Source organism: Futiania mangrovi (genome assembly GCF_024158125.1).
In the GTDB taxonomy this organism is placed as follows: Bacteria; Pseudomonadota; Alphaproteobacteria; order Futianiales; family Futianiaceae; genus Futiania; species Futiania mangrovi.
On record NZ_JAMZFT010000004.1, the window covers coordinates 55,901 to 110,848 of the forward strand.

At 67.1% G+C, this 54,948-nt stretch carries 52 protein-coding genes, 1 tRNA gene and 2 pseudogenes (2 of these 55 only partly in view); 26 read left to right on the top strand and 29 right to left on the bottom strand.

Annotated features, from left to right (window positions below; genetic code table 11):
- The 3 genes in view from NJQ99_RS15095 to NJQ99_RS15105 are tightly spaced (at most 12 nt apart) and all read right to left on the bottom strand, a layout consistent with a single transcriptional unit that may run on beyond the window.
- On the bottom strand, window positions 1–701 hold the 5' portion of the coding sequence (locus NJQ99_RS15095) for a radical SAM/SPASM domain-containing protein (RefSeq protein WP_269333707.1). The gene continues 592 nt to the left of window position 1, outside the view; 701 of the gene's 1,293 nt are visible here — the first part of the coding sequence; it begins with the start codon at window positions 699–701; its stop codon lies beyond the left edge, outside the window.
- A gap of 12 nt (window positions 702–713) precedes the next feature.
- A complete protein-coding gene (locus NJQ99_RS15100; RefSeq protein ID WP_269333708.1) occupies window positions 714–2,612 on the bottom strand; it encodes a RiPP maturation radical SAM C-methyltransferase in 1,899 nt (632 codons plus the stop codon).
- A gap of 4 nt (window positions 2,613–2,616) precedes the next feature.
- On the bottom strand, window positions 2,617–3,192 hold the full coding sequence (locus NJQ99_RS15105) for a hypothetical protein (protein WP_269333709.1): 576 nt from the start codon (window positions 3,190–3,192) through the stop codon (window positions 2,617–2,619).
- A 312-nt stretch (window positions 3,193–3,504) separates the two neighbouring features.
- Between NJQ99_RS15105 and NJQ99_RS15110 the strand changes: the two genes are divergently transcribed.
- From NJQ99_RS15110 to NJQ99_RS15125, 4 genes are all read left to right on the top strand, one after another.
- Window positions 3,505–4,272, top strand: coding sequence for an SDR family NAD(P)-dependent oxidoreductase (locus NJQ99_RS15110; RefSeq protein ID WP_269333710.1), 768 nt, complete (start codon window positions 3,505–3,507; stop codon window positions 4,270–4,272).
- Window positions 4,269–5,078: an IclR family transcriptional regulator gene (locus NJQ99_RS15115; protein WP_269333711.1), complete on the top strand. Its 810-nt coding sequence runs from the start codon at window positions 4,269–4,271 to the stop codon at window positions 5,076–5,078. Before NJQ99_RS15110 ends, NJQ99_RS15115 begins: the two co-directional genes overlap by 4 nt.
- 157 nt (window positions 5,079–5,235) lie before the next feature.
- Window positions 5,236–6,363, top strand: coding sequence for a TAXI family TRAP transporter solute-binding subunit (locus NJQ99_RS15120; RefSeq protein ID WP_269333712.1), 1,128 nt, complete (start codon window positions 5,236–5,238; stop codon window positions 6,361–6,363).
- 82 nt (window positions 6,364–6,445) lie between these two features.
- Window positions 6,446–8,428 (top strand): TRAP transporter permease, encoded by a 1,983-nt coding sequence (locus tag NJQ99_RS15125; protein ID WP_269333713.1) that lies wholly within the window; start codon window positions 6,446–6,448, stop codon window positions 8,426–8,428.
- A 37-nt stretch (window positions 8,429–8,465) separates the two neighbouring features.
- On the opposite strand, the gene NJQ99_RS15130 is transcribed toward NJQ99_RS15125, so the two are convergent.
- Both NJQ99_RS15130 and NJQ99_RS15135 read right to left on the bottom strand, forming a co-directional pair.
- On the bottom strand, window positions 8,466–9,614 hold the full coding sequence (locus NJQ99_RS15130) for a CaiB/BaiF CoA transferase family protein (protein ID WP_269333714.1): 1,149 nt from the start codon (window positions 9,612–9,614) through the stop codon (window positions 8,466–8,468).
- A 1-nt stretch (window position 9,615) separates the two neighbouring features.
- Entirely contained in the window at window positions 9,616–11,952 is a 2,337-nt protein-coding gene (locus tag NJQ99_RS15135) for a xanthine dehydrogenase family protein molybdopterin-binding subunit (protein WP_269333715.1), read from the bottom strand.
- 285 nt (window positions 11,953–12,237) lie between these two features.
- On the opposite strand from NJQ99_RS15135, the gene NJQ99_RS15140 reads away from it, so the two are divergent.
- Together NJQ99_RS15140 and NJQ99_RS15145 are read left to right on the top strand one after the other, a co-directional pair.
- Complete coding sequence (locus tag NJQ99_RS15140; RefSeq protein ID WP_269333716.1) at window positions 12,238–12,861, top strand: HupE/UreJ family protein; 624 nt, start codon at window positions 12,238–12,240, stop codon at window positions 12,859–12,861.
- Window positions 12,862–12,889: 28 nt separating this feature from the next.
- The gene (locus tag NJQ99_RS15145; RefSeq protein WP_269333717.1) at window positions 12,890–13,849 is read left to right on the top strand and encodes a 3-hydroxyacyl-CoA dehydrogenase NAD-binding domain-containing protein; all 960 of its coding nucleotides are present in this window, start codon (window positions 12,890–12,892) and stop codon (window positions 13,847–13,849) included.
- Window positions 13,850–13,890: 41 nt separating this feature from the next.
- Here the strand turns inward: NJQ99_RS15145 and NJQ99_RS15150 are convergent, their stop codons facing one another.
- Window positions 13,891–14,283: a rhodanese-like domain-containing protein gene (locus NJQ99_RS15150; protein ID WP_269333927.1), complete on the bottom strand. Its 393-nt coding sequence runs from the start codon at window positions 14,281–14,283 to the stop codon at window positions 13,891–13,893.
- A 204-nt stretch (window positions 14,284–14,487) separates the two neighbouring features.
- Here NJQ99_RS15150 and NJQ99_RS15155 point away from each other — a divergent pair, with 204 nt between their 5' ends.
- Window positions 14,488–15,606, top strand: a complete 1,119-nt coding sequence (locus NJQ99_RS15155) for an aminotransferase class V-fold PLP-dependent enzyme (RefSeq protein ID WP_269333718.1) — start codon at window positions 14,488–14,490, stop codon at window positions 15,604–15,606.
- On the opposite strand, the gene NJQ99_RS15160 is transcribed toward NJQ99_RS15155, so the two are convergent.
- The 3 genes from NJQ99_RS15160 to NJQ99_RS15170 form a co-directional block, all read right to left on the bottom strand.
- Window positions 15,603–16,379, bottom strand: coding sequence for an SDR family NAD(P)-dependent oxidoreductase (locus tag NJQ99_RS15160; protein WP_269333719.1), 777 nt, complete (start codon window positions 16,377–16,379; stop codon window positions 15,603–15,605). The two genes, NJQ99_RS15155 and NJQ99_RS15160, sit on opposite strands and share 4 nt — an antisense overlap.
- Before the next feature lie 81 nt (window positions 16,380–16,460).
- Window positions 16,461–17,456: an endonuclease/exonuclease/phosphatase family protein gene (locus NJQ99_RS15165; RefSeq protein ID WP_269333720.1), complete on the bottom strand. Its 996-nt coding sequence runs from the start codon at window positions 17,454–17,456 to the stop codon at window positions 16,461–16,463.
- Window positions 17,457–17,461: 5 nt separating this feature from the next.
- A complete protein-coding gene (locus tag NJQ99_RS15170) occupies window positions 17,462–18,658 on the bottom strand; it encodes a DNA recombination protein RmuC (RefSeq protein ID WP_269333721.1) in 1,197 nt (398 codons plus the stop codon).
- Window positions 18,659–18,727: 69 nt separating this feature from the next.
- Between NJQ99_RS15170 and def the strand changes: the two genes are divergently transcribed.
- From def to truA, 3 genes are read left to right on the top strand one after another with little or no spacing between them, the layout of a single operon-like run.
- Window positions 18,728–19,246 carry a peptide deformylase gene (gene def / locus NJQ99_RS15175; protein WP_269333722.1) on the top strand — a complete coding sequence of 173 codons (519 nt, stop codon included), beginning with the start codon at window positions 18,728–18,730 and terminating at the stop codon, window positions 19,244–19,246.
- Between the two features lie 31 nt (window positions 19,247–19,277).
- Complete coding sequence (gene fmt, locus NJQ99_RS15180; protein ID WP_269333928.1) at window positions 19,278–20,207, top strand: methionyl-tRNA formyltransferase; 930 nt, start codon at window positions 19,278–19,280, stop codon at window positions 20,205–20,207.
- A 1-nt stretch (window position 20,208) separates the two neighbouring features.
- The gene (gene truA / locus NJQ99_RS15185) at window positions 20,209–20,955 is read left to right on the top strand and encodes a tRNA pseudouridine(38-40) synthase TruA (RefSeq protein ID WP_269333723.1); all 747 of its coding nucleotides are present in this window, start codon (window positions 20,209–20,211) and stop codon (window positions 20,953–20,955) included.
- A gap of 7 nt (window positions 20,956–20,962) precedes the next feature.
- Here the strand turns inward: truA and dapE are convergent, their stop codons facing one another.
- From dapE to rpmH, 9 genes are all read right to left on the bottom strand, one after another.
- A complete protein-coding gene (gene dapE / locus NJQ99_RS15190) occupies window positions 20,963–22,144 on the bottom strand; it encodes a succinyl-diaminopimelate desuccinylase (RefSeq protein WP_269333724.1) in 1,182 nt (393 codons plus the stop codon).
- On the bottom strand, window positions 22,141–22,974 hold the full coding sequence (dapD, locus tag NJQ99_RS15195) for a 2,3,4,5-tetrahydropyridine-2,6-dicarboxylate N-succinyltransferase (protein ID WP_269333725.1): 834 nt from the start codon (window positions 22,972–22,974) through the stop codon (window positions 22,141–22,143). Before dapD ends, dapE begins: the two co-directional genes overlap by 4 nt.
- 69 nt (window positions 22,975–23,043) lie before the next feature.
- Window positions 23,044–23,724 carry a pyrimidine 5'-nucleotidase gene (locus NJQ99_RS15200; protein ID WP_269333726.1) on the bottom strand — a complete coding sequence of 227 codons (681 nt, stop codon included), beginning with the start codon at window positions 23,722–23,724 and terminating at the stop codon, window positions 23,044–23,046.
- A gap of 45 nt (window positions 23,725–23,769) precedes the next feature.
- A complete protein-coding gene (gene argB / locus NJQ99_RS15205; protein WP_269333727.1) occupies window positions 23,770–24,708 on the bottom strand; it encodes an acetylglutamate kinase in 939 nt (312 codons plus the stop codon).
- A gap of 63 nt (window positions 24,709–24,771) precedes the next feature.
- Complete coding sequence (gene yihA, locus NJQ99_RS15210; protein WP_269333728.1) at window positions 24,772–25,443, bottom strand: ribosome biogenesis GTP-binding protein YihA/YsxC; 672 nt, start codon at window positions 25,441–25,443, stop codon at window positions 24,772–24,774.
- Window positions 25,443–27,215: a membrane protein insertase YidC gene (gene yidC, locus NJQ99_RS15215; RefSeq protein ID WP_269333729.1), complete on the bottom strand. Its 1,773-nt coding sequence runs from the start codon at window positions 27,213–27,215 to the stop codon at window positions 25,443–25,445. The genes yihA and yidC overlap by 1 nt, the downstream gene beginning before the upstream one ends.
- Window positions 27,216–27,230: 15 nt before the next feature.
- Window positions 27,231–27,614, bottom strand: coding sequence for a membrane protein insertion efficiency factor YidD (gene yidD, locus NJQ99_RS15220; RefSeq protein ID WP_331283355.1), 384 nt, complete (start codon window positions 27,612–27,614; stop codon window positions 27,231–27,233).
- 28 nt (window positions 27,615–27,642) lie between these two features.
- Window positions 27,643–28,020, bottom strand: a complete 378-nt coding sequence (rnpA, locus tag NJQ99_RS15225; RefSeq protein WP_269333730.1) for a ribonuclease P protein component — start codon at window positions 28,018–28,020, stop codon at window positions 27,643–27,645.
- 17 nt (window positions 28,021–28,037) lie between these two features.
- Window positions 28,038–28,172: a 50S ribosomal protein L34 gene (gene rpmH, locus NJQ99_RS15230; RefSeq protein ID WP_269333731.1), complete on the bottom strand. Its 135-nt coding sequence runs from the start codon at window positions 28,170–28,172 to the stop codon at window positions 28,038–28,040.
- 330 nt (window positions 28,173–28,502) lie between these two features.
- Here rpmH and NJQ99_RS15235 point away from each other — a divergent pair, with 330 nt between their 5' ends.
- The 4 genes from NJQ99_RS15235 to parA all read left to right on the top strand — a co-directional run bounded on the left by NJQ99_RS15235 (window position 28,503) and on the right by parA (window position 32,848).
- Window positions 28,503–29,276, top strand: coding sequence for a TVP38/TMEM64 family protein (locus NJQ99_RS15235; protein WP_269333732.1), 774 nt, complete (start codon window positions 28,503–28,505; stop codon window positions 29,274–29,276).
- On the top strand, window positions 29,273–30,700 hold the full coding sequence (locus NJQ99_RS15240) for a dihydrolipoyl dehydrogenase family protein (RefSeq protein WP_269333733.1): 1,428 nt from the start codon (window positions 29,273–29,275) through the stop codon (window positions 30,698–30,700). Before NJQ99_RS15235 ends, NJQ99_RS15240 begins: the two co-directional genes overlap by 4 nt.
- 25 nt (window positions 30,701–30,725) lie before the next feature.
- Window positions 30,726–32,138, top strand: coding sequence for a sensor histidine kinase (locus tag NJQ99_RS15245; protein WP_269333734.1), 1,413 nt, complete (start codon window positions 30,726–30,728; stop codon window positions 32,136–32,138).
- Between the two features lie 77 nt (window positions 32,139–32,215).
- The gene (parA, locus tag NJQ99_RS15250) at window positions 32,216–32,848 is read left to right on the top strand and encodes a ParA family partition ATPase (protein WP_269333735.1); all 633 of its coding nucleotides are present in this window, start codon (window positions 32,216–32,218) and stop codon (window positions 32,846–32,848) included.
- 19 nt (window positions 32,849–32,867) lie between these two features.
- Here parA and ggt read toward each other — a convergent pair whose 3' ends face one another.
- Window positions 32,868–34,601, bottom strand: a complete 1,734-nt coding sequence (gene ggt, locus NJQ99_RS15255) for a gamma-glutamyltransferase (protein WP_269333736.1) — start codon at window positions 34,599–34,601, stop codon at window positions 32,868–32,870.
- Window positions 34,602–34,704: 103 nt separating this feature from the next.
- On the opposite strand from ggt, the gene NJQ99_RS15260 reads away from it, so the two are divergent.
- Together NJQ99_RS15260 and NJQ99_RS15265 are read left to right on the top strand one after the other, a co-directional pair.
- Entirely contained in the window at window positions 34,705–35,733 is a 1,029-nt protein-coding gene (locus tag NJQ99_RS15260; RefSeq protein WP_269333737.1) for a P1 family peptidase, read from the top strand.
- 76 nt (window positions 35,734–35,809) lie between these two features.
- Window positions 35,810–35,886: transfer RNA gene (locus NJQ99_RS15265), tRNA-Arg, on the top strand.
- A 143-nt stretch (window positions 35,887–36,029) separates the two neighbouring features.
- On the opposite strand, the gene NJQ99_RS15270 is transcribed toward NJQ99_RS15265, so the two are convergent.
- On the bottom strand, window positions 36,030–36,377 hold the full coding sequence (locus NJQ99_RS15270; protein WP_269333738.1) for a hypothetical protein: 348 nt from the start codon (window positions 36,375–36,377) through the stop codon (window positions 36,030–36,032).
- Between the two features lie 577 nt (window positions 36,378–36,954).
- Here NJQ99_RS15270 and NJQ99_RS15275 point away from each other — a divergent pair.
- From NJQ99_RS15275 to NJQ99_RS15285, 3 genes are all read left to right on the top strand, one after another.
- Window positions 36,955–38,973: a PAS-domain containing protein gene (locus NJQ99_RS15275; protein WP_269333739.1), complete on the top strand. Its 2,019-nt coding sequence runs from the start codon at window positions 36,955–36,957 to the stop codon at window positions 38,971–38,973.
- Window positions 38,970–40,226 (top strand): adenylate/guanylate cyclase domain-containing protein, encoded by a 1,257-nt coding sequence (locus tag NJQ99_RS15280; protein ID WP_269333740.1) that lies wholly within the window; start codon window positions 38,970–38,972, stop codon window positions 40,224–40,226. Before NJQ99_RS15275 ends, NJQ99_RS15280 begins: the two co-directional genes overlap by 4 nt.
- 427 nt (window positions 40,227–40,653) lie before the next feature.
- On the top strand, window positions 40,654–41,478 hold the full coding sequence (locus NJQ99_RS15285; RefSeq protein WP_269333741.1) for a trypsin-like serine protease: 825 nt from the start codon (window positions 40,654–40,656) through the stop codon (window positions 41,476–41,478).
- 257 nt (window positions 41,479–41,735) lie between these two features.
- Here NJQ99_RS15285 and NJQ99_RS15290 read toward each other — a convergent pair whose 3' ends face one another.
- Complete coding sequence (locus NJQ99_RS15290) at window positions 41,736–42,614, bottom strand: haloalkane dehalogenase (RefSeq protein ID WP_269333742.1); 879 nt, start codon at window positions 42,612–42,614, stop codon at window positions 41,736–41,738.
- A 102-nt stretch (window positions 42,615–42,716) separates the two neighbouring features.
- Between NJQ99_RS15290 and NJQ99_RS16400 the strand changes: the two are divergent.
- The 4 genes and pseudogenes from NJQ99_RS16400 to NJQ99_RS15310 form a co-directional block, all read left to right on the top strand.
- Window positions 42,717–42,897 (top strand): annotated as a pseudogene (locus tag NJQ99_RS16400) (IS6 family transposase); the annotation flags it as partial.
- 197 nt (window positions 42,898–43,094) lie between these two features.
- Window positions 43,095–43,304, top strand: coding sequence for a cold-shock protein (locus NJQ99_RS15300; protein ID WP_269333743.1), 210 nt, complete (start codon window positions 43,095–43,097; stop codon window positions 43,302–43,304).
- Window positions 43,305–43,434: 130 nt separating this feature from the next.
- On the top strand, window positions 43,435–43,668 hold the full coding sequence (locus tag NJQ99_RS15305; protein ID WP_269333744.1) for a hypothetical protein: 234 nt from the start codon (window positions 43,435–43,437) through the stop codon (window positions 43,666–43,668).
- Complete coding sequence (locus NJQ99_RS15310; protein ID WP_269333745.1) at window positions 43,665–44,045, top strand: DUF6481 family protein; 381 nt, start codon at window positions 43,665–43,667, stop codon at window positions 44,043–44,045. Before NJQ99_RS15305 ends, NJQ99_RS15310 begins: the two co-directional genes overlap by 4 nt.
- A gap of 195 nt (window positions 44,046–44,240) precedes the next feature.
- On the opposite strand, the gene NJQ99_RS15315 is transcribed toward NJQ99_RS15310, so the two are convergent.
- The 3 genes from NJQ99_RS15315 to NJQ99_RS15325 all read right to left on the bottom strand — a co-directional run bounded on the left by NJQ99_RS15315 (window position 44,241) and on the right by NJQ99_RS15325 (window position 46,987).
- Complete coding sequence (locus NJQ99_RS15315) at window positions 44,241–45,326, bottom strand: zinc-binding metallopeptidase family protein (protein WP_269333746.1); 1,086 nt, start codon at window positions 45,324–45,326, stop codon at window positions 44,241–44,243.
- Complete coding sequence (locus NJQ99_RS15320) at window positions 45,323–46,336, bottom strand: fatty acid desaturase (protein WP_269333747.1); 1,014 nt, start codon at window positions 46,334–46,336, stop codon at window positions 45,323–45,325. Before NJQ99_RS15320 ends, NJQ99_RS15315 begins: the two co-directional genes overlap by 4 nt.
- A gap of 300 nt (window positions 46,337–46,636) precedes the next feature.
- Window positions 46,637–46,987, bottom strand: coding sequence for a hypothetical protein (locus NJQ99_RS15325; protein ID WP_269333748.1), 351 nt, complete (start codon window positions 46,985–46,987; stop codon window positions 46,637–46,639).
- A 655-nt stretch (window positions 46,988–47,642) separates the two neighbouring features.
- Between NJQ99_RS15325 and NJQ99_RS16405 the strand changes: the two are divergent.
- A pseudogene (locus NJQ99_RS16405) lies at window positions 47,643–47,928 on the top strand (hypothetical protein); the annotation flags it as partial.
- 76 nt (window positions 47,929–48,004) lie between these two features.
- Here NJQ99_RS16405 and NJQ99_RS15335 read toward each other — a convergent pair.
- Window positions 48,005–49,648: an SDR family oxidoreductase gene (locus NJQ99_RS15335; RefSeq protein WP_269333749.1), complete on the bottom strand. Its 1,644-nt coding sequence runs from the start codon at window positions 49,646–49,648 to the stop codon at window positions 48,005–48,007.
- Window positions 49,649–49,661: 13 nt separating this feature from the next.
- Window positions 49,662–50,204, bottom strand: a complete 543-nt coding sequence (locus tag NJQ99_RS15340) for an SDR family NAD(P)-dependent oxidoreductase (RefSeq protein ID WP_269333750.1) — start codon at window positions 50,202–50,204, stop codon at window positions 49,662–49,664.
- Between the two features lie 156 nt (window positions 50,205–50,360).
- Between NJQ99_RS15340 and NJQ99_RS15345 the strand changes: the two genes are divergently transcribed.
- Window positions 50,361–51,278, top strand: a complete 918-nt coding sequence (locus tag NJQ99_RS15345) for an AraC family transcriptional regulator (RefSeq protein ID WP_269333751.1) — start codon at window positions 50,361–50,363, stop codon at window positions 51,276–51,278.
- 194 nt (window positions 51,279–51,472) lie between these two features.
- Here the strand turns inward: NJQ99_RS15345 and NJQ99_RS15350 are convergent, their stop codons facing one another.
- Complete coding sequence (locus NJQ99_RS15350) at window positions 51,473–52,603, bottom strand: AraC family transcriptional regulator (RefSeq protein WP_269333752.1); 1,131 nt, start codon at window positions 52,601–52,603, stop codon at window positions 51,473–51,475.
- A gap of 66 nt (window positions 52,604–52,669) precedes the next feature.
- On the opposite strand from NJQ99_RS15350, the gene NJQ99_RS15355 reads away from it, so the two are divergent.
- Window positions 52,670–53,470, top strand: coding sequence for a methyltransferase domain-containing protein (locus tag NJQ99_RS15355; RefSeq protein ID WP_269333753.1), 801 nt, complete (start codon window positions 52,670–52,672; stop codon window positions 53,468–53,470).
- Between the two features lie 120 nt (window positions 53,471–53,590).
- Here the strand turns inward: NJQ99_RS15355 and NJQ99_RS15360 are convergent, their stop codons facing one another.
- Both NJQ99_RS15360 and pxpA read right to left on the bottom strand, forming a co-directional pair.
- Complete coding sequence (locus tag NJQ99_RS15360) at window positions 53,591–54,220, bottom strand: glutathione S-transferase family protein (protein ID WP_269333754.1); 630 nt, start codon at window positions 54,218–54,220, stop codon at window positions 53,591–53,593.
- Between the two features lie 111 nt (window positions 54,221–54,331).
- Window positions 54,332–54,948, bottom strand: the 3' portion of a protein-coding gene (gene pxpA, locus NJQ99_RS15365) for a 5-oxoprolinase subunit PxpA (protein ID WP_269333755.1). The gene runs 97 nt beyond the window's last position; the window shows 617 of its 714 coding nt (coding positions 98–714); the start codon falls outside the window, past its right edge; it ends in the stop codon at window positions 54,332–54,334.

Consider the following 54,948-nt stretch of genomic DNA (forward strand, 5'->3'; position numbering starts at 1 on the left):
GCCGCGATCTCCTCCGTCACGACGACCAGCGCGCCGGCGAAGAGGCCCGCCGCCTTCAGCCGCCCGATCCCGTCCGCCGCCGCGTCGAAGGAGGGCGTGTCCGCAACCGTCCTGCGGGTGCGGTCGTGCATCTCGCGCGGGCCGTCGAGGCTGACGCTCGCGCGCACGCCGAACAGTTTCCATAGCGCGATCATCTCGTCGGTCAGCCCGACGCCGTTCGTCTGCAGCGAGTTGCGCACCATCTGGCCCGGCCGCCGCAGCCTGGCTTGCAGCCAGAGGAAGCCCAGCGTGCGCCGGACGCCGAGCAGCGACGGCTCGCCCCCGTGCCAGACGAACTTGAGCGTGGCGGCGCGCGCATCCTCCGCGGCACGGCGCAGCATCAGCACCTGGGTGCGCGGTGTCATCTGCTGGCCGGGTCCCTCGCGCCAGTCGTTGCAATAGGTGCAACGCAGGTTGCAATGGCGCGTCAGCTTGGCGATCAGCACCAGCGTTGCAAAGCCGTCCGGAGGTGTGAGAGCGGGCGGCCCTGCCCGTTCGACCTCGGCGAAGACCGGATCCTTCAGCGGAAGGTCGCGGGCGGCGACGCTGCCCAGGGCGTCGAGCGGCCTCTTGCCGCCTGCGCGCGCCTGCGCGAACGCTTCCCGGCCCGCGGGCGCGAGGGCTGAAAGCGCATCCGTTTCGATGTCCGCCGCCTCGGTCATCGTTCCGCCCCCTCAGCGCGGCTTGAAGGGCAGGGGCAGGGCGAGGAACAGCCCGCCCTCCGCCGCCACGACCCCGTCTGCGGCGAGCAGGCGCAGCGCCCGGTCGACGCGGTTCTGCGGCTCGCCCAGCTTCTCCGCGATGCGTGCCGCGGTCAGCGGCTTCTCGATGATCGACTGGAACACGCGCGCCTCGCGGCCCCGGTAGCGGACGACGGCGGGCTCGGCGCTTGTGCGCGCGTCCTCGACCGTCACGACGTCGGGTGCCGAGAAATAGGTAAGCCGCGGCGACCAGTCCTGCATCCAGGCCTGTTTCCATGCCTCGATGGCGGCCTCGATCTTCGCATAGGCCCCCTTGGGCAAGGTGTTTTCCAACTCGTACTCGAAGAAATAGGCGACCTGCTCCTTGTCCATCTCCGGCGGCAGGATGAAGTCGAGCGAGCGTTCCGGGCGGCGGAATTTCCGGGGGAACGCCTTCTCGTCCTTGTAGAGCGGGCTGAAGCGTTCGAGCCAGATGCGGATGCCTGCCGACGGCGGCTGGAGGTGGTGCAGTTTCGCGAACAGCGCGGCCTGCGCGTCGTAATCCTCCCGGCTCTCGCCCGGAAAGCCCCAGAGCACGTTCCAGCTCACGGCAATGCCGTGGTGCGCGGCCCAGCGCAGCATGTTGAGGTTGTCGAGCCCGCGCACACCCTTGCGCATCAGCTTCAGCACGTCGGTCGACAGGCTCTCGATGCCGGGCTGGATGGTGCGGATGCCGGCGGCGGCGAGCGCGGCCATGTCCGCGGGCTTCAGGTTCGACTTGACCTCGTAGAACAGGTCGTAGTTGACGTCGGGCCGCGACAGCCGAGGCAGCAAGGTCTCCATGTAGGAGCGGTCGATAATGTTGTCGACGGCCTCGAAATGATAGGAGCGGTGCCGGCGGGCGAGTTCGCCAAGCTCCTCCAGCACCTTCTCTGCGGGCTTTGAGCGGAACTTCATGGAGAGCGCGTTGAGCCCGCAGAAGGTGCAGTGCTGGTTCTCGCCCCACCAGCAGCCGCGCGCGCTCTCGAACGGCACGCGGATGTCGTTGCGCAGGCCGGGCGGAAGGATGCCGAAATACTCCGCGCGCGCGAAATACTCCTGGTAGTCGGGCACGGGATTGCGGTCGAGATCGGTGACGAGCGGCGCGGGCGGGTTCTGCACGGGTGCGCCGTCGCTGCCCCGCCAGGCAAGCCCGCGCACCTTGTCGAACCCCGCGCCATCGGCGATGGCGCCGAGCAGCACGGGGAAGGTGCGGTCGGCCTCGCCGCTCAGGATCAGGTCGATCTCCGGCACGGCGGAGAGCCATTCCCGCGCCATCTCGCGCTCGAAGTTCGCGCCGCCATACACCGTGACGACGTCCGGCAGCATCTGCTTGAGCCGCCGCCCAATGGCGATGGCCGCAGCCGTCTGCTGGAAGGTCGAGGTGAAGCCGGCGACGTCGGGCGCTGCCCGCGCGATCTCGGCCGCGGCCAGCTCGACGAACGCGGGAACCACTTCCGTCCGGACGTGCAGCAGCAGGTCGCGGTCGCGCCGGTCGAAAGCCGCGATCAGTTTCTCGCCCGTCGGGTCGGGCGCGCGGTCGCCGAAGGCGGCAAGGGAAAACAGCCAGTCGCCGACCGCGACGCCGCGGTCGTTGGCGACCGCCTCGTAGAAATCGGGGCTGGCCATGGCGGCGAAATCGAGGAAGAGGTGGTGCGTCGTCGCGTGCCACCCCGCCTCGCGCGCGATCTCCGACAGGAGCCCCACCTGGATCGACGGACGGCGCACGGAATTGAACGGCGCCGCGATCAGGGCGATGCGCCCGGCGGGCGGGGCGGCGTGTGCAGCCTCCCCGTCCGTGGCGCGGGCCCCCGCCGGAAGACCCGCTTCCGGCAGAGACGTCTCGAGCGTCATGGGATCAGCGGCCGAAACCGCCCGGCAGGCCGCCGAGGCCGCCCGGATTGACCGGGTTGGTCAGCGTGCCGCCCCGGAACGCCGGGTTGGTGCGCCAGCCGCCGACGTCGACCTTGTCGAGATCCTTCGACCAGTCGACCCCCACGCAGGCGACGCCGACACCCACGCCGACCGCATCCTGGACCGTGCCTCCGCCGATGTTGCCGAGGCGGCCCTGCTCGACCTTCGTCAGGCCGGCGAAGGCGTCGCTCAGATGCACCGCACGCATCTTCGCCAGGTTGTCGACCTGGATCTTGCGCAGGTTCTCGACGCGGCCTTCCTTCGATGCAACGCCTTCCAGATGGTGCGCCGCGGCGCCGAAGATACCCAGGAGATAGAGGCGCTGGCGGTCGCTCAGCTTGTTCTCGATGCTCTCGATGGCGTCGGAGATGCCGTCAAGCTCCTCGTCGTCCAGTTCGATCTCCGTCATGCCGCCGGACGCGGCCCCGCCCTGGCGCAGCAGGGCGAGCACCTCGTCCAGCCGTTCCTCCAGCGCGTCGATGCGTTGTTCAAGCCCTTGCAGCGATCGTGTCGTGGCCATGGTGAAGCACTCCCCTCTTCGGTTCTATGGCGTTTCCGAATGCGACTGGGCGCCGGGGCGGTGTTCATGTCTATCCGCCGCTTCGGCAAAGATAGACTGGCAAATAACAAGGTTAAAGGAAAGTAGCAAAATGCGAATCATTTTACACAAAATTTCATGTTGCTGAATAGGATGAAAAAAAGTGGAATTAGACTAGATTTAAATTTCGATCGTTTGGGTTCCGGGCGGTCGTGCCTGGCAAGGTGACAGGGCACCGCGGCCTGCCTATCCTCGCACCCGGAACACCGCCGAGCCCGAAGGAGCCTTCCCGCCATGACCGACCTGCCCGTCACGCCGTCCTTCTCTCTTGCCGGGCGTCGGGCCCTCGTGACCGGGGCAGGCCGCGGGATCGGCCGCGCGGCTGCCTGCGCACTGGCCCAGGCGGGGGCCGTGGTCCACGCGGTCGCCCGCAGCGGCGGCGAGGTTGAGGCGCTCGCAGCCGCGCTGCGGGCCGAAGGGTTCAAGGCGCAGGGCTTTGCGCTCGACGTCACCGATACGCGCGCCGTTGCGGAGTTCGTGGGCGCGCATGGGCCTTACCGGATCCTCGTCAACAACGCGGGGACGAACCGGCCCCTGCCGATCGCCGAGATGACGGAGGCCGATTTCGACGCGGTCAACGATCTCAACGTGCGCGCGGCCTATTTCGTCGCGCAGGCCGTGGCGAAGGGCATGACGGCGGCGGGCGAGGGGGGCTCGATCATCAATGTTTCATCCGCCATGGGGCACGTGGGCGCGGCCCGGCGGACGGTCTATTGCGCCTCCAAGTTCGCCATCGAGGGGTTCACGAAGGCTCTCGCCTGGGAACTGGGCGGCGAGGGCGTCCGGGTCAACACGCTCTGCCCGACCTTCGTGCGCACGCCGATGACCGAGGGCATGCTGTCGGACCCGGCCTTCGAGCAGTCCGTGACGGCGAAGATCGCGCTGGGCCGGGTCGGCGAGCCGGAAGACCTGATGGGCGCCATCGTCTTTCTGGCCTCCGACGCTTCCCGCTTCGTGACCGGCTCGTCCCTGATGGCCGACGGCGGATGGACCGCGCAATGAGCCCGGTTGCAGACGCATGGCCCGCAGGCGCCGGTACAGGGGAGGCCCAGCCAGGCACCCGCAGCGTCGGTGCCGTGGTGCAGGCCGTCTGCATCCTGCGCCATCTCGCTGCCCAGGAGGCGCCGTCCGGCGTGACCGCGGTGGCGCGGGCGACGGGCCTCAATACCTCGACCTGCTTCAATATCCTGCGGACGCTGGCGGCCGAGGGGCTCGTCGTGTTCGATGGGGAGGCGAAGACCTATCGTCTCGGCTTCGGCATCCTGGAGCTGTCGACCAGCCTTCTGGGCGCGAGCCCTGTCGACCTGATCCGGCCAGAGCTGGAGCGGCTCGCCCATGGCCGGCCCGTGGTGGTCTGCCTCTGGCACGTGACGGGAAACGATCGCGTCGTGCTGGCCGACCGGGTCTGCGATCCCAGGACCATGGTGCGGGTGGAGATGGCACCCGATATCCGCCTGCCGAGCTTCGCTGCTGCCGTGGGCCGCTGCGTCGCGGCGGCATGGAAGCTGCCGGATGCGGAACTGCGCCGCCGCTTCGACGGCCTGCGCTGGCAGAACCCGCCGGCGTTCGAGGATTACCTCGCCGATGTCCGCCGTGCGGAGATGGAGGGGTATGCGCTCGACCTCGGGCAGATGTTCGTCGGCCTCGATACCGCCGCGGCGGTGATCGCCGACCACCGGGGGCACCCGCGCTTCGGCATGAGCGCGATCAGCATCCATGGCCAGATGCCCCGCGCCGATCTCGATGCGCTGGGCGCTGAGTTGCGCGACGTCGCGCGGCGGATCGGGGCGGCCCTCTTTCCGCGCTGAGGGAGGCTGCGGCTGGCGGGCGCATGGCCAGTCTTCTCTGGACAGAATGGCTTTCATGTGGAGACTGGCCCCAAGCGAAGGATGCGCACGACGTATCCCAACAAGACGGTCGTGAGAGGCGGGCGCGGATCCCGCCGGACGTTCAAGGGAGGACACCATGAAGAGAATGAAGACGGTCGCCAGCGCCGTCCTGATGCTTGCGGCTGGCGCGCTTGCCGGCACGGCGCAGGCGGAGCTTCCGAAGTCCATGACCTGGACAGCCTATGATGTCGGCTCCTCGGGCTATGTCGAGGCGTCCGCGATGGCCGACGCGCTGATGAAGGAAGAGAGCACGCGCGTGCGGATCATGCCGTCGGGCACCTCCATCGGCCGCCTGCTGCCGCTGAAGACGGGCCGGGCCGCCTATGGCTGGCTCGCCAACGAGATCTATTTCGCCGCCGAAGCGATCCACGACTTCGCCGCGCAGGAGTGGGGCCCGCAGGACCTGCGCGTCATGCTGGGCCGTCCGGCGGGCTTCGGCCTGGGTGTGGCGGGCGACGCGGGCGTCAAGACGCTCGCAGACCTCAAGGGCAAGCGGATCGCGCGCGTGCAGGCGAACCCCTCGGTCAACATCAAGGTGGAAGCCATCCTCGCCTTCGCCGGCCTGACCTGGGACGATGTCGAGGTGGTGGACGTGCCGTCCTACGGCGCCTCGCTGCGCGCCCTCGTCGAGGGCACCGCGGATGCCGCCGGCGGCGTGCCGACCGCGGCGACCTTCCGCGAACTGGAGGCGAGCCCGCGCGGTATCGTCTGGCCGAGCCTGCCGGACGACGACAAGGCGGGCTGGGACCGGGTGAAGAAGGTCGGCTCCTTCTTTGCCCCGATCACCGAGACGGTGGGCGCGGGCCTGTCGGAGGACAATCCCGCGCAGCTGATCGGCTACCGCTACCCGATGATCGCGACCTACGCCGACACCTCCGCGGACGAGGTCTACGCGGTCACGAAGGCGATCGTCGAGACCTACGACCTCTACAAGGACGTCAACAAGATCATGCCGCGCTGGCAGGCGAAGATCGCGGGCCATCCCCCGGCAGACGCGCCGTTCCACGAGGGGGCGGTGCGTTACCTGAAGGAGATCGGCGTCTGGACCGCCGAGGACGAGGCCTGGAACCAGGACCGTCTTGCCCGCATGAAGGCGGTTCAGGCCGCCTGGGACGCGGCGATGGACGAGGCGCTGGAGAAGAACCTGCCCGGCAAGGATTGGGAAGCGTTCTGGGCGGACTACCGCGCCAAGAACCTCCAGTAATCCGGTCCGCCGGTTTCCTCAGCCGCGCCGGGGCGCCGTCGACAAGGCGGCGCCCCGTGCACCTTCAGCCCGGATCTGACCGATGAGCACAGCCTCCACACCTGCGGCCGGGGTGCCTGCCGCGCCTGCTGCCGAACCGCACGAAGACCCGCGCTGGGGCTGGGACCGCCAGGGCCGCCGCATGGGCGGCGCGGCCTATCTGGTTGCGCTGGTCCTGTCGGCGGCAGGTCTCGCCATCGTCGTGAACCAGGTGTTCAATCTCGGCGCGTTCGGGTTCCGGCCGCTCAGCACGGCCTTCTACTATCTCGTGATCGCGATCTTCCTGCCGGTCGCATTTCTCGCCTATCCCGCACGGGCCGGAGATGCGCAGCGGGTGCGCTGGTACGACTGGCTGCTCGGCGCGCTCACCATCGCGGTGGGCGGCTACCTCTCCCTCAATGCCGAGAACATCCTGACGCGCGGCTGGGATATCGAGGCGCCCGCCGCGCCGACGGCGGTCGCCGGCGTGCTCGTGCTGCTGGCGCTGGAAGGGGTGCGCCGCTGCGGCGGGACGCTGCTGTTCGTCATCTGCGGCGTCTTCGCTGTCTTCCCGCTCTTTGCCGACCACATGCCGGGCGTTCTGTGGGGGATCCAGTACACGGCGCCCGAGGCCGCACGCGCCCATGCCATGGGGGTGGAGAGCATCATCGGGATTCCCATGCGGGTCGTGTCCGACCTGCTGATCGGCTTCATCCTGTTCGGCGTGGCGCTGGTGGTTTCGGGCGGCGGGACGTTCTTCATGAACTTCGCCATGGCGCTGATGGGCGCACGGCGCGGAGGGCCGGCCAAGGTGTCGATCCTCGCGTCGGGCTTCTTCGGCAGCCTGTCGGGCAGCGTGATCTCGAACGTGATCTCCACGGGCTCGATGACCATTCCGACGATGAAGCGGTCCGGCTACCCCGCGCACTATGCGGGTGCGGTGGAGGCCTGCGCCTCGACCGGCGGGACTCTGATGCCGCCCGTGATGGGGGCCGTGGCCTTCATCATGGCCTCGTTCCTGAACGTGCCCTACACCGACGTGATGCTGGCGGCGCTGGTGCCTGCGGTGCTGCTCTATCTCGTGCTGTTGCTGCAGGCGGATGCCTATGCCGCGCGCGTCGGACTGAAGGGCCTGCCGCGGGCGGAGCTTCCGGCCCTCGGCGCGACCCTGCGCCAGGGCTGGGTCTATCTGCTGAGCCTCGCGCTTCTGATCTACCTCCTGGTGTTCGAACGGATCGAGTCGATGGCGCCCTTCTATGCGGCGCTGCTGCTGCTGGCGACGGCGGTGGTGCTGCAGAAGGGGATGGGCCGGGTCCGGATCGCGCTCGACATGGCCGTGGAAGCCGGCGTGAACATCGCGAACCTGGTAGGCATCCTGGCAGGCATCGGCCTGATCGTCGGGGCGCTCTCGATGACGGGCGTGGGCACGGCCTTCTCCCGCGAGCTGGTCAATTATGCAGGCGACAACATCCTGCTGCTGCTGGCACTGGGGGCCCTGACGAGCTTCATCCTCGGAATGGGGATGACGGTCAGCGCCTGCTACATCTTCCTCGCGATCGTGCTCGCGCCAGCGCTCGTGCAGGTCGGCCTCAACGAGATGGCGAGCCATCTCTTCATCCTGTACTGGGGCATGCTGTCCTACATCACGCCGCCGGTGGCGCTGGCGGCCGTGGCGGCTGCCGGCATCGCCGGGGCGCCCGCGATGAAGACCGGCGTCATGGCCATGCGCCTCGGCGGAGTGCTGTTCCTCCTGCCCTTCATGTTCGTGCTGAACCCGGCTCTGATCGGTCAGGGCAGTGCTGGTGAGATCGCGCTGTCGGTGGCGACGGCGGTACTTTCCATGCTGATGCTGTCTGCGGGCTTCGAGCGCTATGCCTATTTCGTCGGGCGCCTGCCGCTGTGGAGTGCAGGCCTGATGATCGCGGGCGGGCTCACGCTGATGGTGCCGGAGCACAAGACGGACCTCGTCGGTCTCGTACTGCTTGCCGTGGTCTATGCCGAGCGCCTGATCCGCGGGCGGGGGCCGGGGGCGGAGCGGGCGGCCTGACCGCCTGCCCTGGCCGCGCGCCCTGGCCGCGTCGGGCTCAGTGCCGGGCCAGCGCCGCGCGTTCCTCGGCGTCGAAGCCGAAGTCGGCCAGCACCGCGTCCGTGTCCGCTCCGAGGCGCGGGGCGGGGCTGAGCGGGACGGCGATGCCTGGCGGCCGGGGGATCGGCAGGGGGCCCAGCGCGGGCTCGTCAACCGTCTGGAACAGCCCCGTTTCGACCGCGTGCCGGTCGGCGCGCAGGGCGTCGTAATCGTTCACCGGCGCACAGAGGACGCCCGCAGGCTCCATCTTCGCAAGCCATGCCGCCGTCGTGTCACCCGCGATGATGCCGCCGACCAGCGCATTGAGCCGGTCGGCATTGCGCACCCGCGCATCGAGCCTTGCGTACTCCGGATCGTTCAGCCACTCCGTCTTGCCGAGTGCCTCGCAGATCGCTGCGAAGGTCTTCTCGCTGACCGAGGTCACGCGCAGGTAGCCGTCCGCGGTGGGAAAGACGCCCGACGGGACCGTGGGCGGAACCGCGGGCGCGCCCGCGGTCACATACTCCTCGAGCATGTGGATGGCCTGGAAGGACGCCGCGCAGTCGAGCAGTGGTACTTGCACATGCGCGCCCTCGCCGGTCGCCTTCGCCCGGTAGAGGGCGGCGAGCGAGAGATGCGCGGCGTGCAGGCCTGTCAGCATGTCGACCGCGAACATCGGGATCGGCCGGGGGGTGCCGTCGGATTCCCGGTTCATCTGCATCATGCCGGATATGGCCTGGATCACCGTGTCGGTGCCCGGCCGGTTCCGGTAGGGGCCTTCCGCACCGAAGCCCGACACGGAAACGAACACGAGCGCGGGGTTCGCCGCGCGCAGCGCCGCGGGGTCGAGGCCGATCCGTGCGGAGACACCTGGCCGGAAGCTCTCGATCACCATGTCGGCCCGTTCCGCCAGCCGTGCCAGCGCGGCACGGCCCGTCTCGGTCGCGGTATCGAGAACGACGGATTCCTTGCCCGGATTGACCGCGGCGGCGAGTGCGTTCATGCCCTCGCGGCTCATGCCGATGCCGCGGCCCCAGTCGCCCGCCGGCGGCTCTACCTTGATGACGCGCGCGCCTTGCAGGCCGAGCAGGGCCGCGCACCACGGACCCGCGATGCCCTGCGCGGCATCGAGGATGGTGATGCCCGCGAGGGGAGCTGACGGTGCCATCTCAGGCGGCCTTCGTGGCGGTGCCGTTCAGGGCGGCCCAGATCACCTCGGGCGTTGCCGGCATGTCGATGTGGTCGATCCCGGTCGTGGGCCTGAGTGCGTCGACGATGGCGCCGATCGTGGCCGGCGGCGCACCGATGGCGCCGGCCTCGCCCGCACCCTTCACGCCCAGAGGGTTCGTGGTGCAGGGCACGTTGCGCATGGAGAAGTCGACATCGGGCACGAGGTCGGCGCGCGGCATGCCGTAGTCCATGAAGGAGCCGGTGACGAGCTGGCCCGTGTCCGGGTCGTAGACCGTGTGCTCGGTCAGCGCCTGGCCCACGCCCTGGGCGATGCCGCCATGCACCTGTCCGGCGAGCAGCATCGGGTTGATCGTCGCGCCGAAGTCGTCGACCACGGTGTAGCGCAGGATCTCGACCGTGCCCGTGGCGGGGTCGACCTCCAGTTCGCAGACATGGCAGCCGTTGGGATAGGTCGGTGCCTCCGGCTTGCGCTCGTGCACCTCGTTGAGGCCGGGCTCCATCCCGTCTTCGAGATTCGCCGGGTCGTGCGCGGCCTTCTCCACGTCCGCGAGCGTCATCGACTTGTCGGTTCCGGCCACGCGGAAGACGCCGTCCGCGAACTCGATGTCGGCTGGCGCCGTCTCCATGACGTTTGCCGCGATCTTCTTGCCTTTCTCGACGATCTGGCGGCCGCCGAGCAGCACCGCCGCGCCACCCACCGGGATCGCGCGCGAGCCGCCCGTCATGCCCCAGCGGGTCTCGTCCGTGTCGCCCTGGATCACGCGGATCTTCTCCGCGTCGATGCCCAGCGTGTCGGACAGGATCTGCGCATAGGCCGTCTCGTGGCCCTGGCCGTTCGACTGGTTGCCGATGCGGATCTCGACGCCGCCTTGCGGGGTGAAGCGGATGTCGGCGGTCTCCGGGTTTCCGCCGCCGCAGCGCTCGATGTAATAGGCAAGGCCGATGCCGCGCAGCTTTCCGGCCTTCGCCGAGGCCTCCCGCCGCGCTTCGAAGCCTGCCCAGTCCGCGCGCTCCATGCAGGTTTCCATCAGCGCCCGGAATTCGCCCGAGTCGTAGACATTTCCGTGCGCGGTTTTGAACGGCATTGCCTCCGGAGGGATGAAGTTCCGCCGGCGCACCTCGTCCGGGCTGAGGCCCATTTCCAGACCCACCTTGTCGATCACCCGTTCGATCACGTAGGTCGCCTCCGGGCGGCCGGCGCCTCGGTAGGCGTCGACCGGCGTGGTGTTCGACAGGACGCCCTTCACGTTCACATAGAGGTGCGGGACCTTGTAGACGCCGGTCAGCATGTGCGTGCCGGCGTTCGTCGGAATGAAGGCGCCCATCTGGCTGAGATAGGCGCCGAGATTGGCATAGGTCGTGACGCGCAGCGCCTGGATGACGCCGTCGGCGTCGACCGCGGCCTCGGCGTAGGTGACATTGTCGCGGCCCTGGATGTCGCTGACGAAGGCTTCCGACCGCTCCGGCAGGTAGCGCACCGCGCGCTTCAGCTTGCGCGACGCCCAGACCGCGAGCACCTGCTCGGGATAGAGGAAGATCTTCATGCCGAACCCGCCGCCCACGTCGGTCGTGCGGCAGCGCAGAAGCTTGGGATCGATCTTCAGGACCTGGCCCGCGAGGATCGGCTGGATCACGTGCGGGCCTTGCGTAGACGACCAGAGCGTGGAGCGCCCCGTCTCCGCGTCGTATTCGGCTACGATGGGACGCGGCTCCATGGAATTCACGACGATCCGGTTGTTGACGATGCGCATGGAAACGCGCGTCGCGGCCTTCTCGAACGCCGCATCGACGGCGGCTGCGTCGCCGTTCTGCCAATCGAAGGCGGTGTTGTGCGGGATGTGGTCGAAGAGTTGCGGCGCCCCCTCTGCGGTCGACCCCTCGGTATCCACGGTCGCGGCCAGCTCGTCGTACTCGATGACGATGGCTTCCGCCGCGTCGCGCGCCTGGTAGGCGGTTTCTGCGACGACGAAGGCCACCGGCTCGCCGACGTGGCGCACCTTGTCCACGGCAAGCGCCGGCCGGGGCGTGTCCGCGCGCGCACTGCCGTCCCGGTTCTGGATCGGTACAACGCAGGGCAGATCGCCAAGGCCGTCCGCCACCACGTCCGCTCCGGTGTAGATGGCGATGACCCCCGGCATGCCCTTCGCGTCGGCGGTGTCGATCGACACGATGCGCGCGTGCGCGACCGGAGAGCGCAGGATCGCGGAGCGCGCCGCGCCGGGCACGTCGATGTCGTCGGTGTATTTCCCCGCCCCCCGGATGAGGCGGCTATCCTCGACACGGGCGACGCCCTGACCGATCGCGAATTTCACCATGTCCCGAAAGCTCCCTGACGCGGTTTGATCTGGTTTGGGGTGGGAGGCTACGAACTCGCGGGCCCCGTCTCAAGCGCAATTGCCGTGGCCCCGCCATGCCCTCAGGCATGGGCGGGCGAAACGACGCGTGCAGGGCAGGCCTTCGCGGCAGGGATCTGCGCCCTGCTCGACAGGTGCAGGCTGCAGTGCCTAAGCTGAGGCCAACAAGGACGCCCCGACAGGGCGCGGCGCGCAGAAGGCCGGGCTTCGGCGCATGAACAACAGGGATGGTCGAGGAGGACCGATATGACACGCTTTTCACTCGCTCTCGGACTGGCGCTCTCCGGATTTGCGGGCCCTGCGCTGGCACATCACCCGATGGGCGGGTCTACGCCGGAAACCCTGATGCACGGTCTGCTGTCGGGGCTCGGCCACCCGGTGATCGGGATCGATCATTTTGCCTTCGTCGTAGCCGTGGGCATCGCCGCGGTGCTGGCCGGGGTCCGGTTCGCGGCGCCATTGTCGTTCGTCGGGGGGACCGTGGCGGGTTGCCTGCTGCTTGCGTCCGGCGTGGCGCTGCCCTTCGCCGAACTGGCGATCGGGGCGAGCGTTCTGGCGCTCGGAGCGGCGCTTGCTCTCGGCAGAATGCCCACGAAGGGTGTCCTGCTGGCCCTGTTCGCGCTCGCCGGTCTGTTCCACGGCGGCGCTTATGGCGAGGCGATCGTCGGTGCGGAAACGACGCCGCTTCTCGCCTATCTCGCGGGCTTCGCCGCCGTTCAGACGGCAATCGCGGCTGCGGCAGGTTGGCTCGCGGTCGATATCGGAGGACGCGCGGCGCAAACGCTGCGGCCCCGGCTGGCGGGCGCTGCGGTGGCGGGCATCGGCCTGACCGTCCTCGTCGAAACCGTCGAGGCGATGGTGTTCGTCTGAGCACACCGGAGCGAGAGGGGCGGCGGGCGTGGCTGACAGGAACGAGACTTATCGCGGCGCCGACGCCGCGGTCGTGGGCATCGTCGGAACGGGTCTCATCGGGGCCGCGTGGACGGCCTATTTCCTGAGCCGCGGCCTGGCGGTGCGGGCGTGGGACCCCGCGCCCGGCTGGGAAGGGCGGCTCGAGGGGTTCCTTGGCCCCGCCATGGCCGACCTCGCCGCCGTCGACCCGGAAGCGATAACGGGAACGGAGCGGCTGGCGCTCTGCTGCACGCTGGAGGAGGCGGCGGGCGGCGCCGACTACATCCAGGAGAACGCGCCGGAGAAACTGCCGCTCAAGCAGGACCTGCTCGCCCGCATCGACGCCGCGGCCCCTGCCGACGTGGTGATCGGGTCGAGCACGTCCTCGCTGCGCGCGACCGACATGCAGGCCATGTGCGCCAATCCGGCCCGCGTTCTCGTCGCCCATCCCTTCAACCCGCCGCACCTGCTGCCTCTGGTGGAGCTCGTGCGCGGCGAAAAGACCGACGAGGCCGCGCAGGCCGCCGCCGCGGCGTTCTTCGAGGCCGTGGGCAAGGCGCCGATCCGCGTGCGGAAGGAGGCAACCGGCCATGTCGCCAACCGCATGACCGCGGCGCTGTGGCGCGAGGCCGTCAACATCGTCGCGGAAGGCATCGCGAGCGTCGAGGACGTGGACAAGGCGATCCGCTACGGTCCCGGCCTGCGTTGGGCGATCGACGGGCCGCACATGCTCTACCACCTGGGCGGCGGCGCAGGCGGCATCGCCCAGTATCTGGAGCACTTCGGTCCCTCGCAGGAGCGACGCTGGAAGGAGCTTGGCGACCCGAAGCTGACGGACGCGGTCAAGAAGGCGCTGGTCGAGGGCGTCGCGGCGGAAGCGCGCGGGCGCAGCATCGACGCGCTGGCCCGCCGCCGCGACGACGCGCTGATCGACCTGCTGCGCGCACTTGCGAAGTACGAAGGGTGAGACGGGCGGAGCCTTGCTTCGCCTGATCCCGCTGGCCTCGCCTATTTCTTTTCCTTCTCGACCACCGGACCGCCCGCGGCCTTCCATGCGCCGAAGCCGCCCTGGATGTGGCAGACGGGTTCAAGCCCCATGTCCTGCACCGCCTTGGTCGCCAGCGCCGAGCGCAGGCCGCCTGCACAGAAGAACACGAAGCGGTTGCCGGACTGGAAGACGTCCTTTCCATAGGGGCTGTCCGGGTCGACCCAGAATTCCAGCATGCCGCGCGGGACGTGCACCGCGCCCGGCACCGCGCCGTCGCGCCACAGTTCGCGGATGTCGCGGATGTCGATGAAGGTCACGCCGTCCTTGCCAAGCTGTTCGATCGCCTGCTCGGGCGTCCAGGTTTCGATCTCCGCCTCCGCCTCGGCGCACAACTGCTTGATGCCTTTGGTGATCGGCACGGGCTTGCCTCCCTTTCTGTTCCGCGTTCGGGCGGTCTGTTTGCTGCCGGGCGGCGGTCCGCCCGGTCCTGTGCCGAGGGTAGGGGGGCGTCGCGCGTCTTGTCCAACGCCGAATTTGCAGGGCCCCCGATGCGTGCCTAGAGTGACAGGGCCTGCGGACGGAGGCCCTGCGGGCGGGGCTGGAGCGGAGGAACCGGGATGCGCGAACTCTACGATCTGCCGCGCGAGGTGGCCTATTTCAACTGCGCCTATGTCTCGCCCATGCTGCGGTCCGTGCACGCGGCGATCGAGGGTGCGCTCGCACGCGAAGCACGGCCCTGGGAGATATCCGCGGACGATTTCTACGATCCGCCGGACCGGCTGCGGGCTGAATTTGCCCGCCTGATCGGGGCAAGGCCCGCCGATATCGCCATCGTCCCGTCCGCGAGCTACGGCCTTGCCACGGCAGCGGCCAACCTGCCGCTCCGACGCGGCCAGCATATCCTGCTGCTCGAGGATACCTACCCCAGCAACGTCTATTCCTGGCGGCGGCTCGCGGCCCGGTCCGGGGGCGAGGTGCGCACCGTGCCGCGGCCCGCGGACGGCGACTGGACGGTGGCGGTGCTGGATGCGATCGACGACCGCACCGGCGTCGCCGCCCTGCCGCACAACCACTGGATGGACGGGGCGCTGCTCGACCTCGAAAGGATCGGCGGGGCGCTCAGGGAGCGGGGGGCCGCGCTCGCACTCGATGCCAGCCAGTCGCTGGGCGCGCTTCCCCTCGACGTGGCGCGCGTGCAGCCCGATTTCCTCGCCACCTGCGGCTACAAATGGCTGCACTGCCCGTACACGATCTCCTTCCTCTATGTCGCGCCGCACCGGCAGGACGGCGTCCCGATCGAGGAAAACCCCATGAACCGCAAGGGCTCGCGCCACTTCGCGCGCATGGCGGACTACACCGAGGACTACGAGCCGGGGGCGGTCCGCTTCGACGTTGGCGAACGGGCGAACTTCACGCTGCTGCCGGGCGCGCTCGCCGCGCTGGAGCAACTGAACCGCTGGACGCCGGGGTGGATCGCGGCGGAGATCGGGGCGAAGACTGCACGCATCGCGGAGGAGGCGCGGGGGCTCGGCCTCGAGGTGCTGCCCGACCGCTTGCGCGCGCCGCACTTCCTCGGCCTCATCTTTCCCGATGGCGTGCCTGACGGTGCAGCCGACCGGCTGAAGGCGCAGAACGTCCATGTCTCCGTGCGCGGCCGGTCGATCCGCGTCACGCCGCACGTCTACAACGACGCCGAGGACATGGAGCGGCTGCTGGCCGCCCTGCGCGCGCTCTAGCCGCCGCGCAGTGAGGGCAGGCCGATGCCGGTTGCGTCGAAGCCGCCGTCGACCGCCAGCGTCTGGCCGTTGATGTAGCTCGCCTCCTCGCTGCACAGGAAGACGACGGCGTTGGCGATCTCCTCCTCGGTGCCGTAGCGGTTGAGCGGGATCGCGTCGTGGTAGCCCGCGCGGATGTCGGGCGTGTGCACCTGCTTGGCCATGGCGGTATCCACCGGGCCGGGCGCGACTGCGTTCACCCGGATGCCCTTGTTCCCGAACTCGGCCGCCTGCTGCTTGGTCAGGTGCATGAGCCCCGCCTTGGAGGTGCCGTAGGCGGCGCGCAGCGTGCTGGCGCGGAGGCCCGAGATCGAGGTGATGTTGACGATGCTGCCGCCGCCCGTCCTCAGCATCGCGGGCGCACACGCCTGGGCGCACAGGAAGGGGCCGCTGAGGTTGACCGCCATGACGCGCGACCATTCCTCGAAGCTTGTCTCCAGCATCGGCTTGAAGACGGCCACGCCCGCATTGTTCACCAGCGCGTCGATGCGTCCGAACGCCTCGACCGTCCGGGCCACGGCGGCGGCGACCTGGTCCGGCTCTGCCACGTCGCAGACGAGTTCGAGCACGTCGCCACGGGCCGCCAGCCTCTGCACCGTGCCAGAGAGCGTCTCGGCGTCGATGTCGATCAGCGCGACCCGCCAGCCTTTCTCCAGAAACCGCTCGGCGATGGCCTGGCCGATGCCGCGCGCGGCCCCCGTGACGACCGCGACGCGGTCCTGTGCATCCGTCATTCCGCTCCCCGCTGCGTCCGTTTGCTTCTCGACCGACGCGTAGCGCGAAACCGCCGCCGCGCCAATGCCGGACGTGTGCGGCTAGAGCCGGAACGCCGCCACGACCGGTGCATGGTGGCTTTCGCGCCCGCCGTGGATGCTGAGGGCGCCGACAAGCTCGTCGCCCAGTGCATGATTGTGAATCTCCACGGCTTCCACCGCCGCCGCCAGCGGACGCGAGGCGAGGATGTGATCGAGCAGCAGGGGGCGGCCCGCGTGCCGCACGCTGAAGCGGCGCTCCTCCGCCACCTCGCGGGCCAGCGGGATCAGCGCCCGCGCGGCGAGGCGCGCGTTGCCCGTGTCCTCCTCGCCAGCGCAGAGAATGCGCACCGCGTCCTCGTGCATCTCTGCGTTGAGGTCGCCGCAGACGGCCACGAGGGCGTCGTGGTCCTCGTCGAGGATGCGGTCGACGGCGAGGCGCGCCTCCAGCGCCTGGCCGGCCCGCTGGACGGCCGCCATCCAGTAGCCCTCTGCCCAGCGGTCGGTGCGCGCCCAGGCGAACGGGGCCTCCCGCCCGCCGGGCACCGCTGCGGCCAGCGGCGCGCGCAGGTGCAGGTTCAGCACGTGCAAGCGCCGCCCGTCCGGCAGGGACAGCGCCGCCTGCAGGGCCGGACGCTCCCACCTCAGGGGGCGCGGTTCGGCCTCCGGCGGGTCGGCGGTGACGAGCCGGTGGCGCGGCGGCGCGACGATGCCGTGGTGAAGCTGGCGCCAGTCCTCGACCGGAAAGCGGCTCAACTGGACGAGGTTGTGCACGTCTGCGACGCCGTGGTCCGAACCCGACGGACTGAGCGTCGAGATGCGGTGGAAGCCTTCGTACGCCGTCCCCTCGAGCACGGCGTCGAGCGCGTGGAGAACGCGCGGGCCCCCGCCGGGCGGTTTTGTGCCGTTCACCTCCTGCAGGCAGAGGATGTCTGCGTCGAGGCGCACGATCTGCGGCCTGAGCGCCGCGATCCGCTCTCCGAGCGGCGGGCCCGCAGCACGCTTGGCGCCGAGATTCTCGACATTGAAGGTGGCGATCCGGACGGTCCCGGCGCCCATGGCCGTCAGCCGCGCCCGAATAGGTTGCCCGCCGCCGCCTTGGGCACGGTGCCTTGCGCTTCAGGGGCGTCGCCGAGGTCGAACTCCTCGATCTTCGTCACGCGGCGGACGATCTTGTCGGAGGAGATCTCGATCTCGCGGATGTCCTTCTCTGCCTGGCCGAAATGGCCCTTGAGATTGTCCACGCGCTTCTGGAGCCGGTCCACATCGGCGAACAGCAGGCCGATCTCGCGCTGGATCGCGCCCGCCTGCTCGCGCATGTGCACGTCCTTCAGGATGGCGCGCACGGTGTTGAGCGTGGCCATGAGCGTGGTGGGCGAGACGATCCAGACGCGGGCCTCGTAGCTCTTGCGCACCACGTCGGGAAAGCTCGCGTGAAGTTCGGCATAGACCGCTTCGGACGGCAGGAACATCAATGCGGAATCCGCCGTCTCCCCCGGCAGGATATAGCGTTCGGAGATCGCCTTCACGTGGGTCTGCACGTCGGTGCGGAAGGCGCGCGCGGCCTCGCGCTTCTCCGCGTCCGTGCTGGCCGCACGCAGCGCCTGGAAGCTGTCGAGCGGAAACTTCGCGTCGACCGCGATGGGGCCAGGCGGATTGGGCAGCAGCAGCATGCAGTCCGCCCGCTTGCCGTTGCCGAGCGTGGTCTGGAAGCTGTAGGCGGAAGGGGGGAGCGCGCTCGTCACGATGTCGTTGAGCTGCACCTCGCCGAACGCCCCGCGCGCCTGCTTGTTGGCAAGGATGTCCTGCAGGCCGACCACCTCGGTCGACAGCTTCTCGATGTTCTTCTGGGCCGCGTCGATGACCTGCAGGCGGGTCTTGAGTTCCGACAGGCTGCCGGCAGTCTTTGTCGCCGTCTCGTTCAGGCTTGCACCCATGCGCTGGCTCACCTGGTCGAGGCGCATCTCCAGCGTGCGCATCAGCTGCGCCTGCGTTGCGGCCTGGTGATCGGACAATTGCTTCAGGCTGCCGGTCAGGTGGCCCTGCCCCTGCGCGAGGCTCGCCACGGTGTCGGCAAGACCGTCGAGCCGTGCGCCGAGGCGTTCTGCCTGGGCGCGCCGTCTGCCGGACGCCCACAGCACGAGCCCGAGCAGCGCCAGTGCGGCCAGCGCGGCGAGGGCGAGGAGGAGTGTCGCAGGCGCGAGGCCTACGTCCGCGGCCAGCGCCGTGACCCAATCGGGGAGGAAAGTCGAATCAGTCATGTTCTCATTTTACCCCAATCGGCGTTCTGCTTCTTGACCGCGCGCGCGCCCGCCAATATTTCAGGAGGCATGGCGATACGACCGATCCTTCATGCGCCCGACCCGCGCCTCAAGACCGTCTCGGAGCCCGTGGAGGCAGTGACGGACGAGATCCGTGCGCTCATGGACGACATGCTCGACACCATGTACGATGCGCCGGGCATCGGGCTTGCGGCGATCCAGATCGGCGTGGCCAAGCGCGTGATCGTGATGGATATCTCCCGCGACGGCGAGCCGCGTCAGCCGCGCTACTTCGTCAATCCGGAGATCGTCTGGGCGTCGGAGGAGACCTCCGTCTACAACGAGGGCTGCCTGTCGGTGCCGGAACTGTTCGACGATGTGGAGCGGCCTGCGCGCTGCGCCGTCCGCTTCCTCGATTATGACGGCAAGGAACAGACGCTCGACTGCGACGGCCTGCTCGCCACCTGCATCCAGCACGAGATGGACCATCTGGAGGGCGTACTGTTCATCGACCATTTGTCGAGGCTGAAGCGCTCGATGATGTTGCGCAAGCTCACCAAGGCCAAGCGCGTCAAGGAAACCGCCTGAGTCCATACGGGAGGCTGCACGCCCCATGACGATGCGCCTCGCCTTCATGGGGACGCCAGATTTCGCCGTGCCCGTGCTGCGCGCGTGCCTCGCCTCCGGGAACGAGGTCGTCGCGGTCTATACGCGCGCGCCGCGGCCTGCGGGCCGCGGCATGGGGGAGCGCAAGAGCCCCGTGCATGAGGCGGCGGAGGCCGCGGGCATCCCCGTCTTCACGCCGCGCACGCTGCGCGATGCGGACGCACAGGCCGCCTTCGCTGCGCACGACCTAGATCTTGCGGTCGTGGCCGCCTACGGGCTGATCCTGCCCAAGGCGGTTCTCGACGCCCCGCGCAAGGGCTGTATCAACCTCCATGCCTCGATCCTGCCTCGCTGGCGTGGGGCCGCGCCGATCCAGCGCGCGATCATGGCCGGCGACATGGAAACCGGCGTCACCGTCATGCAGATGTCGGAAGGTCTCGACGAGGGGGACATGGGGCCCGTCGCGCGCGTCACCATCGGGCCGGAGACGACGGCGGGGGAGTTGCACGACGCGCTGGCCGAGGCGGCGGGGTGGCTGACGTCCGACGTGCTGGCGCAGATCGCCGACGGCACCTTCCGCACCCTGCCACAGCCGGAGGAGGGCGTGACCTACGCCGCGAAGATCGACAAGGCGGAGGCGCGCATCGACTGGACACGCGACGCGGAAACCGTCGACCGCCAGATCCGCGGGCTGTCGCCCTTTCCCGGCGCCTGGTTCGAGCTTGGTGGCAAAGAGCGGGTGAAGGTGCTGCGCTCGCGCCTTGCGGAGGAGGTGCCCCAGGGTGCGGTGCCGGGCGAGATGCTGGCGGGCGCGGGGCTGACCGTCGCCTGCGGTGCGGGCGCGGTGCGATTGCTCACCCTGCAGCGCGCAGGCAAGCAGCCGGTCGATGCGGCGGCGTTCCTCAACGGTGCGCGGCTTTCGCCCGGCGACCGGCTCGGCTGACATGCCGCGCTACCGGCTCGACCTCGAATACGACGGCGGCCCCTTCGTCGGCTGGCAGCGCCAGGACAACGGCCCCTCGGTGCAGCAGGCGCTGGAGGAGGCGATCGCCCGCTTCGCCGGACATGAGGTGCGCGTGCAGGGCGCGGGGCGGACCGACACGGGCGTCCATGCGCTGCGCCAGGTCGCCCATGTCGATCTCGACCGCGACTGGCCGGCGGACACGGTGCGGGACGCGACAAACCATCACCTCAAGCCCGCCCCCGTCAGCGTGCTGGCCGCAGCCCCCGTGCCGGACGATTTCCACGCGCGCTTCTCGGCTGTGGGGCGGGCCTATGTCTACCGCCTGCTCGACCGGCGCAGCCCGCCCGCGCTGGACCGTGGCCGGGTATGGCACGTGGTGCGCACCCTCGACACGGACGCTATGGCTGCGGCGGCCGGGCACCTTGTCGGGCGGCACGACTTCACGACCTTCCGCGCCGCGCAGTGCCAGTCGGCGAGCCCGGTCAAGACGCTCGACGCGCTGGAGGTCTCGCGTGTCGGTGCGGAAGTGCACGTGAACGCACGCGCGCGGTCCTTCCTGCACAACCAGGTGCGCTCCATGGTGGGTACGCTGGTGGAAGTGGGGCTGGGCCGCTGGCGGCCTGAAGATGTCTCCCGCGCGCTCGCGGCCTGCGACCGTGCGGCGTGCGGCCCCGTCGCACCGCCGCAGGGGCTCTATCTCTCCGCTGTGCGATATCCAGGGGAGTGAGTCAGCCTCACCCCGCGAAGTAGCGGCGCAGGATCTCCGTGTAGACGTCGGTCAGCTGTTCGAGGTCGGTGACGCGCACCCGCTCGTCCACCTTGTGCATGGTGTCGGAGATGAGGCCGAACTCCACGACCGGGCACAGATCCTTGATGAAGCGCGCATCCGACGTGCCGCCTGTCGTCGACAGCTCCGGCTTGCGGCCCGTCACGTCTTCGATGGCGCCGGCCACGACTTCGGTCAGCCTGCCGGGCTCGGTCAGGAATGCCTCGCCCGAGACGCGGGTGTCGAGCCGGTAGCGTGTGCCGTCCGGCGCGGCAGCCTTGTCGAGCGTCTCGCGCAGGAAGGCGTCGAGCCGCGCGCCCGTCCAGGTGTCATTGAAGCGGATGTTGAACCGCGCAGCCGCCGTCGCCGGGATCACGTTGGTCGCGTCGTTGCCGATGCGGATGTCGGTAATCTCGAGGTTCGAGGGCTGGAAGTGTTCCGTCCCTTCGTCGAGCGTCAGCGCATCGAGCGCCGCCAGCAGCCGCACGAGCCGGGGCGCGGGGTTGTCGGCGAGGTGCGGATAGGCGACATGTCCCTGCGTCCCCTCGACCGTGATCGTGCCGTTGATGCTTCCGCGCCGTCCGATCTTGACCATGTCGCCGAGGTCGCGGGGGTTCGTCGGCTCCCCCACCACGCAGGCGTCGAGCGCCTCGCCCGTCTCGCGCGCCCAGCGCACCATCTTGGTCGTGCCGTTGATCGAGACGCCTTCCTCGTCGCCCGTGATCATCATCGAGATCGAGCCGCCGAAATCGGAACCGCGCTCGGCAAGGAAGCGGCCCACAGCGGCTGCGAAGCAGGCGATCGCACCCTTCATGTCGACCGCGCCGCGGCCATAAAGCAGGCCGTCGCGGATCTCCGCGCCGAAGGGATCCGCACTCCACGCGCCGCGCGCGCCCACGGGCACCACGTCCGTGTGCCCGGCGAAGCAGAGGTTCGGCCGCGCCGCGCCGAGACGGGCGTAGAGATTGTCGACGTCCGCCGTTCCTTCTTCGGAGAACGGCAGGCGCGTGCAGGTGAAGCCCAGGCCCTCCAGCACCCGCTGCAACGTGTCGAGCGCGCCGGCGTCGGCCGGCGTCACGCTCTCGCAGCGGATCAGGTCGCCAGTGAGCGCGACCGGATCGATGGCGGAAGGGGCGGGCTGACCGGTCACGACCGCAGAAGCTCGTTGATCGAGGTCTTGGAGCGCGTGCGCTCGTCGACGCGCTTCACGATCACCGCGCAATAGAGCGAGGGTCCGCCCTTCGGGTCGGGCAGGGAGCCCGGCACCACGACCGAGTAGGAGGGCACCTCGCCCATGCTGACCTTGCCCGTCGCGCGGTCGACGATCTTCGTGGAGGCGCCGATGTAGACGCCCATGGAGAGCACCGAGCCCTCGCGCACGATCACGCCCTCCGCCACCTCGGAACGGGCGCCGATGAAGCAATTGTCCTCGACGATGACGGGGCCGGCCTGCAGCGGCTCCAGCACGCCGCCGATGCCCGCGCCGCCCGAGATGTGGCAGTTCTTGCCGATCTGCGCGCACGACCCCACGGTCGCCCAGGTGTCGACCATGGTGCCCTCGTCGACATAGGCGCCGATGTTCACGAAGGACGGCATCAGCACCACGCCCTTGGCGATATAGGCCGACCGGCGCACCACGCAGTTCGGCACGGCGCGGAAGCCCGCGGTGCGGAAGTCTGCCTCACCCCAGCCGGAGAACTTCGACGGCACCTTGTCGAACCAGGGCGCGTCGCCGCCGGGGCCGCCAGCGATCGTCGTCATGTCGTTGAGGCGGAAGGACAGCAGCACGGCCATCTTGAGCCATTGGTGGACGACCCAGTTGCCGTCGGCCTGCCGCTCGGCCACGCGCGCCTGCCCGCTGTCCAATTGGTTCAGCGCCGTCTCCACGGCGGCGCGCACCTCGCCACCCGTTTCGGCGGTTACGTTGGCGCGGTCTTCCCAGGCCGCCTCGATCACCTGGCGCAGCGTGTCCGACGTCATGTCCGGCATCCCCTCACGATAAACCCTCTCGGCAAAGCGATGCGGACCTTACCGGCCCGCGCCCCGGTGTCAATCCAGCGGGCGCACCGGCACGGCGGCATCGAGAAACGCCACCAGGTCGTCGATGCGATGGTGGACGTGCGGGGCGTCCGCCCCTTCGCGCGCCCAGTCGTCGCCGGTGTGAACGTGGACCGTGGTCATGCCCAGCGCGTGCGCGGCCTCGAGGTTGCGGGCGATATCCTCGAACATCGCCGCGCCGCGCGGATCGACCCTGTGCTGCTTCACGAGCTTCTCGTAGCCGTGCGGCTGCGGCTTGGGCCGGTAGTCGCCCGCGACGATGTCGAAGATCGCCTCGAAATGATGGGCGACGCCCAGCCGCTCCATCACGCGTTCGGCATGGCGGACGGAACCGTTGGTGTAGATGAGCTTGCGCCCGGGAAGACGGGCGAGCGCCGCCTCCAGCCGCGGATCGGGATCGACGGGGGAGTGGTCGATGTCGTGGACGTATTCGAGGAAGTCGGCCGGGTCGATGCCATGGCGCAGCATCAGGCCGTTCATGGTCGTCCCGTACTCGCGGAAATAGGCCTTCTGGATGCGACGCGCCTCGTCCGGGGCGACGTCGAGCAGCGTGCAGATATAGGCGCCCATGCGCCGGTCCACCTGGTCGAACAGGCGGCACTCGGCCGGGTAGAGCGTGTTGTCGAGGTCGAAGATCCAGGTCTCGACATGGGCGAGCGGCAGGCCAGTCATGCATCCCTCCGGCGTGATCGCGACGCCGCGCCGACCTCTTCAGGGTCAGTCCGTGCGGCGGATCAGGGTCCCGGCCCCGTGTTCGGTGAAAAGCTCCAGCAGGACCGCGTGCGGGACGCGCCCGTCCAGCACGACCACCGCCTCGACCCCGCGCCGGGCCGCGTCGATGCATGTTTCGAGCTTCGGGATCATGCCGCCGGTGACCGTGCCGTCGGCGATGGCCGCCTCGGCCTGGGCCAGCGTCATCTCCGGGATCACGTGGCCGTCCTTGTCCTTCACGCCCGGCACGTCGGTCAGCAGCAGCAGGCGCATGGCGCCGACCGCCGCGGCAATGGCGCCCGCGACGGTATCGGCGTTGATGTTGAACGTCTCCCCGTTCGCGCCGACGCCGATGGGTGCGATCACGGGAATGATGTCGGAGCCGAAGAAGGCTTCCAGCACCGCGGGGTTCACCTGGTCCGGTTCGCCGACGAAGCCGAGGTCGATCACCTTCTCGATGTTCGATTCGGGATCCTTCCTGGTGCGCAGAAGCTTCTTTGCGCGTACCAGGTTCCCGTCCTTGCCGCACAGGCCGACGGCCTTGCCGCCCGCGCCGTTGATCGCGGTCACGATCTGCTTGTTGATGGAGCCCGCCAGCACCATCTCGACCACGTCGACGATGGCTTCGTCGGTGACGCGCAACCCGTCCACGAAGGTCGACTGGATGCGCAGACGCTCCAGCATCTCGCCGATCTGCGGGCCGCCGCCGTGGACGACGATCGGGTTGATGCCGACCTGCTTCATCAGGACGATGTCGCGCGCGAATTCCCGCGAGCGTTCCGCATCGCCCATGGCGTGGCCGCCGTACTTGATGACGACGATCTTGCGCTCGTAGCGCTGCAGGAAGGGCAGCGCCTCCGACAGGGTGCGCGCGGTGGCCACCCAGTCGCGCGTGCGTTGCCGGTCGTCGCGGTTGTCGTGTTTCGCGTCGGAGTGCGTCGTCATCGGCGTGCGGGCCTCATCCCTCGTCTGTCGGGCCGTCGTTGAGGCCCGGGCGCGCTTATAGCGTCAGGCGCCTTCCCGTGCCAGTTCTGCAATCGCCAGCCGCAGCGCGTCGATGCCGGCCCCCTTCTCCGAGGAGGTCGCGAGCACCACCGGGTAGGCGGCGGGGTTGCGGCGGGCTTCCGCCTCGGTCTCCGCCAGGACGCGGGCCTGGTCGGTGCCTTTCAGCTTGTCGATCTTGGTCAGCACGACCTGGTAGGAGACAGCCGCCTCGTTCAGCATGCCCATGATCTCGCGGTCGTTGGCCTTGACGCCGTGGCGGGCGTCGATCAGCAGGAAGACGCGCCTCAGTTGCGGGCGGCCGCGCAGGTAGAGGCGCACAAGGCGCGTCCACGCCTCGACCTTCGCCTTGGGCGCCTTGGCGAAGCCATAGCCCGGCATGTCGATCATCAACAGCCGGCCGCCCATGTCGAACACATTGAGCTCCTGTGTCCGGCCCGGCGTGTTGGATGTGCGTGCCAGTGTACGCCGCTGGGTCAGTGCGTTGATCAGGCTCGACTTGCCGACGTTCGAGCGGCCGGCGAACGCGATCTCCGGCAGTGCGCCGCCGGGAAGGGCGCCGAGGTCGACGACGCCCTTCACGAAGCTGACGTCCTGCGTGGTCAGCCGGCGCGCCTCGGCCAATGCCTCGGCGTCGTCCGGCTCCTGCGCCCCGTCGGGATCGGCGGGGGCGGCCATCAGTCCTTCGGCTGCGACTTTGAGCCGGCGTAGAACTCCAGCGGCACGCCCATGCGCTTCATGATGACGCCCTGTTGAATGATCGACAGCAGGTTGTTCCACGTCCAGTAGATCACCAGGCCCGCCGCGAAGGGCGCGAGCACGAACGTGAAGATCACGGGCAGGAACAGGAACACCTTGGCCTGCGTCGGATCGGCCGGCGGCGGGTTCAGGCGCTGCTGCACGAACATGGTGACGCCCATCAGCAGCGGCCAGACACCGATCATCAGGAAGCTCGGCGGATCCCACGGGATCAGGCCGAACAGGTTGAAGATCGTGGTCGGATCGGGGGCGGACAGGTCCTGGATCCAGCCGAAGAAGGGTGCGTGCCGCATCTCGATGGTGACGAACAGCACCTTGTAGAGCGCGAAGAACACCGGGATCTGGACGAGGATCGGCAGGCAGCCTGCGAGCGGATTGACCTTCTCGGTCTTGTACAGCTCCATCATCGCCTGCTGCTGCTTCATCTTGTCTTCGGCGTAGCGGTCCCGGATCTTCAGCATCTCCGGTTGCAGCTTCTTCATCTTCGACATGGCGACGTAGGACTTGTTCGCCAGCGGGAAGAACAGAAGCTTCACGAGGACGGTCAGCAGCAGGATGGCCACGCCGAAGTTGCCGACCAGCGCAAAGAGCCAGTCGAGCACGTAGAAGATCGGCTTCGTCAGGAAGAAGAACCAGCCCCAGTCGATCGTCAGGTCGAAGCGGTCGATTCCCAGCTGTTCCTCGTAGGCGTTGATCGTCTGCACGATCTTGGCGCCGGCAAACAGGTGGTCGGTCACGGCCGCGGTGCCGCCGGCCGGCACGACCATTCCGTCGCGGATGTAGTTCGCCTGGTAGACCGGCCGGTTGGCGCTTTCGGCGTACTTGAATTCCCCCGTGAAGCGCTCCGACTGGTCGGGGACGAGTTGCGTCATCCAGTACTTGTCGGTGATGCCGAGCCAGCCGCCCGTGGTCTCCACGCGCCGGGTCTTTTCCTCCGCGATGTCGGAGTAGTCGATCTCGAGCAGCGACCCGCCGAGCACGCCGATCAGGCCCTCGTGCAGGATGTAGAAACCTTCGGTCACCGGCTCGCCGACGCGGCGGATCAGGGCATAGGGGAAGAGCGTCACATCCTCCGCACCGGTGTTCTGCACAGATTGCTCGACCGTGAACAGGTACTGGTCGTCGACGCTGATCGTCCGGCGGAAGACGAGACCCTGGCCGTTGTCCCAGCCCAGCACCAGCGGCTGGCCGGGGGCGAGCGTCTCACCCTCGACCACGGTCCACGGGGTATCGGGGCCGGGGGTGGCGATCCCGCTGCCGGGGGCGACCTGCCAGCCGAACTGGGCGAAATAGGGTGCTTCGGAGCCCTGCGGCGACAGCAGCACGATATTGGGGGAGTCCGGGTCCACCGTCTCGCGGTAGTTCTTCAGCGCGAGGTCGTCGATCCGCGCGCCGGTCAGCGCGATCGAGCCCTTGAGCGTCGGGGTGTCGATGGCGACCCGCGCGCTCCGCGCCAGCGCATCGGCGCGCGGCAGGGCAATGGCTCCGCCGGTCCCGACGTTGGGGGTGGATGTCCCTGCCGCACCCGGCGTCGGCCGCAGCGCATCGGCGGCGTCGCCGCCCGCGGCCTGCTGCTGCGCGATGCGGGCCTGTTCGGCCTCCATCTGCGGTTTCGCGACGAAGTACTGCCACGCGATGAGCACGAGGAAGGACAATGCGAACGCGAGGATGAGGTTGCGATTGTCGCCCATGAAGCCTTTTCTCGGTCAGGAAAGTTCCGGCGCCCGCGTTTTAGGCGCGGGGGCGGCGGGGTGCAAACGGTTTCGGTCCTCGGTGCCCGTCTCGTGCGGCACGGTGTCGCCCTCGTTCCGACAACAGGTGTGGCCGGTGCGGGGCGGAACCGGGTCGAACGCCCAGCCGCCGGGCAGCCGCGTGAACGGGTGGCAGCGCGCAAGCCGCCGCGCCGCCAGCGCGGTGCCGCGGACCGGGCCATGAAGCTTCAGCGCCTCGACTGCATATTCCGAGCAGCTCGGCGCAAACCGGCAACGCGGACCGATCAGCGGCGAAATCAGGTAGCGGTAGACGAGAATCGGCGCGATCAGCACGGTGGTGCCGATGCGCGAAGCCAGATGTCCCAAGCCTGACGCCATGTCCGTGTTCTCTTTGGCTGGCAGCGGATCAGTCCGGACGGGCCGGAGCGGGGTCGCGAGCGGGGTCGCGGTCGAGGCGGCGATGCACGCGGGACAGCGCTTCCTCCAGGTCGGCACGCAACAGGGCGAAGTCGCGATCCGGCGTCGTTCCGCGGGCTATCAGAACATAGGCGATGCCGGGGCGGCCGCAACGGGCGATCAGGTCGTCGGCGAGAACGCGCAGACGCCGCTTGGCGCGGTTGCGCTGAACCGCGCCGCCAACCTTGCGGCTCGCGGTGAAGCCGACCCGCGGACCATCGGGTGGCGAGAGGTCCGTGCGGGCCTGCAAAACGAGACCCGGCGCCGCCCATCGGACGCCGCCGGCCACATGCTTGAAATCGGCACGTCGTTTCAGGCGCGGAAGCACGCGCGCCCGAAGTCGGCTCAGGCCGACAGCCGCTTGCGGCCCCGGGCACGGCGCAGCGCCAGCACCTGCCGGCCGCCGCGGGTCGCGCTGCGTGCGCGGAAGCCGTGCCTGCGCTTGCGAACGAGCTTGCTCGGCTGATAGGTGCGCTTCACGGGTCTGCTCCATCATCTGTCTGGCGTCGCGGCGGGCACGGGCCATCTCATGCCCCGGCAGCGCGGACGCGCAAAAGCCTCACGAAAGTTGAACGCGGGCTATACGGGCGAGGGTGCGCATTGTCAATGCCTCAGCGGCCCGGCGGGGCCGGTCGCGCCGGCTCGTCGTTCACCGTGGATCACGTTTCCTTTATCTTGCGGGGGCGACGCTGGTTTCCTGCCCTGCAATACCGCACATAAGTCGAAGCGGGGCGTCGTCGCCCTCGCGCGGTCCGATCGGGGTTCGTTTCAGTCCGGGGGTTTTGCATGGGCAGGATGAAGGAGCAGGACATGGATGGACGCAGCCTGGCCGCCCGCGAACGCAAGGCGCCGGGCGTGGCGGTTGCGCCTGCCCGCGGTGCGCTCGCCCGGTTATGGCCGCTTGCCGTCCTGGGGGTGGGGCTGCTCCTCTTCTTCGCGCTGGGCGGCCCGTCCTATGTCTCTTTCGACACGCTGCGTGAGAACCGGGCGGATCTCATCGCCTGGCGGGCGGAGCACGGGGTTCTGGCGGCTTTCGCCTATGTGGCTCTATATGCGGCTGTCACGGCCTTCTCGCTGCCGGTCGCCTCGGTCCTGACCCTGACGGGCGGGTTCCTGTTCGGCTGGTTCTGGGGCGGTCTCTGGACAGTGACGGGGGCCACCCTTGGCGCCGCGGTGCTGTTCCTCGCCGCCCGGACGGCGCTCGGCGAGACCCTGAAAGCGCGGGCAGGGCCGTTCCTGAAGCGGTTCGAGGCCGGCTTCCGGCGCGACATGTGGAGCTATCTGTTCATCCTGCGGCTCGTGCCGGTCTTTCCGTTCTGGCTGGTGAACCTCGCGCCTGCCTTCCTGGGCGTGCCGCTTCATGCCTTTCTGGTCACGACCTTCCTGGGCATCCTGCCCGGCTCGTTCGTGTTCGCGTCGGTCGGGGCGGGGCTCGGGGCGGTGTTCGACCGGGGCGAGGATCCCGACCTCTCCGGCATCCTGACCGATCCGGCGGTCTTCCTGCCGATCCTGGCGCTGATCGCGCTGGCGCTGGTACCCGTCGTCTACAAGCGCCTCGTGCGCCGGCCGGGACTGCCTCAATGAGCCGGACCGTGGAGACCGACATCTGCGTCATCGGTGCTGGCTCTGGCGGGCTCTCCGTGGCGGCGGGGGCGGCGCAGATGGGCGCGCGCGTCGTGCTCGTCGAGAAGGGGGAGATGGGCGGCGACTGCCTGAACTACGGCTGCGTCCCGTCCAAGGCGCTGCTGGCAGCCGGCAAGCACGCCCACGCGATGCGCCATGGCGCGGCTTTCGGGATCGCGCCCCTCGAACCGCAGGTCGATTTCGCCGCCGTGCGCCAGCACGTGCACGGCGTCATCGCCGCCATCGCGCCGCACGACAGCCAGGAGCGGTTCGAGGGCCTCGGCGTCACCGTTATCCGCGAGGCCGCACGGTTCGCGGGACCTCGCACGGTGCAGGCGGGAGAGACCCGGATCGAGGCGAAATACGTGGTGGTGGCGACGGGCTCCTCGCCCTTCGTTCCGCCGATCGAGGGGCTGGACGGGGTTCCCTATTTCACCAACGAGACGATCTTCGGCAACGACGTCCGGCCTGAACATCTGATCGTCGTCGGCGGCGGTCCCATCGGGATGGAAATGGCGCAGGCGCACCGGCGGCTGGGATCGCAGGTAACCGTGCTCGAGGGGATGCGCGCGCTCGGCAAGGACGATCCGGAAGCGGCAGCCATCGTTCTCGACCGTCTGCGCGGCGAAGGCATCGACATCCGGGAGCAGGCGAAGGTCGTCCGCGTCGCCCCCGTGGCCGAAGGCGTCGCCGTGACGGTCGAGCGGAACGGCCGCGAGGAGACCGTGACCGGCAGCCACCTGCTCGTCGCGGTCGGGCGGAAGGCGAACGTCGAGGGACTGAACCTCGAAGCCGGCAATGTCGCCTACGACCGGCGCGGCATCTCGGTCGACTCGCGGCTGCGCTCCACCACCAACAGCCGCGTCTTCGCCATCGGGGACGTGGCGGGCCAGCTTCAGTTCACGCATGTCGCGGGCTACCACGCGGGCATCGCGATCCGGAACATGCTGTTCTGGCTGCCGGCCAAGGCCAGCATGCGCGCCATGCCCTGGGCAACCTACACCGACCCGGAACTGGCCCATGTCGGCATGGCGGAGGCCGAGGCGAAGAAGGCGCACTCCGACGCATCCGTGCTGCGCTGGACCTTTAAGGAGAACGATCGCGCGCAGGCCGAACGGCGCACGGAGGGGATCATCAAGGCCGTCGTGCGGGGCAATGGCGAAATCCTGGGTGCGACCGTCGTCGGGCCGCATGCTGCCGATCTTCTGCTTCCATGGGTGCTTGCGGTGGAGAAGCGCATGAAGATCGGTACGCTGGCCGGGCTCACCGCGCCCTATCCCACCCTCGGCGAGGTGTCGAAACGTGTTGCGGGCAGCTATTATACGCCGAAACTGTTCAGCGACCGGACTCGGAGGCTTGTCCGCTTCCTGATGCGCTGGTCCTGAGAAGGGCGGCAAGCGGGGACACCACATGGCCGACATCCGCGTGCCCGGTGCGCCCGCGCCGGGCCTCAGCCTGATCCGCGGTCTGTCCGGGCGGCTGCTGCTTCTGACCGTGCTGTTCGTCATGCTGGCGGAGGTTTTCGTATTCGCGCCGTCGGTCGGCCGCTTCCGGCTGACCTATCTGGCCGACCGGCTGGAGGCGGCGCAGATCGCGGGGCTCGTCCTGGAGGCCGCGCCCGGGGCCGCGGTCTCCGCCGCGCTGAAGGAGGAGCTGCTGATGAGCGCGGAGGTCGTGTCGGTGGCGATTCGCCGGCCGGGCCGTCCCGTCCTCATGTTGATGGCCGAAGGACACCCGCCGCACGAGGCGACCTATTCCATCGGCAGCGCCGGCTTCTTCAGCTCGATCGCCGATGCTCTGCGTGCGCTTGCCGGGCCGCCGCGCGTCATCATGGCGACGGGACCCGCGGCTTTCGGAGAGGGCTCGGTCGAGATCGTGATGAGCGAGGCGCCGATGCGCGCGGCGATGATCGACTATGGTCTGCGCATCCTTGGGCTTTCGATCCTCATCTCGCTGTTCACCGCGGCGCTGGTCTTCCTCAGCCTGTACCTGCTGCTTGTGAAGCCCTTGCGGCGGATCACCGAGAACCTGACAAGCTTCCGGGACAACCCCGAGGATGCGTCCCGCGTCATCGTCCCGCGCCACGGTCCCGACGAGATCGCGCAGGCCGAGCGGGAGCTTGCCGGCATGCAGGCCGACGTGCGCGCAGCGCTGAAGCAGAAGGACCGCCTGGCGGCGCTGGGCCTCGCGGTCGCCAAGATCAACCACGACCTCCGTAACATCCTTGCGAGCGCTCAACTGGTCTCCGACCGCCTTGCGGTGAGCACCGACCCGGGCGTGCAGCGCATTGCCCCGCGTCTGGTTGCTGCCATCGACCGGGCCATCGCCCTTTGCACCAATACGCTGCGTTACGGCCGGGCCGAGGAGCGTGTGCCCGAACGGCGCCGCATCCGGCTCAGCGCGCCGCTCCGCGACATTGCATCGGTGCTGGCGCTTGCCGAACATCCGGCCATCCGCTGGCGGGTGGACGGGCTCGACGACTTCCCGGTCTATGCCGATCCGGAGCACCTGTTCCGCATCCTGATCAATCTCGTGCGCAATGCGATGCAGGCGCTGGAGGACTTTGGCGGTCCGGGCGAAATCGCAGTGACGGCGCGGCGCAGGCCCGGTCATGTCGAGATCGACGTGGCCGACACGGGGCCCGGCGTGCCGGAAACGGCCCGTGCGCATCTCTTCGGGGCCTTCGTCGGTTCGGCGCGTGCCGGCGGCTCAGGCCTCGGCCTTGCGATCGCGCGCGAGCTTGCGCGTGGCCACGGCGGCGACGTTGTCCTGCACCGCACGGGGCCGGAGGGAACGGTCTTCCGGGTGACGCTGCCGGACTGAGGTATCCTGCTCGCTTGTTGTGCGACGCAACATGAATGCCTATCCTCAATGTCGGATGCCAAGAGAGGATGCGGTCCATGGCCAAGGTCATCACCATCGCGCAGCAGAAGGGCGGGGCCGGCAAGACCTCGCTCGCCGCGCACCTGGGCGCGCATTGGGCGCGCAAGGGCAAGCGCGTTGCATTGCTCGATCTCGACCCTCAGCAGAGCCTCAGTGCCTGGTTCTCGATGCGGCAGGACCTTGGACACGACACCGGGCATCTGACACTGCGCCCGTCCTCGGGCTGGCGGGCGACGACCGAGGTGCGGCGCCTCGGCGAGGAAGCGGACGTGATCCTGATCGATTGCCCGCCGCACGCCGAGACCTCGGGCCGGGTGGCGATCCGGTCGGCCGACCTGGTCGTCGTGCCGTGCCAGCTGTCGCCGATGGATATCTGGGCCTCGCGCCCGACGCTCGAGATGGTGGAGAAGGAAGGCCGGCCCGCCCTCCTCGTGCTGAACCGCGTGCCGCCGCGCGGGAAGCTGGCGGACGAGCTGCGCGCGCGCATGGCGAAGGATGAGCTGCCGCTTGCCAGGGCCTCCCTCGGCAACCGCATGGGTTTCGCCGCGAGCCTGATGGACGGCCTCGGCGTGTCGGAGGCGGAGCCGCGCTCCAAGGCCGCGCGGGAGATCGCCGCGCTGGCCACCGAGATCCTGCGCAAGTCGGGCTGAGCGCTCCCGGGCTCCCTGCTTAGTCCCCCAGCGCCACGCCCTCCCGCCTCCGGTCCGCGGCCCCGGTCAGCGTCCCGTCCGTGCCGATGGCGATGGCGTGCAGGCCGCTGGTCATCTCCACGACCCTGACCTCGTGACCCTTCGATTCCAGAGCGGGGGCGAGCGCCTCTGCCGCCGTGCCGGCCTCGAGGTCCGTCGCGCCGTTTCGGTTGACAACATGCGGCAGGTCGAGCGCGGCCTGCGGGTCGAGATCCCAATCGAGCACGCCGAGCAGCGCGCGCAGCGTGTAGCCGGGAATCCGGCTTCCGCCGGGCGAACCCACCGCCAGCACAGGCTTGCCTGCCTCGTCGAACGCGATGGTCGGCGACATGGATGACCGCGGGCGCTTGCCGGGCTGGACGGCGTTCGCCACGACCCGGCCATCGGCATCGAGCGGCCGGAACGAGAAATCGGTCAGCTGGTTGTTCAGCAGGAACCCTCCCACCATCAGGTGGCTGCCGAACCGGAACTCGACGCTCGTGGTCATGGACACGACGTTCCCGTCTGCGTCGACCGCGACGAGGTGCGATGTCGAGGGCACGTCGAAGCCCGCGCCCGGCACGAGGTCCGCCCGGTCCAGCGGGCGCCCGGCGGTGGCCTTGCCCATGCTCGCGTCGACGCTGATCAACGCGGAGCGGCGGGCGAGATAGCCCCGGTCGAGCAGCGCGTCGACCGGCACCTCGACATAGTCCGGGTCGGCAACGTAGAGGTTGCGGTCTGCGAAGGCGAGGCGGCCTGCCTCCGCGATCAGGTGCGCTGTCTCTGCCGACACGGGATCGAGCGCGGCAAGATCGAAGCGTTGCAGCACCCCCAGCATCTGCAGCACGGCAATACCGCCGCTCGTCGGGGGCGGCATGCCGCAGACGCGATGCGCGCGGTAGGGGGCGCACACCGCCTCGCGCAACACGGGCCGGTAGGCCGCCATGTCCGACATCTCCAGCCGGCCGGGGTTCCCCACGTCTCCCTGGACCGCCGCGACGATCTTGCGTGCGATTTCGCCCTCGTAGAAGGCACGCGGCCCCTTCTCGGCAATCTGGCTCAGCGTGTCGGCGAGCGCGGCGTTGCGCAGAACGTGCCCGACGGGAAGCGGGTCGCCCGTCGCATCCAGGAAATAGGTCGCCGCAGCGGTGCGCGAGGCGATCAGGTCGCGTCCCGCGACAATCGCGTCATGCAGGCGCTGGCTGACCTCGAAACCGCTGCGCGCAAGCCGGATGGCCGGCTGGAACAGGTCGGCCCAGGGCAGGTTTCCCTGCCGCTCGTGGGCTGCGGCCAGCATGGCGAGCGCGCCCGGCACGCCGACGGCACGTCCGCCGACAAGGGCGTCGAAGAACTTCAGCGGTTGTCCCTGATCGTCGAGGAAGAGGTCGGGCGTCGCAGCTTCCGGTGCCTTCTCGCGGCCGTCCCAGGCGTCGAGCGCGCCGTCCTGCGCAGACCAATGGAGCAGGAAGGCCCCGCCGCCGATACCGGAGGATTGCGGTTCGACCAGGGTCAGCACCATCTGCATGGCGACTGCAGCGTCCACCGCGCTCCCGCCTGCACGCAGGATCTCGCGCCCGGCCTCGGCGGCGTGCGGGTTCGCGGCGGCGACCATCTGCGTCTGCGCGGTGACCGGCGCACGGACATCGCGCGCGTGCGCCGACCCGAGCAGCAGGAAGGCTGCGGCAATGCCGGCGGCGAGATGGCCGATGACGGCGAATAGGCGTGAATGGGTCATGTGCAAGGCGTTCCTTTCCGTTCTGCCCGGCGGGGGGCTCGTCGCAGAAGTCAGGACGGGTATAGTGCCTTGATCTGACCGTCATTGCGAGGGATGGGCGAACATGGCCGTGACCACGGGACCGCGGAACCTGCTGACCGACGTCGCCGGGCTGAAGGTGGGCAATGCGGAGGATCTCGCCGTGCGGACGGGTGTCACCGCCATTCTGCCGGACACGCCCGTGACGGCTGCCGTGGATGTGCGTGGCGGCGCGCCCGGCACGCGGGAGACCGATGCGCTCGACCCATCGGCGCTGGTCGACAAGGTGCATGGGATCGTGCTCTCCGGCGGCTCGGTCTACGGTCTCGATGCGGCGTCGGCGGCGGTGAGCTGGCTTGGTGCGCGCGGTGTCGGTTATGCCGTCCTGCCGCCGCCCGTGCCGCCCGCGCCGGTGGTGCCGGGCGCGATTCTCTTCGATCTCGCAAACGGTGGCGACAAGGCGTGGGGGAGCGAACCGCCCTACCGCCGCCTCGGTATCGCTGCGTGCGAGGCGGCGGGCGTCGATTTCGCACTGGGAAGCGCGGGGGCGGGGGCGGGCGCCATGGCGGGGACGCTGAAAGGCGGGCTCGGAAGCGCGTCGCTGGTGCTCGACGACGGGACGACGGTGGCGGCCCTGATCGCGGGCAATCCCGTGGGCAGCGCTGTAATTCCGGGCACGCGGCACTTCTGGGCCTGGCCGCATGAGCGCGAGGGAGAGTTCGGCGGCCTCGGCGCGCCTGAGGGCGTTGCAGTGCCCGTACCGTCGCTGCCGGACGATACCAAGCTCGGCCAGATCTCGCGTCCGGGCGCCGCAACCGTCATCGGCGTGGTCGCGACCGACGCGGACCTGACACCGGCGGAAGCACGGCGCCTTGCCATGCAGGCGCACAGCGGCCTCTCCGCGGCCGTCTGGCCTGCGCACACGCCGCTCGACGGCGACACGCTGTTCGCGCTGGCCACGGGCGCACGGCCCCTGGGCGAGGCGCGCGCGGTCAGGCTTGCGGCGCTCGGTGCGGCGGCCGCGGCGTGCGTCGCCCGCGCCCTTGCCCGGGGCGTTTACGAGGCCCGTGCATTGGGACAAGAGCGTGCCTGGCGCGACCTTTCAGGGGCGTGAGCGAAAAGCTGCCGATAGGGCTTGCAACACGCACGAGGGGGCGCTAGTTTCCGCGCCCGTCCGGTAACGGACCTGCGCACCGGTAGCTCAGCTGGATAGAGCACCAGACTACGAATCTGGGGGTCGGGAGTTCGAATCTTCCCCGGTGCGCCATTTTCCGCATATCACGCAGAGCGGCGAAGGCCTTGTCCGCGAAGCGGTCACGACCGCCATTTCCGGAGAGTCAGTCCGAGTTGGTCGAGACCCGCCGTTGACGCGGTCCCGATGGAATGACGCGAACTCGCCGGGAGCGGACGTTAGCCAGTCATCAACAGCTGACCCTCGCGAATGTTCGCAAGCCGCGTCTCGAAGTCACTGATTGGAACCGTCTCGCGGATGGGATCGATCCATTCGCTATCCACGTCGCCGGAGTAGAAGTGCAACAGCAACCCCGCATGTTTGACGCCGGGCGTAGCGAGCAAGTCAGCGATGATACGGGACCAAAGGGTAAGACTATCCGGCGTGTTGGCGTGTCGTCGTTCGCCGGCCCGATCATCCATCCTCGCGCGGTCGCTAAGCCAGCGATCAATCTTCGCTTGAGACCAACCCTTCTTCGCGAGTTGCATGGCCTTCTTGGTTGGTTTGCCAGTGCTGTCGATGACCATCGCCGCTAGCGCGGTTCCGCAGTCGCAGTGACCAACAGTCGTTAGGAACTGCGCTTCTCCAGGAAAGAGCACGCCACGTACTGATGCATTGCTGAGTGGCTTCGCTTGGCGACCATGCCGACGAAGAACCCCGTCTATCGTCACGGCGTCCGACCCTTGGACCACTAAGGTGATGAAATGGCACATAGAATTAACGTAGCACAGATGGGCCAATTTCTGCTACGGGCCAAACTCAACCTGCGGACGATCTCAAGAATGACAACCGGGCCCGTATTGCTGCTGCCGAGGAGAAACGGAAGACGCTTGGCCGAACGGATCTGCCGGTAATCCCAGTGGACTGCGGCGGACGTTCTCGGGGGAAACCCGCCTGATACAATGCGGCTGACCTTGGCGTGGTTTTCGGGGCGCCGCGGAAGATGATCGCCCATTGCTCCCTCCGCGCAAGCGGGCAATTGTCAACCGTCGGCTCTGGCTTCAGCTGGATGAGTGCCGGGGGTCACAGCAATCCAGTACCGATGCGCCATTTTTTGCGTTAACTTTCGGTACAGCAATTTGCTGCCCATCAGGGGGCATTCAAGTGGTCGAGCAGCTTGATCCCATTATTGAGGCGTTCGACCTTCTGGAAACAGGTCTGGCGGTCTTTGACAAAAGACTTCAACTGGTCAGATGCAATCCGGCATTTCGGACGCTGCGGCGATACCCTGACGACCTCTGCCGTCCGGGTATCGCACTCGAAGACCTGCTGCGCTTCAACGCGCAGCGCGGCGATTTTGGTGCAGGTTCTGTCGACGGGCTCGTCAGCGAACGCCTGGGAGAGATAAGGCGGACGGATCGGCGCGATATCGAACAACGAATGGCGGACGGTCAGGTTCTGCGCATCCGCTACCGACGGTCTCCGTCAGGGGCGCTCGTCGTCGCGATGGAGGACACGACGGAAACCAGTCAGGCTGAACGGGCCCTTGCTGCGAGCGAGGAGCGTTATTCCCTCGTCACCCGGGCGACCAGTGACGGCATCTATGACTGGAATGTCGCGGAAGACCTGCTTTTCGTCTCGGATCATCTTCGCGTGATGATGGAATTCGACGCCGGGCTCAAGGGCTCCAGGGCTTGGGCCGACCGGGTTCACCCGGATGACAAGGCCCTTTATGCGCAGGCCATGCGGGATCACTTCCGCGGCGACGCGGAAGCGCTCGACTGCGAATATCGCCTGCTATACGCGGACGGCGGATACCGATGGATCCATGACCGGGGCGTTGGGGTCAGAGACGAAAGCGGGCGGGTAAAGCGACTTGTCGGGGCGGTTCGTGACGTCACGGAGCTTCGCCAGCGGGAGGCGGAGGTCAAGGCAGCCAGTATCCGTTTCGAGGAAGCCATAGAGGCGGTTTCGACCGGCTTTGCGCTCTGGGATGCAGATGACCGGCTGATCGTCTGCAACTCGCGGTACCGCCTTTACTTCGAGCAATTGAGCGACATCGCCGCTCCCGGGATCAGGTTCGCTGACCTGATGGCAGTCGCATTGGCGCGGGGCATCTTCCCGGGCCACGAGAACGATCCCGCGGGCTTCCTGCAGGAAACCTTCGCACGCCGGGCGCGGGCGGACGGTCTGCCGCGGGAACAGCGCCTTGTCGGTGGTCTTTGGCTCCAGGTTACCGATCACCGTACCGCCGATGGGGGCCTTGTCTCCATCTACAGCGATGTCACATCCCTCAAGGAGAGGGAGGCGGAAAGCCGGCGCGACAAGGAAGCCGCCGAAGCTGCCCTGGCGGAACTTCAGCGCGCGCAGGCACAGCTTATCCAGGCAGAGAAGATGGCGAGTCTCGGCCAGCTGACCGCAGGAATCGCTCACGAGATCAAGAACCCGCTGAACTTCGTCAATAATTTCTCCAGGCTGTCAGCCGAGATGATGGATGAGCTTTCCGAGCTTCTGGCGGAGCCCATCTCCACGCTGCCGGAGGAGCCTCGCGCCGATGCGAACGATCTGATCGGAACGGTTGTAGGCAATCTGCGCAAGATCGACGAGCACGGCCGCCGCGCGGACAGCATCGTCAAGAACATGTTGCTGCATGCCCGTTCAGGTGACGGCAAGCGCCAGCCAGTCGATGTCAACATGCTGGCCGAGGAGGCGATGGCACTCGCCTATCACGGCGCGCGCGCGGCGGACCCGGGCTTCAATCTGACGTTGGTTCGCGACTTCGATCCTGCCACGGGCAGCATCGAGGGGGAGCCGCAAGACCTGCAACGGGTCCTTATCAATCTTTGCGCCAACGGGATGTATGCCGCCGCGCGTCACGCGGCCGACGCAGGAGGCGAGGCCCGCCTCTCGGTCGCGACGCGGCGCGAGAACGACGAGGTCATTCTCGAGGTCCACGACAATGGCGCCGGTGTGCCCGCAGATGTGCGCGACAAGATCTTCCAGCCCTTTTTCACAACCAAGCCGACGGGCGAAGGGACGGGCCTCGGACTTTCCATGAGCTACGACATCGTCAGAAAGCACGGTGGCTTTCTTACCCTCGAAGAGGCGGTCGGAGGGGGAGCCCGTTTCAGGGTCGTGCTTCCTGCACGGGGAGCACACGCGAGCGGGGGGACACGCCGATGACCGGGGCAGTGCGCATTCTTGTCGTCGATGACGAGCCCGATATCGAGGCGCTGGTGACGCAGCGCTTCCGACGTGAGATCCGCAAGGGCGAGATGTCCTTCGTGTTCGCCCGCGACGGCGAAGAGGCCCTGAAGGTTCTCGATTCCGATCCCGAGGTGTTGATGGTCCTGTCTGACATCAACATGCCGCGGATGGACGGGCTGACGCTCCTTTCGCGCATCGGCGAGGCGCATCGCGACCTCCGAACGGTCGTTGTCTCAGCCTATGGCGACATGACGAACATCCGCACGGCGATGAATCGCGGGGCGTTCGACTTCCTGACCAAACCGATCGAATTCTCCGATCTCGATACGACCATCCGCAAGACGCTGAGCCACCTCGAGGAATATCGCGAGATGCAGCGCCGGCAAGCCGAGGCAGAGCTCTCGCGCGCCATTCTCGCCCGCTATTTCTCACCGAACATCGTGGCAAGCCTCTCCTCCCAGTCGGGTGGGTTCAAGCCACGGGGCGAGTGGCGCGAAGCGACGTTCCTGTTCACCGATCTGGCCGGGTTCACGCACCTCGTCGAAACGACATCCCCCGATGTCATCGGCGACCTGCTCAACGCCTACATCGACGGCATCGCCCGGATCGTGTTTGCCCACGACGGCACCATGATGAAGGTCATAGGCGACGCGATCCATGCTGCCTTCGGGGCGCCGGTCGCCCAGCCGGATCATGCCGAGCGCGCAGTAGCCTGCGCCCTGGATATCGACGAATTCGCAGAGGCCTATCGGGAGCATTGGCGGGCGCGAGGGATCGATCTGGGTGCCACGCGGATCGGCGTGAACTCGGGCAAGGCAATGATCGGAGACTTCGGAGGGGACGCCTTTTTCGACTATACGGCCTATGGCGATGCGGTGAACATCGCCTCGAGGCTCGAAGCCGCCAACAAGGTTCTGGGCACGCGGCTATGCGTGAGCCAGAACACCGTCGACAGGATCGCCGGCTTCACAGGCCGCCCAATCGGCCTGCTGCAATTGCCGGGCATGTCGGAGCCGGTGCCCGCTTACGAGCCGCTTGATCCGTCCCGGGCAGATTCCCCGGAGGTGGCCGCCTATACCAGCGCCTACGGTCTTCTTGCAGGAGGAGATACCTCCGCCCGCCAGGCGTTCGCAGCCCTGGTCGGCGCAGCGCCTGACGATCCTCTTACACTCTTTCATTTGCAGCGGACACTGGCAGGTGCGACAGGTATTCTGATCGATGCGGGCTGAAGACCGCTGCGGGAGCGATGTCAGAGGGAATTCATTTGATATCCTGCAGACGGGTCAGCGGTGGGGCTCAGTGGCGCTGCGGAAGACAATTCTTTCGGCAGATCAATGAAGTGTTGGCCCCAAGCCAGGCGCCAATGCCCCCAAGGGTCTCCCGGTTCATTCCTCTGACAATGCCAGTTCTTCTGACAAGCCCGGCATGTCAGTTTCCGTTACACCGTAGAAAGCGCAGAACCCATCAAAGATGGGCATTTATGAGCGCGGCAGACCTCGGTTCACAGTGTGGGTGTCGGATTGCTTTTCAGGTATGAGTTAGCAATGGCGCTCAAATCGCGATACGCAATTGAAAACAGAGGGGGGCGTACTTGGAACAAATTTTGCTTGCTCCTTACCCTTAAGACCTGCGCTGCGAGAAATCCAAGTGTGAGCCATGTTCGGAAAAGACCTAATTCGCTCAGTTTTAACCGCCCTCGGGCTTGTGTTTCTTTGCGCAGGTTCGGCGCACGCCGTGCCACTCGGCGCCAGCACGCAAGATAGCTCGTCCGTTTATCCATATGTCGGCAGCGTGTATTATGGAAGTTGGGGCTCCGGTATCCTCATCGCTCCGGACGTTGTTCTAACGGCCGGGCACGTAGTTGAAGAGGCTCTCTCCTATGCCGGCACGAGCGTATTCCTGACCGGTGTTGGGCCTTTCACCACCACACCGCCGGAAACAGCCACATCTATAATTGGCGGGATTTTGCATCCGTCCTATGATCCTTCTGTATTTGGCGAAAACGATATCGGAATTTTGTTTCTCAGCGCCAATGTAAACCTTGCTCAATATAGCGTGCTTTTCGCCGAGCCCGCGAGTGGTCTGGGTGGGGAGGCGGCTTCTGTAGTGGGCTATGGCTTGAACCTGACGCGCCGCATAGGCTCGCTAGCCATCGATAGCGCGTATACAACCGACAATGCAATTTGGGCATTCGACAGTAGCATCCCAATGGTCGAAGGCGGGGACAGTGGAGGCGGTTTATTCGTGGAGCGTGGGGGTCAGCAATTATTGGCGGGAATTACCTCCTTCACAAGTATTTCAGCCCCTTATTATTCATATTTTGTATCAGTAAGTGGGTTCCGTGAATTCATCGACGGCAACGCCCCTCAAGCCCAATGGTATGGTGGTGCGAGGCCTGTCTCGGAACCGTCGGCTGTCGTCGTGTTTGGCCTCGCGATCATTGGCCTCCTCTCCGCAGCAGGCCGCCCTAGATCGCAATAGCTCGCATGCTCGACCGCCATTCAGTGGCCGAGAACGGGGTACAGCAGGCGCTCAAACTTTCTCGGCGATAGCGACCACCGGACGTACATCGTTGCCGGGAGGCGCATGACCTCCGGCGACCTCTTGAGATAGCGGAAGGGGCTGGGCATCAACCGTGGATAGGGATGCAGCTTGGCAGGCTCAACGGCTTTCCCTCTGACAAGCCCCATCCCCCGGCTTGGCACACCGTGGCGTTCCATCGGTAGAGAGATCAGGCTTCACGGCATCGCGCCCAGCCAATTGGCAATCGCCTTGCCGATCTCGGTGCCGCTGTCTTCCTGGATGAAGTGGCTGCCCTTGACAGTGACTTCCTTCTGGTTCTGCCAGCTCCGGCAGAAGTCGCGCGGGGCCCCGATCAGTATGGCACCGGGTTCGGCGTTGACGAAGAGCTTGGGCAGGTCGTTTTCGGCCATCCACGCTGAATAGTCGGACACGATGCCCACAACATCGGCGGGCTCTCCGGCGACGGGGATCTGGCGCGGCCAGGTCAGGGTCGGCCAGCGGTCTTCACGATTGGGGAATGGGCGCCGGTATTCGTCCTTCTCCGCCTCGGTCAAGTCCCGCAGGATCGAACCGACCAGCACCTTCTCGACAAAGAGATTTCGGTCGAGGATCAGTTCTTCGCCCTTGTCGGACCGGAAGCCCTGAAACAGCGGCGCGGCCTGGGGGTTGAACTCGGTCCAGTCGGCCAGGGGCTTCACGATGCCCTCCATATAGGCGATGCCCGCCACCGCGTCGCGGTGCCGGTTCGCCCAGTCGAACCCAAGCGCCGACCCCCAGTCGTGGATCACCAGAATGGCGTCTTCGGTCACGCCGACGGCATCAAGAAAGCCTTCGACGAAGCTGCGATGCGTCTGGAAGATGTAGGTGTCCGGGCCGGGATCGGGCAGCTTGTCTGAATCGCCCATGCCGATCAGGTCGGGGGCGATCAGGCGGCCAAGCCCGTCGCATTCGGCCATGACGTCGCGCCACAGGAAGGACGAGGTCGGGTTGCCGTGCAGGAGCACGATCGGACGTCCTTCGCCGCGTTCTACATAGGCCATCTGGCGGCCGTTCACCTTTACCTTGCGCTTCTGCGCAGCCCAGTCGTTGGTCATTGTGATCCTGCCTTGGCTGTCCACCGCGAGATCGTCCCTCGCATGGGTGTTGTCAGAGGAAAATCCGTTGCTCCTCCCGGGCGGTGTCCCTTGCCTCGGTGGTTGCCCAGCCCCTTCTGCTATTTCAAGGCATCGCCGGAGGTCATCCGCCTCTCGGTTAAGGATGTAGGTCCGGTTCCCGCTCTCGGCCAGGAACGTCGAAGACCTGCTCCACGAGCGAGAAATCGACATCGCCCAAGGAACGGTGCGGTTCTGGTGGAACCGCTCCGCGCCGGTGTTCGCCGGCTGAACGTGTCCGAATGAAGGGTTGACATCCGGATGTATTTCCTTCATAAAGCTTTGGTCGATATTTGCTTGCTGAGCTTTGATTATTGCGCGATTGAAATCGCGCCGTGAACGGATCTCCCTCTCAAAAATCGCTCGCTCCATCCGCCAGGTATTCGCCGGGCGGTCACTCAATACGCTATCAAGGGGTCCATCATGGCCACTGGCACAGTCAAATGGTTCAATTCCACCAAGGGCTTCGGCTTCATTCAGCCTGACAACGGCGGCGCGGATGCGTTCGTTCACATCTCCGCCGTGGAGCGCGCCGGAATGCGCGAGATCGTCGAAGGTCAGAAGCTCAGCTACGACATGGAACGGGACAACAAGTCGGGCAAGATGTCCGCTTGCAACCTCCAGGCAGCCTGAAACTGCTCTTGCCTTCCGTCGTCCACGGAATTCCCGGCACTGGCGGAAGCACGACACCAAGGAAGGTCAGGCGAATAGCCTGACCTTTTTTGTTGCCGCGCCGGCAAGGGCCCAACGAGTTAACCCGCCCATGACACCGACATACAGCAGGCCGCGTCGGCAGGCCGAAATTGCGTTTGCCAAGGCGCAATCGCAGTTCCTTGCGCGAAGCCCTACAGCAGACGTGGTCGACCCGATCGCGAAGACTCGCGAGGAAAAAACGTTGCGTCTGAGGACGGCACGCCTCGCCCGTGAACAGGAAGAGCGCTCGCGGGCGACCGCGGCCGCCTTTCCCGACAACACTCGAAACGGAACACAGAATTGAGAAAAACAAGAGAAAGCGACCTCTCCGATCGTCGTAGCGCGGCCGCCGACGCAAAGGCCGCTCAGCTTCGCGCGTTTCGTGCGGCACAGGAGGCCGCAGCGCCGACCCGGCTGGCGCGGCAGGAAGAACGTCTCGCCGTAGCTGTGGCGAGAGAAGAGCGCCGTGCGGAGCGTGACAGGATCAAGCGCGAGGAGCAGGCCCGCATTCAAGCCGAGGCCGCTGCACATCAAGCCGCCCTCGAAGCGGCCGCCAGGGCCGAAATCGAAGCGCGTGAGAAGGCTGAGAAGGATCGGATATCCCGTGTCATCGCGGACGAGGCCGCCAGGAAAGCCGAGCGCGACCGGCGCTATGCCAATCGCAAGGCGAGACAGCGCTGATCCCGACGGCGGTGCTGTCAGGACAAAATTACCTCATGGTCCGATAGGGACCCGGTACGCGGACTTCATCATGGCCCGCGGTCACATGCACTGCGCGCAAAGGCCAGACACACGACCGCAACCCGCAGCACGATGGGTCCAACATCCAATTCGTCCCTTGCATCAAAGAGGGCGTCCACACATGACAGCACCCCATCACGAATACTCTTTGAGCACCTCTGGCCCATGGATCAGCCCATGGATGAAGCGCAGTTTTCCCATCACCGCCGGAGCCAGGACAAAGGGGTAGAGATCCGGTTGGCCCATGCTGTGATTGAGGCTGTTGACCGCATAGGTGAGTGGCAGCCAAGCTGAGATCAGCGCGTCGAAATCGCGCTGCCGGCAGGGATCGAAGTCGATTTCCATCACGATCACAGGATGGCGGCCGGTCGCCGGCCTGACGCACATGCCGAAGGCGGCGGCTGTTTCCAGCGTATCCACGATGTGCAGATAGTGGGCCCAGGTCTCGGCGAAATCCTCCCACGGATGAGAGCCGGCGTAACCGCTTATGAAGCGTTCCTGCCAGTCGGGCCGCGGGCCGTTTGCATAGTGCGCGGCCAGGGCCTCGGCGTAGTTCGCGCGCTCGTCCCCGAACATCTCGCGGAAGGCGTCGTGCCAGACGCTGTCGCGAACGAGACGATCCCAGTAGTGGTGGCCGACCTCGTGACGAAAGTGACCTAGGAGCGTTCGGAAGGGCTCCGCCATGTCCTGGCGATGGCGCTCGCGTTCGGCATCGTCGGCCTCGGCGATATCGATCGTGATCACCCCTTCGCGATGACCCGTCATGACCTGGGGGCCTTCCTGGAACGCCCCGCTCGATCCGGCAAGGAAGTCGAACACGAGCCCGCTGCCAGGGTCCTCGAACCGGCTCGTGACAGGCAGCTTCAGGCGCAGAAGGCCGTAGACCAGCCGATGCTTTGCTGCCTCCAGCCGCTGCCAGAGCAGGAGGTGCGCGGGTACGCCCAGGTCCGGGATCGTCCGGTTGAGGCGGCAGGCACGGCAGAACGCATCCGGCCCGTCGGCCAGGACCAGCCAGTTACAGACATCGTGGATGGCGTTGGCGCAAAAACGAAACTCTTCGCCGGGAAAGGCGAGCGCACGCCAGCGTCCGCCCCCTTCGGGAGTCAGGGCGCTCAGTGCCGACCGGTCTGCCAGGTAACCCAGCACGTGCCCGCAGCGCTCGCACCGCGTATTCTCGAAGTAGAGCAATTGGCCGCAGTGTTGGCACTCGAACAGCTTCATGCGCCGGTCCCGCGCATGTCGACCTGGCGGACAGTCACCATCCGGCCCAGATCCTCGTCCCACAGGATGAACCGCACGGCGCGAAGACCATCGCGGAGAGACATGCCCGGAACCTTCCGTAGCGGCGGCAGCGCCTCGTGGCATTCCTGGAGCCGGTAGTTCGGGATGCGCGGGTTGAGGTGATGCACATGGTGGTACCCGATGTTGCCCGTGAACCATTGCAGGACGGCAGGCAGCCGCAGGAATGTCGAACCCTTAAGCGACGCGGAGGCTGCATCCCAATCGTCGTGGCGGGCCCACAGAACGTCTTCGCCGCGATGCTGGATCGCGAACAGCCATACGCCGAAGATGGACGCCAGGACCATGACCGGGAGATGGACCGTCGCGACCGCGTCGAATCCGAGCAGAAGGCCGAGCCCGCCGAACATGGCGGCCAGCGCGATGTCGGTCGTGTAGACGGCGCGGCGCTCCCGCCGCCACGCAGCCGGCGCGTCGAACGGCACCCGGTAGAGACAGAGGAAAACCAGCGGCGGCAGCAGAATGTTGGCGATGAAGGGATGCCGGGTCGTCCGGTACCACCAGCGCCGGGAGGGGCTCATGTCGCGATACTCGGCGGCCGTCAGGCAGGCCGAGTAGATGTCAGCCCCGCTCTCACGCCGGTCGAGATCGTTCCACACGCGGTGATGGCCGGCGTGTTGCCGTCGCCACGATGCATAGGGCGTCAGCGTCAGCAGGCTGCACGCGAGGCCAAGGGCATCATTCGCCCGCCGCCCCCGAAAGAACGACCCATGTCCGCAGTCGTGCTGGATGATGAAGATGCGCACCAGAAATCCGGCGGCCAGTGGAGCCAGCACGAGAGCAAGCCAGAATGACGTCTCGTTCAGCACGTACATGCCCGCGCACGTGGCAAGGAAGCCGCCGAACGAGGTCGCCACCTGGGAGACGCTTTTGCCGATCAGGGGCACCTGAAAAGGCTGCGCGTGCCGACGAAGCTCTGAATTTTCGCTCATGAAGGCCTCTCGAGACGGAGGGCATCCCTTTATCAGCCTGCACTGTCCCGCTGCGATGGACAATATTCGTTCAGGATTGTTGTTGGGCCCGGCCACTCTCTGCCGCGGGGCGTTGTCGCCAGAAAGATGGCGGGATCGAGTTTTGAGAGCGCGTTCGGCGTAGAGGCCGCCCAAACGCGCGGTCCTTATTTTTGGGCCGCTTTATGTAATCGTGGCTTGCTCTGTTTGGCCTCTGTTGCGCCGGCACGAATGAGGCGCTCCCAGCGCCAACCGGGAGCGCCCGATTCCAGCGGAGCTGGTTCAAAAAGTTTTGGCAAGTCGATCCATGCATGCACTGGCGACCGCACGATTTGGTTCCGCCGATCCCGGCATCGTGGCCCAGCCAGCTTTCATGAGCATGTCATCGCGTTCGTAGGTCCTTGCGGCCTTCATGTTGGCCATCGTTTCCTGCATCTGCGGGTCCTGCTCCGACTGGACGACGCAGATGGGAACAAGGGCGGCAAGGACCTCGCTGCGGGCCTTCGCCGAGGCCATCTCGTCGGCGGCTTTCGCTGTCATCCAGCCGCCCGCGGTAAACCCGATGACGGCGAGGGCGATGGCCCCCAGGACAGCGCCATAGGAGGCTGGTTTCATCCATTCCGGTGCGGTCATGTGCATATCCTCACGATGAAAGAAGGGGAGACAGGCGCCGCTTCAAGGCCTGCGCCGACAGATGGGCATATTGTCCCTCAGCGCTTGCGTGGCTTCGAAGATGCGCGTGTGTTGAGGGGAAGCCCGTTGCGCCATGAATGACTGGTCTTGCAGTGCGGGCAGATGCGCTCTCCGGACCAGCGGCTCTCGAACGCGGTGCCGCAGCGAAGGCAGTCTCTGGTCTTGGGAATCTCCCAAGTGGCAAGAAATTCCGGGTCGTCCCGGGCGGTTGGGTCGCTCATCTGCTGCCTCCGGCATCTGGGCACAATGGGGTGCCCTTTCCCCATGTTCTGTTGCGCGCTTTTCCGGTCGCGCAGCAGCCCGGGCGCAAGAGAGCGGACGCCTCGAGCAGGCCGGATCAGAAAAATCAAAATCAAGAAGTCAACAGGGCGAAAATGATACATGCCCGGAGTGTGAATTTTCCTCAACTCGAATTTATTTATATAGGGGTATATTTATTTATTTCAATATTTATGGGGGGATTTTTAAAATATTTAAAATGGCTGACTTTCCGTGGCTTCAGGAGGAGCCCGCCTGGAACGGTAACGGCCATGGTCTTGTCAGAGGAAAATCCGTTGAGGCCGACAAGCGGTGTCCTTAGCCTCAGCCTCGGTGGATGCTCAGCCTCTGCCTGTATTTCAAGACATCGCCCGAGGTCATCCGCCTCGCGGTGATGATGTATGTCCGGTTCCCGCTCTCGCTCCGGAACGTCGAGGACCTGCTGCACGAACCAGGGATCGACATCAGGCACGAGGAAGCGGTTCGGTCAGCCCGAAACGATCGTCACGGACCGGCTCAGATCCTGTGGCGCGGCCCTGCGGGAACTGGGCTCTGCGGGCCGTCAGGAAACCGGCCGGTGGCTCAACGACCGGGCCGGAAACTCACGCTTTCCGTTACGGCAAGGCGCAGCTCGATCAGCCATCGCTCAATTCGCCCCTTGCATCAACGGGGCCGTCCGCACGTGAAAGCATCACCCTCTTACCCGGAAAACCTGATTCCGCTGCGAACCATCGGTAGGGCGGCCGGTATGGGCTGTCCGATCGCGAGGATCGCGTTGGCCAGATCGGTCTCGGAGGCTTGGTATTCAGGCGTGGTTCGCACCATTTCGAACAACTCAGCCTTGAGCGCGTCGGAACTGCGAGACTCGGCGGCCGAGAAATCCCAGCTCACCTCAAGCGCGTCGCGTGCTTGGAAGGCGGCCCAGGTGGTTTCGGCGTAGACCATGACGCCCCTGTTGTTGGGCATCTCGATAGCCATGATGAAACCGGGAATGATGCGCGCGGCGCTGTCGTCAAAGGTGGCGACCGTCCCGCCGAGACGTGGCGCGCGCCTGATCGCGACGACCATCTGGTTGTCCAGTTGAACGTCCATCGAGAACTGTGCCGAGCCGTCGATCTTCGCTGGGGTGTCGAGCCGGCCCTTCTGGTCGACGCCGATCACGCGCCACTCGGACGGGTCCTTGAGTCGCGGTTCGGCGGGTACGTCGCGCGTTGCGGCAGCGGCTACGAAATCGCCGATCCCTGCCGAATGGCCGGCACCGGAAATGATGCCGTCGCGAAGGATCGGGTTCGACGGGCGGACACCCCAAGCCTCGGCGGCGGCGCCAATCAACATTTCTCGGGCTGCGGCCGCCGCGGTCCCATACTGCATGAAGGAATTCGCCATCGCCGTCGAGCCGCCGGTACCTTGCGAGCCGAAGAACAGATTGGCGTAGCGTGCGTTGTCCGCAGGGGCCATCTCGAACCTGATGTCCTGGAGCGACATGTTCAACTCTTCGGCGATGAGCGCCGAAAGACCGGTGGCCGTGCCCTGGCCGCCTTCGAAATGCTTGATGATGGCGGCGATGGTGCCGTCATCCTGTGCCTTGCGGTCGCCCAGAAGGCGGTCCGCATCGGGACCGGCGCGGAAGCGCAGGCGGTCTCCGGTCTCGTTGGCCGCGTCCCAGATGACCCCGGCGACGACCTCGGGCGCGGACGGGTCGGAGGCTAGCTTGCCGAAGAGACGTCCCATCGCCTCGGCCGTGGGGGCGTAGTCGGAGAGACTTTCGTCCATCGCGAAATCGAAGGACCGGCCGCCGAAGTCCGTCTTGATCATGCCCGGCTCGACGATTCGCACCCGGATGCCGAGCGGCTCCAACTCGTAGTGGAGAGCCTCGGACAGGCCTTCGACCGCGAACTTCGTGCCGTGATACAGCGTGCCGAGCGGGAAGGTGATCTGCCCGCCGATGGAGGAGATGTTGACGATCGTGCCGGAGCGATTGGCCCGCATATGGGGCAGCACGGCCTTCGTCACCTCGAGGAGCCCGATCACGTTGGTGTCGAACTGGCGACGGATCCGCTCGGTCGAGAAGGCTTCGAGCGCACCATAGGCGCCATACCCGGCGTTGTTCAGGAGCACGTCGATCTTGCCGAACCGGGAGATGCCGCCTGCGACGGCGTCCGAAATGGATCCCGCATCGGTGACGTCGAGCCGGGTGACGAGGACGTTTTCCAGACCGTCAAGCTCGGCTGCGGTAGACGGGTCGCGCATTGTGGCGATCACGGTCCAGCCTTCGGCCTGGAAGCGTTTGGCGGTTGCCCTGCCGATGCCCGAGGAGGCTCCTGTGATCAGGATGGTTTTCATGGGCTTCTCTCCTTCAGGCGTTCAGGTCGAGCATCCGCTCGATGCCGAAGCCCGACAGCTCCGTCCGGTAGCATTCGGCAATGGCCTCGAGCGCCCACTTCGACGCCGAATAGGTGCCATAGAAGGGGGTGGCGATCCGGCCGATCAGGCTTGAGGTGTAGAGGACAGTGCCGGCGCCCTGCGCACGCATGTGGGGCAGGGCCGCGCGCATGACTCTCTGCACGCCCATCACGTTCACGTCGAATACTCGTGCCATGTCCTCGGGCGACATCAGTTCCTGGATGCCGTAGGAGCCGATCCCGGCATTGTTGAAGAGGACATCCAGACCGCCGAGTGCGGCATTGGCCTCGGCGACGCCCACCTCGGTGCTGGCTGTTTCCGTTATGTCCAGCTCGACGATCCGCGCGCCTGCAGCTTCCAGTTCGGCGACCGTGCCGGCGTTCCTGCCTTGGCGATTGCGCACGCTGCCCGCAACCGCGTGTCCCTTTTCAAGCAGTGCCAGTGCCGTGGGCCTGCCGAAGCCGCCCCCTATCCCCGTGATCATCACCTTCGCCATGTTCACCCTGCTCGCTTGTCGGTTTGTCGAGCCTACTTCGACGGCGGCGGCCATTCTTTCCCTATCGCCCAGATTTCTTGCCTGATCCTCCGTCTGAGGCAATTTTTGTTCAAGCTGGCCGGAAACTTGTGCTAGGCGGTTCGCAGGGAGAGAGCCATGGCAGACACAGGCCTGTTGCATCACGTATCGGCCTTGCTCGACCGGGAAGGCCCGGCTCAGGGCGCGCTCGCGCACGGGTCGAGCGGCCTGCACTTCCTGCGGTTTTCCGCAGCGACCGGGCAGGATGCGACCGTTTACCGGCCCCTTCTCTGCCTCGTGCTGCAGGGCGCCAAGGAGGTGGGCACAAGCGCACGCACCTTGCGCATCGCCGACGGGCAATCGCTGGTCGTCACCCATGCGGTTCCGGTCGTCTCCCGCATCACCGAGGCCACGCCCGACCGCCCATATGTCGCGCTCGTTTTCCCGATCGATCTCGACCTCATGCGCGGGCTCGCCGCCGACGTGACGCCCAAATCCGGCGGGAGCCCGAAAGATCCGTTCTCGATATCGCTCTGCCAGGCCGATCTGGAACTGGAGGAGGCGCTTCTGCGCTATCTGCGGCACTGCGACAGCGAAAATGCGCGCCGCCTGCTGGCGCCGATCACAGCCCGGGAAATCCATGCCCGGCTCTTGTTGGGGCCGCATGCCGAGCCGCTTCGGAAACTCCTCTGGCACGAAACGACGGCCAGCCGAATCTTCCAGGCCACGCGCGAGATCCAGTCGGATCTCGCCCGACCGATCTCTGTCGGGGACCTCGCGCAGCGGGCGGGCATGAGCAGTTCGGCCTTCTTCGAACACTTTAAGGCGGTGACGGGCACGTCGCCGCTGCAATACCAGAAGGACCTGCGCCTGCTCCGCGCGCGTGATGTGCTGCGGAGCACGAACGAGAAGATCTCCGGAATCGCGTTCGCGGTCGGGTATGAAAGCCCAGCCCAGTTCTCGCGGGAATACGCCCGGAAGTTCGGTGTGCCGCCAAGGCAGGACAGAGGGAGTCGTCAGAGGAAAACCGTTGAGACCACCATGCGGCGTCCATAGCCATCGGTGGATGGCCAGCCTCTTCCGCCGCGTTGTCAGAGGAAAATCATTTGATATCCGGCAGCCGGGTCACCGGTGGGTTCCAGCGGCGCTACGGAAGATAGTTCTTTCCTCAGATGAGTGAGTTATTGGGCTCAAGCCAGAAGCCAAGGCTCCAAGCGCCACTCTCGGTTCATTCCTCTGACAATACCGGCTCATGGCTTGATGCCTCCATCTTCCGGAGAGCGGGTGGCAGAGCCGGCTCGCCAGGCGCCGGGGGATTGCCCGGTCGCACCCTTGAAGGCGCGGCTGAAGGCAGACTCGGAGGCATACCCGACCTCCTCTGCAATCGCGGCGATCTTGCTGCCGGTCTTGATCAGCAGACGCGAGGCGATCTGCATCCGCCAGAGCGAAAGATAGCGCATCGGCGCGCATCCGAGACGCCGTGAGAACCGCTCCGCCAGAGCCGTCCGCGAGACACCGCACTGCGCGGCAAGCGCCGCCAGCCTCCAAGCATGGGCCGGGCGGGTGTGCAGAAGCGACAGGGCGCGGGACAGGACGGGGTCTTGCAGGGCCCGGAGCCAGCCCTTCTCGTCAGGCGAGGGCTGCGCCGCGGTGAGCCGCAAGACCTCGAGGAACATCAGCTCGCTCAAGGTGAGGCGCAGGGCGTCTCCACCCGGGCGGCGCACCTGAAATTCCGCGAGCGCAAGCTCGATGAGCCGAGGCAGGGGTCCCTCGTCCTCGACGGCATCTGCGCGCACGTGCAGCAGGGCTGGCAGCGCCCCAAGCAGCGGATTGAAGGGTACCCGGTCGCACCCCAGGTAGCCGCAAATGAACCGCGTCGTGATCGTTGGGCCCGTCCCTTCCTCGACGACGAACGGCAGCTTTCCCGCCGCCATCTGGCCCAGAAAGCGAACTGTCTCGGACCCTGAAAACTCCGGCGTCCGATCGGGTTCGGCCAGAAGGGAATAGGCGTCGCCATGCGCCATGACGAGAACGTCGCCTGCCCGGAACCTGACCGGCGTTTGCCCGGAAACGCAGGCCCAACCGCCGCCTTCGAGGATGACGTGATAGGAGATGACGTCGCGCGCCCGCGGCAGGATCTGCGCGGCAAATTCGCGTGCCTGCGGCACCTCGACCCCCCAGTTCTGCCGCGCCTCCACAAGGAAGAACAGCGCACCGGTGAGCCGGATCGAACGCAGTACATCGGACAGCGGATCGGACGCCGGGACAGCAGCGCCGGGCGGAGGGCGGGCTTTCGCGGCGGGTGCCGCGATAGGGAGGGGGGCGCGTTTTCCGGACGATCCGGCAGAAGATACGGATGCCCGGCCATGGGGCTGAGCCATGCGTCAGTCTACACTGATATTCCATTTTGCACCATGGACGGTCCCACGGACCGGGGAGGCGCAGGCATGACCCTACAGCGGCAACCGACCAATCCGGCGGAGGTCTACGAGCACTGCTTCGTGCCGGCCTTGTTTGCGCAATGGGGGCCCGTCACCGCGGCGGCAGCCCGCATCGGTCCGGGCGATCATGTGCTGGACGTGGCATGTGGGACCGGTGTCCTTGCCGGCGCGGCCGCGGAACGGGCCGGGCCGCGGGGGACGGTCGTCGGACTGGACGTCAATCCGCAGATGCTTGCCGTTGCGCGCGCCAGCCAGCGGCCCGTCGAGTGGGTCGAGGCGCCGGCGGAGGCCCTGCCGTTCGCCGATGCCACCTTCGATGCCGTGGTCAGCCAGTTCGGCCTGATGTTCTTCGACGACCGGGCCGGCGCTCTCCGCGAGATGAGGCGGGTTGCACGGCCGCGCGGCCGGATTGCGGTGACGGTGTGCGACAACATCAGGCACTCGGCAGGCTACAGCGCCTTCGCGCAACTGCTCGACCGGCTGTTCGGACGCGGGGTGGGGGATGCGTTCCGCGCGCCCTTTGCCCTCGGCGACGCGGAGGTGCTCAAGCGCCTGGCGACCGAGGCAGGCTTGCCGGGAGCTGCGGTCGCGCGCCGGAGCGGGGACGTCAGCTTCCCGTCGGTCGCGTCCCTGGTGTCGACAGAGCGCGCCTGTGCCTGGACCCTTGGAGGGATCCTCGACGAGGGCCAGTTCGAGCACCTTCTGGAAGCTGCGGAAACCGAACTCGCACCCTTCGCGCGGGAGGACGGCAGCATCGTCTTCGAGATGCCCGCACTGATCCTGACGGCGCGGATGGACGGACCGTGAGGTGGTACCCGGCGCGTGCCGATCGGTTCAGGCCGGGAGGAGTCGGGCCGGAAATTCCGAGGCGCAGCACCAGAAGCATGAGGCCCAGGGCCCGTATCTGCAGGCCGATGTGCGCCCGCATCACTCATCCGGCCGACTCTCCACCATGGCGGGTCTGCGGGAGAAGGTCGCCGACCAGTCCGACAGCACCGGGCACCGGGCGCGCCACGCGGTGCTGAAGCGGAAGTCGATGTACTCCAGGGCGCATCCGGCGACGATCTGTTCCAGGCGCAGCGGCCCCTCGACGATGCGATCCGCAATCCCTTCGAGGTGATCCAGGCAGCGCTCGATGCGCTGGCTCTGCTTGGCGATCGTCTCGTCGCTGCGGGCGCCGTCGGGCCGTATGATCTCCATGCGGTAATGCAGGCACGCCTCCGTCAGGCCGAGCAGGAGCGCGATGCGCGTGGCCTGCGCATCGTCATCCCCGGGCAGCATCGAGGGCCGGCCGGACAAGCGATCGAAACAGGCGAATATCACGCGGCTGTCGTAGTAGGCCGTGTCGCCTCCGACGATCAGCGTCGGGATCTGCCGCAGCGGGTTGAGCCGGTCGATGAACTCGGCCGTGTAGATGTTGAGGACCTCATACCTGAAGGGGATGCCCAGCTCGCGCCCCAGCACCAGCGCCATGCGCGCAAAGGGCGAGGTCGGGCCGCCATAGAGCACCATGTCGGGACACTTCGGGTTGTTGCCTGAGCGGCTCGTGGCGTTCATGCGTGTTCTCTCACTCTGCTTCGGGCAGGCAATTCGGGGGGCGCGACGGCGCCGCGCCACCCCACCGGAGCGGCCGCTCCCCCGCAGCGGGAACGGCCGGCGGGAGGCAAATTACCTGAGGGCCGCCTTGAGGGCCTTGGCCGCTTCCACCGCACCCGTCGTGTCCGAGTGCACGCAGATGACATCGAAATCGATCTTGATGTCGTGGCCATCGAGGGTGTCGACGACGCCTTCCTCTACTGCCTTCATGCAACGGGCGATCACCTGCTCCGTGGTGACCTTGGGCGGCTGGCGCATGATGATCAGGCGCCCGTCGCCCGCGTATGGCAGGTCTGCGTACAGTTCTGCGACGAAGCCGACGCCGCGCGATGTGTAGACCTTCTCGTGCAGGGTGTTCGCCATGCCGTAAAGCGGCACCCCGAAAACCTCGGCAGCGTCGGCCACTGCGTTCGCAACCTCCTCGTCGCGGGCCGCGACCCCGTACAGGGCCCCATGCGGCTTGATGTGGTTGAGCGGCATCCCGTGCATGTCCAGGAAGCCCTTCAGCGCCGAAACCTGGTAAATGATGATGTCGCGCAGCTCCTCGCGTTCGATCTTCATCTCCCGCCGTCCCCAGCCCTGCGGGTCCGGGTAGGAGGGATGCGCGCCGACCAGGACGCCGTTTTCCTTTGCCAGCCTGACCGTCCGGTGCATGACGACAGGATCGGAGGCATGGAAGCCGCAGGCCA

Coding starts and splice junctions, on each gene's coding strand:
- def (WP_269333722.1), top strand. CDS start 18,728: ATGGCGATACGACCGATCCTTCATGCGCCCGACCCGCGCCTCAAGACC.
- fmt (WP_269333928.1), top strand. CDS start 19,278: ATGCGCCTCGCCTTCATGGGGACGCCAGATTTCGCCGTGCCCGTGCTG.
- argB (WP_269333727.1), bottom strand. CDS start 24,708: ATGACGACGCACTCCGACGCGAAACACGACAACCGCGACGACCGGCAA.
- NJQ99_RS15280 (WP_269333740.1), top strand. CDS start 38,970: ATGACCGGGGCAGTGCGCATTCTTGTCGTCGATGACGAGCCCGATATC.
- NJQ99_RS15285 (WP_269333741.1), top strand. CDS start 40,654: ATGTTCGGAAAAGACCTAATTCGCTCAGTTTTAACCGCCCTCGGGCTT.
- NJQ99_RS15350 (WP_269333752.1), bottom strand. CDS start 52,603: ATGGCTCAGCCCCATGGCCGGGCATCCGTATCTTCTGCCGGATCGTCC.
- NJQ99_RS15170 (WP_269333721.1), bottom strand. CDS start 18,658: ATGACTGATTCGACTTTCCTCCCCGATTGGGTCACGGCGCTGGCCGCG.
- NJQ99_RS15110 (WP_269333710.1), top strand. CDS start 3,505: ATGACCGACCTGCCCGTCACGCCGTCCTTCTCTCTTGCCGGGCGTCGG.
- NJQ99_RS15200 (WP_269333726.1), bottom strand. CDS start 23,724: ATGACTGGCCTGCCGCTCGCCCATGTCGAGACCTGGATCTTCGACCTC.
- NJQ99_RS15335 (WP_269333749.1), bottom strand. CDS start 49,648: ATGAAAACCATCCTGATCACAGGAGCCTCCTCGGGCATCGGCAGGGCA.
- NJQ99_RS15140 (WP_269333716.1), top strand. CDS start 12,238: ATGACACGCTTTTCACTCGCTCTCGGACTGGCGCTCTCCGGATTTGCG.
- yihA (WP_269333728.1), bottom strand. CDS start 25,443: ATGGCCGCCCCCGCCGATCCCGACGGGGCGCAGGAGCCGGACGACGCC.
- NJQ99_RS15290 (WP_269333742.1), bottom strand. CDS start 42,614: ATGACCAACGACTGGGCTGCGCAGAAGCGCAAGGTAAAGGTGAACGGC.
- NJQ99_RS15305 (WP_269333744.1), top strand. CDS start 43,435: ATGACACCGACATACAGCAGGCCGCGTCGGCAGGCCGAAATTGCGTTT.
- NJQ99_RS15135 (WP_269333715.1), bottom strand. CDS start 11,952: ATGGTGAAATTCGCGATCGGTCAGGGCGTCGCCCGTGTCGAGGATAGC.
- NJQ99_RS15235 (WP_269333732.1), top strand. CDS start 28,503: ATGGATGGACGCAGCCTGGCCGCCCGCGAACGCAAGGCGCCGGGCGTG.
- NJQ99_RS15155 (WP_269333718.1), top strand. CDS start 14,488: ATGCGCGAACTCTACGATCTGCCGCGCGAGGTGGCCTATTTCAACTGC.
- NJQ99_RS15120 (WP_269333712.1), top strand. CDS start 5,236: ATGAAGAGAATGAAGACGGTCGCCAGCGCCGTCCTGATGCTTGCGGCT.
- NJQ99_RS15260 (WP_269333737.1), top strand. CDS start 34,705: ATGGCCGTGACCACGGGACCGCGGAACCTGCTGACCGACGTCGCCGGG.
- NJQ99_RS15325 (WP_269333748.1), bottom strand. CDS start 46,987: ATGACCGCACCGGAATGGATGAAACCAGCCTCCTATGGCGCTGTCCTG.
- NJQ99_RS15160 (WP_269333719.1), bottom strand. CDS start 16,379: ATGACGGATGCACAGGACCGCGTCGCGGTCGTCACGGGGGCCGCGCGC.
- ggt (WP_269333736.1), bottom strand. CDS start 34,601: ATGACCCATTCACGCCTATTCGCCGTCATCGGCCATCTCGCCGCCGGC.
- NJQ99_RS15345 (WP_269333751.1), top strand. CDS start 50,361: ATGGCAGACACAGGCCTGTTGCATCACGTATCGGCCTTGCTCGACCGG.
- yidC (WP_269333729.1), bottom strand. CDS start 27,215: ATGGGCGACAATCGCAACCTCATCCTCGCGTTCGCATTGTCCTTCCTC.
- NJQ99_RS15360 (WP_269333754.1), bottom strand. CDS start 54,220: ATGAACGCCACGAGCCGCTCAGGCAACAACCCGAAGTGTCCCGACATG.
- NJQ99_RS15240 (WP_269333733.1), top strand. CDS start 29,273: ATGAGCCGGACCGTGGAGACCGACATCTGCGTCATCGGTGCTGGCTCT.
- NJQ99_RS15245 (WP_269333734.1), top strand. CDS start 30,726: ATGGCCGACATCCGCGTGCCCGGTGCGCCCGCGCCGGGCCTCAGCCTG.
- yidD (WP_331283355.1), bottom strand. CDS start 27,614: ATGGCGTCAGGCTTGGGACATCTGGCTTCGCGCATCGGCACCACCGTG.
- NJQ99_RS15165 (WP_269333720.1), bottom strand. CDS start 17,456: ATGGGCGCCGGGACCGTCCGGATCGCCACCTTCAATGTCGAGAATCTC.
- NJQ99_RS15300 (WP_269333743.1), top strand. CDS start 43,095: ATGGCCACTGGCACAGTCAAATGGTTCAATTCCACCAAGGGCTTCGGC.
- NJQ99_RS15320 (WP_269333747.1), bottom strand. CDS start 46,336: ATGAGCGAAAATTCAGAGCTTCGTCGGCACGCGCAGCCTTTTCAGGTG.
- NJQ99_RS15355 (WP_269333753.1), top strand. CDS start 52,670: ATGACCCTACAGCGGCAACCGACCAATCCGGCGGAGGTCTACGAGCAC.
- NJQ99_RS15270 (WP_269333738.1), bottom strand. CDS start 36,377: ATGGTCATCGACAGCACTGGCAAACCAACCAAGAAGGCCATGCAACTC.
- NJQ99_RS15340 (WP_269333750.1), bottom strand. CDS start 50,204: ATGGCGAAGGTGATGATCACGGGGATAGGGGGCGGCTTCGGCAGGCCC.
- NJQ99_RS15130 (WP_269333714.1), bottom strand. CDS start 9,614: ATGGCACCGTCAGCTCCCCTCGCGGGCATCACCATCCTCGATGCCGCG.
- NJQ99_RS15105 (WP_269333709.1), bottom strand. CDS start 3,192: ATGGCCACGACACGATCGCTGCAAGGGCTTGAACAACGCATCGACGCG.
- NJQ99_RS15125 (WP_269333713.1), top strand. CDS start 6,446: ATGAGCACAGCCTCCACACCTGCGGCCGGGGTGCCTGCCGCGCCTGCT.
- dapD (WP_269333725.1), bottom strand. CDS start 22,974: ATGACGTCGGACACGCTGCGCCAGGTGATCGAGGCGGCCTGGGAAGAC.
- parA (WP_269333735.1), top strand. CDS start 32,216: ATGGCCAAGGTCATCACCATCGCGCAGCAGAAGGGCGGGGCCGGCAAG.
- NJQ99_RS15115 (WP_269333711.1), top strand. CDS start 4,269: ATGAGCCCGGTTGCAGACGCATGGCCCGCAGGCGCCGGTACAGGGGAG.
- truA (WP_269333723.1), top strand. CDS start 20,209: ATGCCGCGCTACCGGCTCGACCTCGAATACGACGGCGGCCCCTTCGTC.
- NJQ99_RS15100 (WP_269333708.1), bottom strand. CDS start 2,612: ATGACGCTCGAGACGTCTCTGCCGGAAGCGGGTCTTCCGGCGGGGGCC.
- NJQ99_RS15315 (WP_269333746.1), bottom strand. CDS start 45,326: ATGAAGCTGTTCGAGTGCCAACACTGCGGCCAATTGCTCTACTTCGAG.